The following is a 56,401-nucleotide window of genomic DNA, read 5'->3' as shown; positions in this document are numbered from 1 at the left end:
CGCCGCACACGGTCACCAGGGACGCGCTCATCGAGCAGGTCTGGCCGCACGACCCGCCGAACACCGCGGTGAACGCCCTGCAGATCTACGTCTCGCAGGTCCGCAAGGCCATCGGGAAGGAGCGGATCCGCACGACCGGCGCCGGCTATGCCCTGCACCTCGATCGGTCAGAGCTCGACGCATGGCGGTTCGCGGACCTGCTCCGTGACGGAATGCGCTGCCTGGACGCGGGCGAGGCGGTCGAGGCGGCAGAGCGGCTCCGCGCGGCACTCGCCCTCTGGCGCGGAACCGCCTACTCCGGCCTGGACACGAACGCGCTGCTGGCCACCGAGGCCGGGCGGCTCGAGGAGCAGCGACTCATCGCCCTCGAGGCGCGGATCGAGGCAGACCTGCAGTGCGGTCGGCACGTCGAGCTCGTCCCCGAGCTGGAGGCGCTGACCCGCAGCCATCCCTTGCGCGAGCGACTGTGGGCCCAGCTGATGCGTGCCCTCTACGGCGCGGACAGGCAGGCGGACGCCCTGGAGACGTTCCGCCGCGCACGCGACATCCTGCGGGACGAGCTCGGCATCGACCCCGGGCCCGAGCTGCAGGACCTGGAGCAGGCGGTGCTGCGCCACGACGTGCACCTCCGGGACGCGGTCGCGCCCGCGCTTCCCCCGCTCCCCGCCGCCCTGGCGGCTCCGGGCCCCACCTTCGTCGGTCGCGACGCCGACCTCGCCTGGCTGCTCGCGGCGCTCGACCGCGCGGCGGCCGGCGAGGCGGTCACCGCTCTCGTGCAGGGCGCATCGGGGAGCGGCAAGACCCGGCTCGTCGCCGAGCTGGCCAGGGTCGCCCGCACCCAGCGGACCACCATCACCTACGCCCGGGGCCTCGAGGGGCTTGCGACCGCCGACGAGCGCCGCTCCGCGACGGACGATTCCGCCGACTCGACCCGACTGGTGGTCCTCGACGACATCGCCACGCTGCCGTCCGCCGCCTCCCCCGTGCTCGCCCGGCTCCTCGAGACGCCGTCCGCGGGCACCCTGACCGTCTTGTGCCTCGCTCCGGAGGAGGCCCCGTTGCCGGTGCGCGTGGTCCTGGCCCGCTGCGAGAAGGACCGGCGTCTCGTCTCACGCACCCTCGGCGGACTCGCGCTCGACGACATCCGTCACGTCGCCCACACCTACGCCCCCACGGCGGCTGAGGACGAGATCGACGACTTCGCCCGCTCGGCGCCGACCGACCCGCAGTCCGTGCACGAGGCCGCGAGTCAATGGGCCACGAGCCGCGCCGGCGCCCGACTCACCGCGGCCGCTGCGAACATCCCCGATGCGGCGGCCCGCATGCGCGACCACCACGACACCGCGGTGACGGCGTTGCTCGAGGCGCGGCATGCCCAGGACCTGCGACGGGCTCACGAGGGTCTCGACCGGGCGCTGCTCACGCCGTACCGCGGCCTGGCGGCCTACCAGGAGGGCGACGCGGCCCTGTTCTTCGGCCGGGAGCGGGTCGTCGCAGATCTCCTGGTGGACCTCCTGCGCACTCGCTTCCTGACACTGGTCGGTCCCTCCGGGGCGGGCAAGTCGTCGATCGTGCGGGCGGGAGTGGTCCCGTCACTCCGGGCAGGGGCGCTGCCCGGGAGCGAGGGGTGGCACATCGAGGTGCAGACCCCCCTCGCGATCTCCGAGGGCGCCTGGCACGCCCCGGGCACGGGAGGGCGCCTCCTCGTCGTCGACCAGCTGGAGGAGGTCCTCACCACCCTGCCGCCACCGAGCCGGCTCAGGTTCGAGCAGCTCCTCACGGAGGCGTTGGAGGATCCCGGGACCCGGGTCGTGGCCACCCTGCGGTCCGACTTCTACCCTCGCCTGAGCGAGCTGCCCCGGTTTCGCGCGTGGTTGGGCGAGGGCACCGTCCTGCTCGGCTCGATCGGAGCGACCGAGCTGCGGCAGATCGTGGAGCAACCGGCCCTGGTCGCGGGGCTGCAGCTGGAGCCCGGCCTGGTCGACCAGGTCCTCGCCGACACCGGGGAGCTGTCGGGTGCGCTGCCCCTGCTGTCCACGGCACTGCTCTCACTGTGGGAACACCGCGACGGCGACAAGTTGACGCTGCGGTCCTACCGAGCCTCCGGCGGGGTTGCCACCGCCATCCGACGCGCCGCCGAGTCCGCGTTCTCGTCCCTCACGGCCGACGAGCAGACGGCCGCCCGCCGAGTTCTCGTGCGCCTCACGGACCCGGCCGAGTCCGAACGCTACGTACGTCGTCGCGCCCCGGCCGCGGAGCTGGCGCCGCCCGGCGACGTTGCCGCGGCCCGGGTCGTCGAGACCTTCGCCGGCCGTCGACTCCTCACGGTCGACGCGGAGACCGTCGAGGTGGCGCACGAGTCGCTCTTCACCGAGTGGCCACGCCTCCACGACTGGCTCCGCGAGGACGCCGAGGGGCGTCGACTCCGCCGGGAGCTCACGCCGGCCGTGACCCGCTGGGCCACCTCAGGTCGACAGCCCGGCGACCTGTACCGAGGACCCCGGCTGGTCGCGGCCGTCGAGTTCGCCGAGGCATATCCCGGCGACCTCACCCCACCGGAGCAGGAGTTCCTCCGGGCGAGCCGGGACCTCGACGAGCAGGACCGCGTACGGCGGGCGCGCAGCCTCCGCCGGCTCCGTGGCCTGGCCGCCGGGTTGGCGCTCGCCGTCGTCGCGTCGGCACTCGCAGCCGGGCTCGCGCTGCACCAGCAGCATCGCGCCGACGCGCAGCGGGCCGCCGCCCAGGCCAGCGCCCTGCGCGCCGACTCGCGACGCGTCGCCGCCCAGGCGCTGGTCGAGCGTCAGCCCGACACCGCCCTGCTCATGGCCGCTCAAGGGCTGCGGCTGGACACCAACTCCGACACCCGGGCGACCATGCTCACGCTCCTGCAGCGATTCGCGCCCCTGACCGCGGTCCTCCACCCGGGCGTCGGGGCGGCCTGGCACATCCGGGTGAGCCCCGACGGCCGGCTCGCGGCCGTGACGTCGGTGGTGGGTCGGGCCGGAACCGCCCTGATCGACCTGCGCAGCCACGCGACCCTCGGGGTGGCGCCGGGGGCGGGAGTGGGCGAGTTCAGCCCTGACAGCCGGTTCCTCGCCCTGGTCGCTAACCGCGAGGTCCACGTCTACGACACGACCAGGCCGCTGGACCAGCAGGAGCCGCGCGTGGTGCGGGTGCCTCGCCCCTCGGGCGAGCTCGCCTTCGTCGACGAGGATCGCCGGCTCGTCGCGGCCGGATACAGCGGCGACTACCGCCACCTGAGTCTGGACAGCTGGCCGCTCGTCGGCGCGGGACGCCCGACGCACCTCGCCACCGTGGCGGCACCCCCGGACCGGACCCGGGACAACATTCCGCTGGGGGGCCTGGCCCATCCGAGCATCGAGTCCTTTGCGGTCTGGAACCCGACGCCCGACGGCGGGCTGTTCGCCGTGCCGAGTCCCCTCACCGCGCACGAAGGTGACCAGGGTCGAGTCGTCGGAACGGTGTCGATCACCCCCAGCGGGTCCGTTCATCGCTCAGGACCGCTCAGGATCCCGAACGCCTCGGGCACGTGGTCGACCTTCGCGCTCCGGCCCGACGGCAAGGTGCTGGCCACCCAGACGGACAGCGCTCTGGTCCTCACGGCAGCGAGCACCGGTCGCGCGCTGGGTGTCTATCACCACGCGACGGATGCTCCCGGTCACCTCACCTGGTCACCCGACGGTCGGTACCTCGCCTCGGCCGGGCTCGGGGGCACGTCGATCTTCACCGGCCACCCGCTGAGGCTGGTCCAGGAGCTCCACGGTCACGACGGTGAGGTGACCGACGTGGACTTCGGTGCCAGTGGTGGGTCGCTGTACACCTCGGGGGCCGATGGCCAGCTGCTCGCGTGGGATCCAGGGGTGACGGCCCTGTGGCACGCCCTGGACCGGGGCGCAGCCATCGGCGACTCGATCGCCATCCTCTTCACGGTGCCTCCCCGTGGGGACACGATCCTGGCGACAAGGGTCGACGGCCCGCGGACGGAAGTCCGCCTGTGCCCCCGGAACGACCCCGCGTGCACGTCGGGCCCGCCGATCGACCTCGACGGTGACCTGGGCCGCGCGAGCAGCGACCGCGACGGCACGCGGTTCCTCGTGGAGGTCTCACCCCATGGGTCCCACGGGCCGCCGGTCTGGCACCTGCTCGACGACTCCGGTCGTGACACGGAGCTGACCGCCTCCGGCGTACGCGGCACTCGCTCGTTGGACCTCTCCCGGAGGGCAACCTGGACGAGGGCCCTGCTGACTCCCGACGGTCAGCACATCGCTGCCCTGCTGGCGGACGGCACGCTGGGCGTGTGGACGACGGATCCGTTCCGCCTCTCGCGCCGTGTCTCGCTCAGAACCGCTCCGCCCGCCCCCGCGGGCGCCACCACGCAGCCCCCCGGCCTCGTCGGGGTCACCCCGGATTCACGACAGCTGGTGGTCGTCGACGGCCTCGGGCTCTACGTCGTGGACCTCACCACCGGGGAGTTCACGATGCCCCCGGAGCAGGGACCTGGAGGGCGGATCACCGCGTTCGCGCTGTCCGACGACGGCGGCCGAGCCGCCACCGGCTACAACGATGGACGCGTGCAGGTGTGGTCGACCTCGGACTGGGCCCTCGAGCCCTTCAGCCTCGAGCCACACCGCACGGCTGTGACGTCCCTCGCGTTCGCGGGCGACGAGCTGCTGACCGCGAGTCGCGACGAGGTGCGCATGTTCGATCTGTCCAGCCCCGCGCCCGCCACCGAACGGCTCACCGCACCGCCCTGGGCAGCCGAGCTGGGGATAGCTTCGCCCGGCCCGGGACGCCTGCTGGGCTACGGCCCCGGAATGGCGGGGCCGTTCGAACCGGTGACGTGGCAGATCGATCCCGCCACCCTCGTTCGCCGCGCGTGTGAGGTCGCGGGTCGTGACCTGACGGCGAACGAGTGGCGGCGGGTCCTGCCCGGCCGGGCCCAGGTGTCCACCTGCTCGTGAAGGAGCCCGACGGGCGGTCGATCAGCGGATGACGCAGGGCGAGCCCCAGGCGGTGATCCAGCTGTAGCCGACCGACATGCCGTTGAGGTAGGACGACGCGACGTTGGTGGCGTAGCTCCAGCCGCTCGTGGTGTACCACGCATAGTCGATCCGGACCTTGTAGTCACCGACCGGGACGCTCCAGGTGTACGTCGGGAGCGACGCGGTCGGGGAGATCGCGTAGACCGGGTTGCCGTTGATGTCGTAGTACGACAGGTACGAGGTCGCGATCTTCGTCGACAGCCAGTTCCCGTTGTTGAGCTGCCGCACGACCGCGCCGGTCCGCGCATCCAGGACGTAGATGCGGTAGGCGACGCTCTGCCCCCGCTCCCAGCCGGTGCTGGTGCCCATCTGCGGCGTCGCGGAGACCTGGCGGTAGGGCGCGCTGCTGCAGGTGACGGCGGGATCGCCGTGCCGGCCCACGTCGTACCCCGACCGATAGGTCTCGACGGCGTGGGCCGTCCCGGCCGGCGCGAGACCGAGCGTGGCGAGGGCCACGACGGCAGCCAGGCCGCGCAACCGCGGGAGGCAGCGGAGGGAGCGACGGGGTGACGGTGTCAATGCGTTCATGGGAAGGACCTTCTTTCTCGGGAACGGACCGGATGTCCGTGCCCACACGCTCGGTCCGACCGCTTAAGCGACGCTGAAGCGGCCACCTGAGCGGGTCGGGAGGCTCCCTTCAGCGGTCCTTCAGGACTCCCGGGCACGCTCAACGCGATCGCATCCCGCCGATCACCACCGTCGTCCAGGAAGGAGCAGGCGATGTCGACACTCCCCATCGAGTCCGAGTCCGGGACCTTCACCGGACGGCCGAGTCACCCGCACAACGGCTACTGGGCCGGGGACTTCTCCGACCCGACCCCGGCACCCGTCCTCACCGACTGGTTCGCGTGGGGGCGCGCCCGGGGCCGCGTCGCGGACGAGTCCCATCATCCGGACCGAGTGGTCCGGACCGCTGCTGTGACGCAGACCACCTACTCGCCAGTCACCTTTTCAGGGCCGGTCTGGCGTCCCTAACTTCTCTTCCACGGCGTGTTCGGGCCATGGGGACATTGCTCCGACAGAAACGGCGCCCACTGGCAACCCCATCCAGCAGCGGCACGCAGGCTTCATGCTGGTTTGCCAGGACCTAGGCCCCACCCCCGCCCCCTCCTCCCAGGACCCGGCGGGGGTGGGTGCACCCCGGCCTATCTGCGGCGATGGAAGCGCCAGTCGCCCGAGCCGTGATGTCGCAGGTCGAATTGGTCATCATGGGCTCGCTGGTGATGTGAGAAGCAGAGCGGCAGCCCGTTGGCCAGATCGGTCGGACCGCCTTCCGACCAGGGGTCGGGATGGTGGATCTCGGTCCAGGCGAAGGGGCGTTCGCAGCCGGTGATCGCACAGCTGTCGTGGATCAGGGAAAGCCCAACCCGCTGGTGGTAGGAGTGCAACCGGCTTTCACGCCCCAGGTCCAGCGGCACGGAGTCGCCACCGAGGACGGCTGGGATGATGCCTGCGTTGCAGGCCAGCCGCCGCGCCTCGCCGGCCGTGATCGTGACGCCGGTGTCGAGGTGGGCCACCCCCAGCCCCGAGCGAAGCTCGTCGAGCCCCATCTTGACGATGAGGGTCACCCCGTTGGCCGCGTGGCCCACCGTCGGGAGGTGCTCGAGCAGCTCGAGGAAGGCCAACCCGTTGGCCTCGTAGAGGTTCCATCCCGAGTCGGTCCCGGGCGCGCTCTCGTCGACGACCGGGCGGCCCGCTGCGTCGCGCGAGAGCCGGCGTGGAGCCGTCAGCCGCTCGAGCGCCGCCCGCAGCAGGCGACCGTGCAGCTCGGGGACGACGAACTTGCCGCTGTAGGTGCCGTCGCCGTTGTCGTGCAGCTCGAGCCGGGTCTCGCGGACCGCGTGGCGCTGCTCGCGGCCGAGCAGGATCGCCTCGTGCCGGGCCGCCAGGTCGTGATCGACCTGCCTGAACATCCGTCTGGCGGCCTGCCGGAGGCGCTTGGGGTTCATCGGCCGGCCGCTGCGGGTGCCGCTGCCCGTGCCCTGGGCGACGAGCCACGCCTCGGCCTCCGCGAGCTGCTCCAGCGTGGCCTCGGGCGGCGCCTGCTCGGCGGCGGCCACGATCACCTTGACCTGCGCCTTCAGGAGCTTGCCAGCGGCGAAGGCCTCGCGGGTGGCGGCGTACTTGTCGCGCAGCAGCTCCGCCAGCCGCAGCCCGCCGGCCAGCATCTCCCGGGTGTCGCCGGTCAGCTGCGCGGCCCAGGCGTCCGTGCCCGTGGCAGCCTCACGGGCCGCGAGGTCCCGCTGGTCTGCCTCGGCCAGCAGCGCCAGCCGCCAGGACTCCAGCTGGGCCTCGATCACTGAAAGCTCCGTGATGGCCGGCCCGATCTCGTCGTCGGCCACGTGCGTGGTCGGCATCGCCATGCCCTGCGCCACCAGCGATCGCGCCTCCGCAAGGAGGGGCGAGATCGGCGTGGGCCGAAGGGCGGCGACACTCATGCAGACATGCTACTCGAACACCTGTTCGAACGCAATGCCTACTCTGCTCTACGCTCCTGCAGGTCAGCCGTGCAGCAGCGCCCGGGTCCGCGCGACCAGGTCGTCCACCGCAGCCGCCGCGGCCGGGCTGTAGGCCACCATGTCGACGAACCCGTGGATCATCCCGTCGTACCGCGTCCGCGACACCGGCACCCCCGACTCCGACAGGGCGTCGGCGTACGCCTCGCCCTCGTCTCGCAGCGGGTCGAACTCCGCCGTCACCACGACGGCCGGCGCGACCCCGGACAGGTCGCCGAGCAGCGGCGAGTGGCGTACGTCGTCCGCCGCCACCTCGGCCGTGCCCGCGTAGTGGCCGAAGAACCACTCCATCGTGGCCGCCTCCAGGAAGTACCCCTCGGCGTTCTCGACGCGGCTCGAGTACTCCCCGAACGCATCCACCGCCGGATAGATCAGCACCTGCGACGACACCACGTCGCGCCGCGCTTGGGCGACCACGGCCGCCAAGTTCCCCCCGGCGCTGTCGCCCCCGACCGCCAGCACGGACGACCCACCCAGCTCCCCCAGGTGCGCGGCAGCCCAGTCGACCGCCGCCAGCGCGTCGTCGACGGCCGCGGGGAACGGGTGCTCCGGCGCCAGCCGGTAGTCGACCGACAGCACCACGACGTCAGCGCCGGCACACAGCCGCCGACAGAGCTGGTCGTGGGTGTCCAGGTCGCCGATCACGAACCCGCCGCCGTGCAGGTAGACCAGCGTCGGCAGCTCACCCGCCCCCTCCGGCCGATACACACGCGCCGGCAGACCGGCCACCGACAGCGACGACACCGACCCCACAGGGTGGGGCGACGACACCGTGTCGACGGTCATCGCGCGATACGCCTTGCGCGCGTCCTCCGGCGTGCCCTCGTGCATCGGCGGGTAGCCGCGGCTGGCGATGAAGTCGAGCACGGCCTTGATCTCGGGGTCCACAGGCATGCCGGCCAACCTAGCCACACGTCCGAAGGACAGCGAGGCAGCGTCCGTCAGGCAGTCGCCCGGATGCGGGGCTGCGCGACGACCGGCTCGTCGACCATCTCACCGGCCGCGAAGGCCCGCCCGATCGCGACGGCAAGCGGCAGCGGGATCACGCACCAGGCCACCAGGATCACCGCGACTGTCCACCACATACGGGGAGTCTTGCCGCGCCAGCGGCGTCCCCAAACCTTGGTAAACCTCGGATCCCCAATATTGGGTAGGGGACGATTTCAGCCCAGGTAGGTGCGCACCGCGCGCGCCAGCGCCCTCGCGTACGTCGCCCGACCGGACGCCGTCGTCATGCGGTGCGCGTCGCGCGGGTTGCGCATGTTGCCGAGCTCGACCATCACGGTCGGGATGTTCGACAGGTTGAGCGTGCCGAGGTCCGAGCGGAAGTCGAGCCCGTCCCCGTCCGCGATGTAGTTCGCGACCGGCACGCCCTCACGATGCAGCGACGACCGCAGCACCAGCGCCAGCCGCCGCGAGGACCGGTAGATGTCGTGCGTCCACGGCTTGCGGTCGGTCGGCGCGATGACGTGGAAGCCGTGTGCCCCCGACCGGAACGACCCGTCGCCGTGGATGCTCACCTTCAGGTCCGCATCGACAGAGTTGCCCGAGCGCCCCCGTACGTCGACGCACGGCCCCCAGCGGTCCTGCCGGTTGCTGTGCCGGGTCATCACGACCCGGGCGCCGAGCCCGACGAGCCGCGCCTTGACCAGCCGCGCCACCCGCCAGGCGAACGTCGCCTCCGGGTAGCCGCCGTTGGTCGACGTACCCGTCGTGTTGCACGGCTTCTTGAATCCCCCGGCCGGCACCAGGTGATTGATGCGCCGCGGGTAGTTGTGGTTGCCGAGCTGGTGCCCGGGGTCGAGCACGACCGTGCGTCCCGCCAGCGGACCGGCCGCCACGGCACGCGGGGCACCAACGGCACCCGGCGCATACGGACCGGCGGCCACCAGGCTGACCTGGTCGTCCACCTCCGTACGCCGCCACGCGATCCCGCCGGCGACGGCGCCGACCAGCAGGACCAGCGAGAGGACCGACGCGACGCGACGGGCCGTCACTCGTACCCCAGGATCTCCTGGCGCTTCTCGCCCCAGGCGAGGGCCGAGGCGATCGCGTCGTCGAGACTCAGGGAGGTCCGCCAGTCGAGCAGCTCACGGGAGCGGTCGACGTTGGCGAAGGCGCCGACGGCGTCGCCGGGACGCGGCGGCGCCTCCGACAGCGGCACGGCCTTGCCGAAGACCTTCTCGAACGACGCGACGAGCTCGCGCACCGTCACCCCGGCACCCGTGCCGATGTTGATCACGGTGTTCGGCGCACCGACGGCCGCCAGCACCTCGTCGAACTTCTCGACCGCCCGCACGTGCGCCTGCGCGAGGTCCCACACGTGGATGTAGTCGCGGATGCCCGTGCCGTCGCGGGTCGGGTGCTCGACGCCGGTGATCGTGAAGGTGTCCTTGAGGCCGCGGGCGGCCATCACGAGCTGGCCGATGACGTGGGAGGGCTCCTTGGCGTAGATGCCGGACTCGAGGTCCGGGTCGGAGCCGATCGGGTTGAAGTAGCGCAGGATGATCGCGCGCAGGTCGGTCGCGGCCGACATGTCCTGGAGGACCTGCTCCATCATCCGCTTGGTGCGCGCGTAGGGAGAGGTCGGCTCGAGGGCGTCGTCCTCGGTCACCTCGAAGGAGTCCTTGGTCGCATAGAGCGAGGCCGAGGAGGAGAACAGCACCCGCGGCTTGCCCAGCGCGACGAGCTCGTCGAAGAGCTCCAGCGACTTCGCGACGTTGTCGCGGTAGTACTCATAGGGCAGCGCCACCGACTCCGGTACGACGATCCGCGCGGCCATGTGGATGGTCGCCTCGATGTCGGGGTGCTCGGCCACGACCCGGCGCAGCAGCTCCCGGTCGGCGATGTCGCCCTCGTAGAAGATCCGGTCCTTGACGAAGACCCGCGGGCCCACCAGCAGGGAGTCGAGGATGACGGGCGTGTGGCCGGCCCCCTCGAGGGCCTTGGCCGTGATCGACCCGATGTAGCCGGCGCCGCCGGTGACCAGAACCTTCATGGCCGCCACCCTAACGGGGCGGCACCATCGTCTCCGAACCACGCAGCGCGCGCCCCACCAGCACCGCCAGCGGGAACGGCACCACGCACCAGGCGGCGAGTGCCATCGGGATCCAGATCATGTTTCGAGGATGCGGCGCGCGATTCCACAGCCGGTCACCAAACCGCCCACGCGCCGGTGACAGTTCGCCCACAGCCCCGAATCTCAAGATTTTGCTTTTCCCTCAGCGTCGCGGGAGGGTCGCCGATGGAACACCTACGGACGGCATGGGCGCCTCTCTCGGGCGAAGCGCCGGACGGCTGACCGCTGGCTCCCACGAAAGGCAGGGCGACATGGCCCCGACCGATCCCCTGCGCGACGAGTCGTGCCACCTCTCGACCCGGTTCGAGGACTGGTGCGAACGCGCCGGCACCCACCCCGAGGCGTTCGGTGCCTGGGAGCGCTACGAGGCGCAGCTGCCCAGCCACGCGGCCGCGACCTCCGTCGTGGCCTGACGCCCCCGTCCAGACACTGGACGCCGGTCCACTCCGGCCTTGACTCCCACCACAGTCCTGATTGGGTGGGCGTGACACGTGACTCCCCGTCGTCACCGATCGTTAACACGACCAGTGGTCCAAACGGCTGCGCCCGAAATCAAAATGGACCAGAGTGGCGATTTCGCGGCGGGGGCCGCGGACGAGCAGCTACGCATGACCACTTCATGGGGGACTTGAATTGGACAGCACCACATGACCCTCCTCTCGGTACGCCGTGAGCGGGTCGTCACGCGCACGCCCAGCCGCGCCCTGCGCTACCTGCCGGTGTCCGCGCTGCTCCTCGACCTGGCCGTGATGCTCGCGGTCGGCGTCATCGCCGTCCTCGGCCGGGCCCACCTGGCCGTCTTCGACACGCAAACCGACATCACCGGCAGCCTCAAGCTGGTCGGCCCGTTGATGATGACGGGCTGGCTCGCCTGCATCGCCGTGGGCGGCGGCTACAAGCCCAACGTGTTCGGCGCCGGCACCGACGAGTACAAGCGTCTCGTCAACGCCAGCCTTCTGTTGGCCAGCCTCACCGGGGTCGGCTGCTACCTCGCCAAGTTCTCCCTCTCCCGCGGCTTCTTCGTGCTGGCCTTCGGGCTGGGGATCCCGGCCCTCGTCCTCGGTCGGCTCGCCCTCCGCCGTGCCCTGCACCGGGCCCGGCGGCACGGAGCGCTGCAGCAGCGCGTCCTGATCGCCGGCTCCCGGTCCCACATCGACGAGATCGCCAGCGTGCTGCGCCGCGAGCCGTGGCTCGGCTACCACGTCGTGGGCGCCCTGACTCCGGCCTACGACCTGAGCGAGGAGACCAAGTCCGGCATCCCCGTCCTGGGGCACACCGACGAGGCGACCGACGTCGTGAAGGTGGCCGGCATCGACGTCATCTTCTTCGCCGGCGGCGGCGTCGGCTCCGCGAGCCAGATGCGCAAGTTCGTCTGGGAGGTCGAGCACCACTCCGTCCAGGTGGTCGTGGCCCCCAGCGTCACCGACATCTCCAGCGAGCGCATCCGGGTGCGTCCGGTCGGCGGCCTGCCGCTCATGCACATCGACCCGCCCACGGCCATCGACGCCTCGCGGATCGGCAAGCGGGTCTTCGACGTCGTCGGCTCCCTCGGGCTGATCCTGGCGTTCGCTCCCCTGTTCCTCGTGGCCGCCCTCCGCATCCGGCTCCACGACGGCGGCCCGGTCCTCTTCCGCCAGACCCGGATCGGCCGGGAGGGGCGAGAGTTCAGCTGCCTGAAGTTCCGCACGATGGTCACCGACGCCGAGGTTCTCCTCGCCAGGCTTCACGCCGAGCAGGGCTACGACGAGGGCCTGTTCAAGATGAAGGACGACCCCCGGATCACGGCTCCGGGCCGGTGGCTGCGCCGCTTCTCCATCGACGAGCTGCCGCAGCTGGTCAACGTGCTGCGTGGCGACATGAGCCTCGTCGGACCGCGGCCGCCGTTGCCGCGCGAGGTCGCGAGCTACGACGACGACACCCACCGTCGCCTGCGCGTGCGCCCCGGCATGACGGGGCTCTGGCAGGTGTCGGGCCGCTCCGACCTGTCCTGGTCCGAGGCCGTCCGCCTCGACCTCTACTACGTCGACAACTGGTCGATGCTGCAGGACCTCAACATCCTCGGCAAGACCCTCGGAGCGGTGTTCAGCTCCCGCGGCGCCTACTGATCGAGGCCCCTCCGTTCAGCGCCGAACGGATGACAGCGGGCCACACCAGACCACCTAGACTCTCGCAGGACCGTCAGCGGCGAACAGGAGCCAAACCAGTGGAGCTACGCGACTACCTGCGCATCCTGCGCCGGCGTTGGCGCCTGATCACCGTGGTGGCCCTCCTGGTCGTCAGCGCCGCCGCCGCGGTCACGTTCTCGACCACCCCGCTCTACGCGTCCAAGGCCCGTCTCTTCATCTCGACGTCGTCGGCCACCGGGACGTCCGAGGCCTACCAGGGCGGCCTCTTCTCGGTGCAGCAGGTGGCGTCCTACGCCGAGCTCGCGAGCAGCCGGCGGCTGGCCGAGACCGTGATCGACGACCTCGGGGTCGCCATGACCCCCAAGGAGCTCGTCAAGGAGGTCTCGGCCGAGAGCGTGCCGGACAAGGTGCTGCTCGACATCACCGTGACCGATCCCGACCCGGCGCTCGCGCGCACGCTCGCGCAGGGGTACGCCGAGGCGATGACCGACCTGGTCCGCCAGCTCGAGACCCCGTCGGGCAAGACCAGCGCGCCGATCAAGGCCACGATCGTCGACGCGGCCTCGACCCCGGACTCGCCCGTGTCCCCCCAGCCGGTGCGCAACCTGACCCTGGGACTCGTGCTGGGACTGCTGCTCGGCATCGGCCTGGCGGTCCTTCGCGAGGTCCTCGACACGACCATGAAGTCGGCGGAGGAGCTGACCGACATCGCGGGAGCACCGCTGCTCGGTGGCATCGCCTTCGACACCGCCGCCCGCCAGCAGCCCCTCGTCACGTCCCTGGCGTCGCACGCGCCCCGGGTCGAGGCGTTCCGCGTGCTCCGCACCAACATCCAGTTCCTCGACATCGACGGCACCAACAAGGTGTTCGTGGTGACCTCCGCGCTCCCGGCCGAGGGCAAGACCACGACCGCGGTCAACCTCGCCATCACGCTGGCCCAGGCCGGCCAGCGCACGCTCCTCCTCGAGGGCGACCTCCGGCGGCCCCGCGCGGCCGACACGCTCGGGCTCGACAACGCCGTCGGCGTGACGACCGTGCTGCTCGGCAAGGTGAGCCTCGACGACGCCATCCAGAAGCACACCGAGACCGATCTGCACGTCCTCAGCAGCGGCGCGATCCCACCCAACCCGGCGGAGCTGCTCCAGTCGCGTGCGATGGGCGACCTGCTCGCCCGCCTGCGCGAGGCCTACGACATCGTCATCATCGACGGGCCGCCGCTGCTGCCGGTCACCGACGCGGCGCTGCTCTCGCACATGTCCGACGGCGCCATCCTCGTGGTCCGCCATGGCCGCACGACCAAGGACCAGGTCGAGCAGAGCATCGACCGCCTGACCCGCACCGACGCCACCGTCGTCGGCGTCGTCTTCAACATGACGCCGGCCCGTCGCGCCGGCTCCTACGGCTACGGCTACGGCTACGGCTACGGCTATGGCTACGGCTACGGCCCGACGACCAGGGAGCCGAAGCGCCGACTGCTCCCCCGTCGCAGCCCGAGCTGAGCCGGACTCGCGCTCACGAGACGTTCGCGCAGAAGTGCAGGCGCAAGTACGTCGCCAGCGTGGTCGCCTGGGGCTTGGCCACGCCTGAGTCCTCGTAGCCCTGGGCGACCTCGTCCCAGGTCTGCTCACCGGCGGCCACGGCGTCGCAGACCTTGACCTCCTCGACCGCCAGGCGCTGCGCTGCGCCGACCGAGATCGGGTCCTTCGTCGACGAACCGATCCCCAGCAGGTTCATCGCGCCGCCCAGGCGTAGGACCGCGCCGGTGTCGACGCCACGGGCGGCCAACTGTTCCGTCAGCTGGGGGTCCTCGAGGTCGTGACCCGACACGGCCGACGAGGCGTCGCCCCCACCGACTCCCTCGACAGCGTCGACGTAGGGCTGGACGACGTCCGGGCACGACTCGCGCGCCCCGGACACGGCAGCGCCCAACGAGGCGTTCTTGCCCTCGACCTTGGCGACGATCGAGCGCATGGCGGCCTCGTTGGCGTCGAGGTCCTTGTCCTTGTCCCAGGTGAACGACGCGCAGAGGGAGTCGGCGCCGGGGCTCTGGTCGTCCGACGAGGAGCACGACGTCAGGGAGGCGGCAGCGATGGCCGCTACGGCGAGCTGGGCGAGGATCGTGCGGTTGCTGCGCGGGAGAATCATGGAGCCGGTCGCCTTTCGGTGCGGGAGGACATGGTCAGGCCGCCGGCCCGCACGCGGAGGCCGCGGTGAATGAGCTCTGCCGCGCCTCCACGCTGGGGGTGACGTCCACGGCGACGTCGCCCGACTGGCCCGCCCCGGTGCGGGCTCGCCACTCGACGTCGACGGACTCCTCGGGAGCGAGCTCGACCGCGAGGTGCGCGACGGGGCGGTCGCCGAGGAGGATCACAGATGGGGAGGCCACGGGCTCACCGTTGAGCTGGATGGACCCGAAGTCCCCGCCGACCGGCGCATAGAGCGCCACGTCGACGAGCTGCGACCCGCGAGGCGTCCCGAACGCGCCCCCGCCAGTCACATAGTCCGGGAGGCTCGCCGCGTCGAGCGGTGCGGCCGACCGCAGCACGAGGTGCCCGGACAGGCCCTGGACGCCGGATTGGCAATAGGTCGACTCGACCCGGGCGCGATAGCGCAGGAAGTAGGACATCTTCGCGCCGGTGCCGTCGTTGAGGTAGATGCCCATCCTGGGAATCGTCGTGGACGTTGAGTCCACGTCTCCCGCCACCTCGGAGCCCACGAGTCGCTGCTGCTCCTGGTTCGTGAAGCTGTGGACGTAGATCCGGTGCTCGTCGGCGCCGCGCACCAGCGCACTCACGAGCGTCTGGGGATCGAGGTCGCCGGCGGCCACCCGGGAGAACACCGCGCGCGCCACCTGGCGGAAGAACAGGTCCTGGTCGGCCGGGTCGGAGAAGCGGAGGTAGACCTGGTGCAGCAGCTGGTCGACGGCGTTGTCGGCGTTGAGGCTCACCCCGCCCACCGCCACGGGACCCGTGGCCTCCAGCAGGTAGGACAACGCCACCGGGTCGAGCGACAGGACACCGTCGACCGCCCCGGGGAACGCCTGCTCCCAGCGGGCCTTCATGAGGGCCGCGGTGCGCGGGAAGTCGGGGGTGAAGTTGGCGTCGAGGAAGTAGGTGCCGAGCTGCGGGCCGTAGATGGCCTGCTCGGCCGGCGTCAGCGGCAGCACGGGCGTGGCGGTCTGCCCGAACGCGCTTCCGGCCACCTGTCGCGTCAGGCGCACCTTCCCGTCCTGCGCCTCGAGGAGGGTCACCGAGCCGGGGAGGCCGCCGGTGGCCCGGATCTCGGCGTTGTTCTGGACGACCAGCAGGTAGTGCCGCGGCCCGTCCTGGCCGAGCATCCCGGGGAGGACGTCCAGGGCCCGGCTCACCGAGTCGAGCGCGCTCGCCGCGCTGTCGACCTGACTGACGAGCTGGCGGTAGGGACCGGCGACGGCGGCCGTGAAGCCGGAGGAGTCCTGGCCGGCCAGGTCCTGATCGGCAAGGACGAAAGCGTCACGGGCGGCGGCGGTCGGCTCCTGGAGCCGCACGAGCGGCTCGACGGGGATGTGGCCGCCCTTCGGCACCAACGTGTCGAGGTGGCCGGCGCTGGCGATGAGCGGCTCGACACCGTCCCGGGCCAGTCGACTCGCGACGCTCGAGACGACTCCGACCCCGCGGGCGTCGTCGCCGAGGAACGGCAGGTGCTCGAGGAATGCCCACGTCGGGCCGTCCGTGATGGTCGTGGCCCTGTCTGCGCTGGATGTCAGGTCGTCGAGGACGGCGTGCTGGGCCGGCTCGTCGCCGTCCTGGACGGCGCTCTGGAGCCGGGCGGCAGCAGCCTGGGTGTCGAGCAGGGCACTGCGCACCTGCCAGAGGCGGACTCCGCACCAGGCGCCGAACACGACGGCGACGAGCACGGCAAAGCCCGCGGCGGCTCGCCAGCCCCTCACGCGACGGCGAGCCGGGTGGATGTCCAGCTTCAGCGCGCGGGACGGACGCGGAAGGTGACCGTCGCGCTGCAGGGCTCGAACTTGGAGTTGCCGTTGGCCGGCGCGAAGTCCATCGAGCCGGTGTAGTTGCCGGGCTTCAGCTTGCCGAGGCTGATCAGCGTGTCACCGGGCTTGAAGCCGCTGCCGGAGCCGCTGTCGGCGCCGTTGAGCTTCTCGACCGTGACCGTGATGGGGCCCCGGGGGCTGCCGGAGACATTGTCGTTGACCTTCTGGACGCCGGTCTCAATCATCACGGCCTTGCCCGCGCGCGGCTTGCCGGTCGCGTGCGCGCTGCAATCGGTTCGCACACTGGACGGGTAGGGCGCGGCGTCGGCGGCGCTCTGCACCGCGCCGAGGCCAGTGCCGATCAGGGCGGCCGCAAATAGCCCCGCAGTCGTCTTCTTCATGATTTTCTCCCCATGGCCGACCCCAGAGGGCCGCTCGTGTACCTGACGTCGAGACCCGACTGTAACGGCTGACCCCGGCATGCGCACACCAATAGGCCCACCCGTCGAGACCCATATGGGGTAATTTCATCGGCCAGTCGATTGCTGGCCGGTCTGTTAACGCCTGTGACACACGGGGCGTCAGGGGCGGTCGCCCAGCAGGTCGAGCAGGTACGCCCCGTAGCCGCTCTTGGGCAAGCCCGCCGCGATGCGGACGAGGTCCTCGTCGCCGATGTAGCCGAGCCGCCACGCGACTTCTTCCGGCGCGCCGATCTTGGTGCCCTGCCGGCTCTCGATGGTCCGCACGAAGTTGGCGGCGTCGTTCATGTCCTCGAAGGTCCCGGTGTCCAGCCAGGCCGAGCCACGCGGCAGCACGTCCACGCGCAGCCGACCCTCCTCCATGTAGGTCCGGTTGAGATCCGTGATCTCGAGCTCGCCGCGGGCGGAGGGCTTCAGGGTGCGTGCCCGCCGCACCACGTCGTTGTCGTAGAAGTAGAGCCCCGGCACCGCATAGCTGCTGCGCGGGTGCTCCGGCTTCTCCTCGATGGTCAGCGCGATGCCGTCGTCGTCGAACTCCACCACGCCGTACGCCGTGGGGTCGGCGACCCGGTAGCCGAAGACCGCAGCCCCGTCGATGTCGGCAAACCGGCGCAGCTGGCTGCCCAGCCCGCTGCCGTAGAAGATGTTGTCGCCCAGGATCAGGGCAGCGCACTCGTCCCCGATGTGCTCCTCGCCGATCACGAACGCCTGCGCCAGCCCCTCCGGTGCCGGCTGGACGGCGTAGGAGAGTCGCACGCCGAACTGCGACCCGTCACCCAGCAGCCGCTGGAACTGCTCGGACTCGTGCGGCGTCGTGATCACGAGGATGTCGCGGATCCCGGCCAGCATGAGCGTCGAGAGCGGGTAGTAGATCATCGGCTTGTCGTAGACCGGGACCAGCTGCTTGCTCACGGCCAGCGTGATCGGGTGCAGCCGCGAGCCGGTGCCACCGGCGAGGATGATGCCGCGCATGGCCACAACCTACGGGTTGGCCTCCCGTTGGTTGAGGAGGTCGCGCCAGCAACGCCTCCCGTTGGTTGAGGAGGTTGCGCTGGCAACCGTCTCGAAACCTCAGCGCCCACCTACACTTCCCCCGTGGATCGCGTTCTCGTCACCGGCGGCGCCGGCTTCATCGGCTCCAACTTCGTCCACCACCTCGTGGAGCACACCGACGCCACGATCACGGTGCTGGACAAGATGACGTACGCCGCCAACGCCGAGGCGCTGGCTGGCCTCCCGGCGGACCGGGTCCGACTGGTCGTCGGTGACATCGCCGACGAGACGGTGGTCGAGCCGCTCGTCGCCGAGCACGACGCGGTCGTCCACTACGCCGCGGAGTCGCACAACGACAACTCCCTGGACGACCCCTCGCCTTTCATCCGCACCAACCTGCTCGGCACGTTCACGCTGCTGGAGGCGGTGCGCAGGGCCGGAGTCCGCTTCCACCACGTGTCCACCGACGAGGTCTACGGTGACCTCGACCTCGACGACCCCAAGCGGTTCACCGAGGACACGCCCTACAACCCCAGCAGCCCCTACTCCGCCTCCAAGGCGGGCTCGGACCACCTGGTCCGCGCGTGGGTGCGCAGCTTCGGTGTGCGGGCCACGATCTCCAACTGCTCCAACAACTACGGCCCCTGGCAGCACGTCGAGAAGTTCATCCCCCGCCAGATCACCAACGTCGCCGACGGCGGCCGGCCCAAGGTCTACGGCGACGGCCTCAACGTGCGCGACTGGATCCACACCGAGGACCACTCCTCGGCCGTCCTCGCGATCCTCGAGCGCGGCCGCATTGGCGAGACCTACCTGATCGGCGCCGACGGCGAGAGGAGCAACCTCGAGGTCGTGCGGGCGATCCTGCGCCACTTCGGCCGCGACGAGGACGACATCGACTTCGTCAACGACCGGGCTGGCCATGACCGGCGCTACGCCATCGAGTCGGGCAAGCTCCGCGCCGAGCTCGGCTGGCGCCCGACGTACGACGACTTCGACGCCGGCCTGGCCGCGACGATCGAGTGGTACCTCGCCCACGACGGCTGGTGGCGCCGCGCCAAGGCGTCGACCGAGGCCGCCTACGCCGCCAAGGGCCAGTGATGGCCGACGACCTCACGGTCGAGACCACCCCGGTCCCCGGGCTCCTGGTCGTGCGGATGCCGGTGCACGCCGACGACCGCGGCTGGTTCAAGGAGAACTGGCAACGCGAGAAGATGGTCGCGCTCGGGCTGCCCGACTTCGGCCCCGTGCAGAACAACGTGGCGTTCAACGCGCGCCGCGGCGCCACGCGGGGCATCCACACCGAGCCGTGGGACAAGTTCGTCAGCGTCGCCAGCGGCCGCGTCTTCGGAGCCTGGGTGGACATGCGCGAGGGCGACTCGTTCGGGGCCACGTTCACGATCGAGATCGACCCCTCCGTCGCGGTGTTCGTCCCACGGGGGGTCGGCAACTCCTACCAGGCGCTCGAGGACGGCACCATCTACAGCTACCTCGTCAACGACCACTGGCGGCCGGGCACGGCCTACCCCGCGCTCGACCTGGCTGACGCGGCCGTGGCCATCCCGTGGCCGATCCCGCTGACCGAGGCCGACGTCTCCTATAAGGACCGCCACAACCCGTCGCTGGGCGCGGTGACGCCGATGCAGCCGCTCCGCACCGTCATCCTCGGCGCCGGGGGCCAGCTGGGTCGTGCCCTCGCCGCGGAGTTCCCGGAGGCGGAGGCCCTGACCCGGGAGCAGCTCGACGTCGCCGACCCGGCCGCCCTGGAGGCGTGGCCCTGGCACGACTACGCACTCGTCCTCAACGCGGCCGCATGGACGGCCGTCGACGCCGCCGAGACCGCCCAGGGGCGGACGGGGGCGTGGGCGGCCAACGCCAGCGGGCCGGCAGCCCTCGCGCGGCTGGCCCGGGAGCACAGGTTCACCCTCGTGCACTACTCCACCGACTACGTCTTCGACGGGACGGCCACCGAGCACACCGAGGACGAGCCGCTCAGCCCCCTGGGTGTCTACGGCCAGTCCAAGGCTGCCGGCGACGCCGCCGTCGCCACCGCCCCGCGCCACTTCCTCCTGCGCACGTCGTGGGTCGTCGGCGACGGCACGAACTTCGTCCGGACCATGCAGGACCTCGCCGGCCGCGGCATCTCCCCGTCGGTCGTGGCCGACCAGACCGGCCGGCTGACGTTCGCGACCGAGCTGGCGCGCGCGACCCGGCACCTCGTCGACGCGGGCGCGCCGTACGGCACCTACAACGTCTCCAACGGCGGGCCGGTCACCTCATGGGCCGACCTCGCCAGGGCGGTGTTCGAGCTCTCGGGACGCGACCCCGCCGACGTCACGGACGTGACCACGGAGGAGTACGCCGCCGGCAAGGACCTCGCGCCCCGCCCGCGCCACGGCGCGCTCGACCTGGCCAAGCTCAGGTCGACCGGGTTCGACCCGGAGGACGCCCTCGACGCCCTCAAGCGCTACTGCGCGGAGTCCCCGCGGCCGTAGTCGTCCTCGAGGCGGCAGATGTCGTCCTCGCCGGTGTATTCGCCGCGCTGGATCTCGACGATCACCAGCGGCTCGTCCTCGGCGTTCACGATGCGGTGGGCCTCGCCCAGCGCGACCTCGACGCAGTCGCCGGGGCCGGCGATGGTGGTCTCACCCTCGATGATGCAGGTCGCCTTGCCGGTCACGACCACCCAGTGCTCCGAGCGGTGCTCGTGGGTCTGGTAGCTCAGGCGCGAGTGCGGGTTGACCTCGATCCGCTTGACCTTGTAGCCCTGGCCCTCGTCGAGGACGTGCCACGACCCCCACGGCCGGTCTTCCGAATGCAGCGACATTGTTTCCTTACCCCCACGCAGGTGCCGACAGCTTCGGCACGTTTCAAGGCTATCCGCCGGACACCGTCGCCCACCGGGGTGAACGCAGATTTAACGCCGGCGCAACCCGGCAAGGGCGGGGCGCACATCGGCGAGGAACACGAACGCCGCGATGGTGAAGGCGAGGTTGATGATGTTGATGGGCCCGGCACCCACCATCACGATCTGCACCACGAGACCCAGACCCAGGATGATCGCCCAGGCGGGCTTGGTGAGCTTGCCGGCGGCCGTGTAGGCCTCAGCTGGGTAGGTCAGACAGGCCACGATCGCGAAGATCTTCACGCCGAGCAGGATGACTTCCACGATGAGCGAGAAGTAGCCCTCGACGGCGAACACGGTGAACACGCCCCACAGCCTACGTGCCGCCATCGGTGGTTGAGGAGCGAGCGCCAGCCTCCCGCTGGTTGAGGTGCGAGCCCAGCGTCTCGGTGGTTGAGGAGCGAGCGCCAGCGAGCGTCTCGAAACCCCGTAAGCCAAGAGACATGCGAAGGCCCCCGAGAGCTCATACCTCCCAGGGGCCTCACGCAGCTCAGAACAGCGTCAGCTGTCCTTCGTCATCTCTTCAGTCGCCAACCTTCGCGGCGGCGTCGGTGGTCGCCTCGGCCGCGGCGGTGGCGGTCTTCTTGGCGGCCGTGGTGGTGGCCTTGGCGCTGCTCGGCGCGGACGAGGTCTTGGCCGTCTTCTTCGCAGCGGTCGTGGTCTTCTTCGCGGCCGTCTTGGTGGTCTTGGCGGCCTGCGTCTTGGTGGTCTTCGCCTTGGCGGTCGTCGTCTTGGCGGCGGTCTTGGTCGCCTTCGTCGACTCCTGGGTGCGGATGCGCGTCACCAGGGTCTCGCCGCGCTTGGCGAGGTCGGTGTAGACGTCGGTGACCTTGGCGGGGAGCTCCTTGGCGTCGGCCTGGAGCTCGGCCACGCGGGCCTCGATCGCGGCGCGGCGGGCCTTGGCGTCGGCCGAGATGGCCTCGACGCGGGCGTTGACCACGGTGACGGCCTGGGTGCGGAAGGTCTCCGGCTTGAAGTCGGTGACCGTCTTCTGCACGTCGGCGACGCGGGTCGTGACGTCCTTCTGGACGCCCGTGAACTTCTTCTGCACGTCGGTGACGTACTCACGGACGACCTCGACGGCGAGGTCGGTGACGCCGACGCCGACGTACAGCGGGCGCGCGGCAACCGCGGGGATCTCGAGGGACTTGATGTCGAACTTGGTCTTGGCCATGTCGGGCTCCTTGCTCTGGTGCGGTGGGTCGTGCGGGTGGATTCAGCTCTCGGGCTGGGCGGAGTCCTCGGGGCGTCCGGCGTTGAGGGCCAGGAACGACGCGTAGACGTCCAGCAGTGACTGCTTCTGTCGCTCGGTGAGGCCGGTGTCGTTGAGGACGGCCAGCTCGACCGACCCCCCGACGCCGTCCTCGGGGCTGATGATCCCGGCGCGGATGTAGAGCTGCTCCGCGGAGATCCGCAGCGCCCGGGCGATCTGCTGCAGCACCTCGGCCGAGGGCCTCCTCAGACCGCGTTCGATCTGACTGAGGTAGGGGTTGGACACGCCTGCCTGCTCGGCGAGCTGGCGGAGGGACAGCCGCGCTGCGATCCGCTGTTCCTTCAGATAGTCGCCGAGTGACTCGACGGTCTTGCCTACCTTGCCCTTGGCCATGCCTCCATAGTGCTAACTAGAGTTAGCAAATGCAAGCAGGGGCAGGGAGAGACAGGTCACTCAGGCAACGAAATCGCCTTATTTTGTTGGCTGTTCGCTCGTCAGTCATCTGCTAGCAACCAGGCAACGAGTGCGATCCCCAGTCCGGCGATTCCCGCAAGATCGGCTGCCGAGAGACCGTGCGCCGGGGTCAGGAACAACAGCACCTCGCCCTCCATGGGGGCGTTCACCAGGAACCACAGCACCGAGACACCGGCCAGCAGGACCGCTCCGGTCCGCTTGAGCGGGAGCGCGGCCGCAGCGCTCGCCACGAGGGCGGCGAGCACCAGGCCGGCGATCACTAGTAGGAGGCCCGGATCTCGCCGACGGGCACTCCGCCACCGAGCAGCGGCAGCCGACCCGTGTCCCGCACGGCGTCGGCGTCGACGCCCTCGGTCTCCAGCACGCCGCTGCGGCGCAACGCCTCGGCCATCAGCACCGGCCGCACCCGCGGGGCGCCGTCGTCGGTCTTGAGGGCGAAGGCACGGCCGTCGGGCAGCGCCACGGCATAGACCGACTCGGCGCCGGCCTTGCCGATCGCGCCGGGGATGGCGGCGAGCAGGGCTCGCTCGTCACGGTGCGTCCCGGAGACGTACGCCGGGTGCTGCCGGATCGCGTCGGCCACCCGGGTCGATCGGTGGTCGAGCTTGTCGAGACCGTCCGCCCCGAGGGCCAAGCGCCGGAACGCCCGAGCGAGGCCGACCAGCGAGGCCGAGAGCAGCGGAGCACCACACCCGTCGATGGCAGTCGTCTGCACGGGCTCGCCGGTCATCTCGGCGAAGGTCTCGGCGATCGCCGCCTGCAGAGGGTGGTCGACGTCGCGGTAGTTCTTGGTGGGCCAGCCGTTGATGACGCAGGTGGCGAGCATCGCGGCGTGCTTGCCCGAGCAGTTCATCAGGATCGGCGACCGGGTGCCGTTGGCCCGGATCACGATCTCCTTGGCGTCGTCGTCGAGCGGGTAGTCCGGGGGCGTCTGCAGGTCAGACTCGTCCAGACCGGCCCCGGCGAGGATCTTGCGGACGCCGTCGACGTGGAACTGCTCGCCCGAGTGGGACGCGCAGGCGAGCGCCAGCAGCTCCGGATCCAGGTCGAGGCCGAGGCGCACCATCGCGAGCGCCTGGATCGGCTTGTTGCTCGAGCGCGGCAGGATCGGGGCGTCCACCTGCCCCACCGACCAGTCGACCGACCCGTCCGGGGCGAGCGCCACCACGGATCCGTAGTGGTGCCCCTCCACGAATCCGGAGCGCACGATCTCGGCCACGACCACGGGAGAAGACATGCCCGCAGCGTAGTCAGCGCGCAATGGCAGGATGACCCCCGTGTCGACAACCCCCGCGCCGCAGCACTGCCCCACGCCCCGGGAGCTGGACGACCTCGAGCTCCTGGTCACCGGCGCCTTGGCTCCGATCCGGTCCTTCAACGAGCCGGGCAGCCCGGTCACCCTGACCCTGCCCGAGCCGGGCGAGGTCGAGCTGGTCGACCCCGAGGGCCTGCCGCTGGCCAACGTCGCGGCCGACGGGACGATCACCCCGCTCACCCACGCGCAGTACGGCCCGTTCCGCCGGCTCTACCTCTCGCCCGCGGCGGCGCGCGAGCAGTACGCCGGTCGCACGTTCGTGCCCGTCACCGACGCGCTGGACGATGCCCAGCTCGACGCCCTGCGTTCGGCCGGTCCGCTGGTCCTGATGGCCCTCGTGGGCGCCGGCACCCCCGCCCTGTCCCCCGTCGCCCTCATCCGCGCCACCCTCGCTGCCGCCGACCTGCTCCCCGACGCCGCCGTCGTGGCCGTCCCCCTCGCCTCCCACGGCGATCCGTCGGTCGACCACGACCTCGGCGTCCAGGTCGTCAGCAACTACGCGAACGGCGACCCCGTCCTTGGGTTGCCCCATTCGGTGGTTGAGGAGGGCGCACTCTCGGTGGTTGAGGAGGTTGCGCAGCAACCGTCTCGAAACCACCCCACCTACCACCCGTCGATCCAGTCGATCATCGACGTCGACCAGCCCGCCCCGGACAAGCAGGGCCTGGTCCTCTTCTTCACCGGCCTGTCCGGCAGCGGCAAGTCGACCCTGGCCCGCGCCCTGATGGACCGCCTCCTCGAGCAGGGCACCCGCACGGTCACGACCCTCGACGGCGACGTCGTACGCCGTCACCTCTCGGCCGGCCTGACCTTCTCCAAGGCCGACCGCGAGACCAACATCCGCCGGATCGGCTGGGTGGCCGCCGAGATCTCCCGCCACGGCGGCGTGGCGGTGGTCAGCCCGATCGCACCCTTCGACGAGACCCGCCAGCAGGTCCGCGCGATGGTCGACGAGGCCGGGGGCGCATTCTTCCTGGTCCACGTGGCCACCCCCCTCGAGGAGTGCGAGCGGCGTGACCGCAAGGGCCTCTACGCCAAGGCCCGCCGGGGCGAGATCCCCGAGTTCACCGGCATCTCCTCGCCGTACGAGGAGCCCGAGGACGCCGACGTCCGCGTCGACACGACCGGCCGCACCATCGACGAGGCCCTCGAGGACGTCGTCGACGCCCTGGCCGAGGCCGGCTACCTCGACCTCCGCACGTCTGCACCCACCTCGGTGGGTTTCGAGACAGGCGCCAGCGCGCCTTCCTCAACCAACGAATCGGTGGCTGAGGAGGTTGCGCAGCAACCGTCTCGAAGCCCCGATGACCCCCTCAACGTCCTCTTCGTCTGCACCGCCAACATCTGCCGCTCGCCGTTCATGGAGCTGACGGCCCGCCACCTGGCCGGCCCGGACGCGAACATCACGTTCGCCAGCGCCGGCACCCACGGCTTCACCGACCACCCGATGGACGAGGTCATGTCGACCACGCTGATGCCCCGCGGCGTCGACGGCGTGGAGTCGTTCCGCAGTCGCGCCCTGACCGCCGACATGGTCGCGGCCGCCGACCTCGTGCTCACGGCGGAGGCGGCCCACCGCACCTTCATCCTCGACGACCAGCCGGGCGCGTTCCGGAAGGTCTTCACCCTCGGCCAGTTCGCCGAGGCCGTCCGTGGCGTCGACGGGGGACTCCACGGCCGCGAGCTGCTCACCGCGATCGGGGACCGCCGGGGGACGGCCGACCCGAAGCTCGACGTGGCCGACCCCTACCGACGCGGCCCCGAGGCCGCCGAGGTCACCGCCACCGAGATCGAGCACACGTTGCGCGGCGTTCTATCTGCACTACTCCCCTAAAGTAAGGTCAGTCGGCATGGGCGATCTCATCACCACCACCTTTTTCTCGATCATGGCGGCCGGCTTCTTCGTCGGCATCGTGGTCGGCCTGACCGGCATGGGCGGTGGTGCCCTGATGACGCCCGCACTGATCTTCCTGGGGGTCGGCGACGCGTCGACCGTGGTCACGGCTGACCTCACCGCGGCCGCGATCTACAAGTCCGGCGGCGCGATCACCCACGCCCGAGAGGGCTCCCCCAACTTCCCCCTGGCCAAGTGGCTGATCCTCGGCTCGGTGCCGATGGCGCTGCTCGGCCCGTGGCTGATCCACGCGGTGGCCGGCTCGGAGCCGGACTCGCTCGACACCCTGCTGAAGGAGTGCATCGGCTTCGCGCTGCTCTTCGCGGCCGCGACCTACGCCCTGCGCCTCTACATCAACCTCCGCCGCGTCCGCGGCGGTGCCCCCAACGCCGATCCCGACCCGCACATCCGCCCGCTGGCCACCCTCGCCGTCGGCGCGATCGGCGGCCTGCTGGTGGGCATCACCAGCGTCGGCTCCGGCTCGGTCATCATGATCGCGCTGCTCATGCTCTACCCCGGCCTGTCCGCGGTGAAGCTGGTCGGCACGGACCTGGTCCAGGCCGTCCCGCTCGTCCTGGCCGCCGCGATCTCCAACATCGTTATCAACGGCCTCGACTGGAGCATCCTGATCCCGCTCGTGATCGGCTCCACGCCCGGCACCATCCTCGGCAGCAGGATCGCCCCGAAGGTGCCGCAGTCCTTCATCCGCCGCGGCATCGTGGTCGTGTTGACCATGTCCGGTGTCGCGCTGCTCGACAAGGCCGGCTGGCCGCCGCTGGGGTCCGGCGAGGACGACACCCACCCGATCCTGATCGCTGCCATCGGCCTGGTGATGGTCGTGGTGGTCCCGCTGATCTGGGGCGTGCTGCGCAAGGAGCAGGGCCTCCCGTTCATGGGGGCCCCCACTGTCGCCGAGCTCGAGGGCGACCCCTACCGCCGTCGCGCCAGGCGGGTCGAGCAGCAGTAGTTTCGAGACGGGCGCGGAGCGCCCTCCTCAACCACCGAAGCTCAGGGGCGGCCGAGCGCCCGGTAGTGCCAGCCGGCCGCCCGCCAGGCCACCGGGTCCAGGCAGTTGCGTCCGTCGATGATCCGGCGCTCACGCACGTGCGTGGCCAGCTCGACCGGGTCCAGGGCGACGTACTCCGGCCACTCGGTGAGCAGCAGCACCACGTCGGCGTCGCGGACGGCGTCCTCGACGGTGTCGGCGAAGTTGAGCTCGGGCCACTTCTTGGCCGCGTTGTCGATCGCCTTGGGGTCGGTGACCGTCACCCGCGCGCCCTGCAGCTGCATCTGGGCGGCGACGCTGAGCGCCGGTGAGTCGCGTACGTCGTCGCTGTCCGGCTTGAAGGCCGCGCCGAGCACGGCCACCTGGCGGCCGACGATCGAGCCACCCGACACCTCGCGGGCCAGGTCGACCATGCGCACCCGGCGTCGCATGTTGATCGAGTCCACCTCGCGCAGGAACGTCAGCGCCTGGTCGACGCCCAGCTCGCCGGCCCGGGCCATGAACGCCCGGATGTCCTTGGGCAGGCAGCCGCCGCCGAAGCCGACGCCGGCGTTGAGGAACTTCCGACCGATGCGGGCGTCGTGGCCGATCGCGTCGGCCAGCAGCGTCACGTCGGCGCCGGTGGCCTCGCAGAGCTCGGCCATCGCGTTGATGAAGGAGATCTTGGTGGCGAGGAACGAGTTGGCGGCCACCTTGACCAGCTGGGCGGTGGCGAGGTCGGCCTCGATCTTCGGCGTGCCCTCGCCGAGCGCGACGGCGTACACCTCGTCGAGCTTGGCCACCGCCTCGCGCGCAGCGGGCGACTCGGCGAACCCGTAGACCAGGCGGTCGGGGTGCAGCGTGTCCTTGACCGCGAAGCCCTCGCGCAGGAACTCCGGATTCCAGATCAGCTCGGCGTCCGGCTGCACCTCGCGGATCCGCTCGGCGAGCTCCTCGGCGGTGCCGACCGGGACCGTCGACTTGCCGACCACCACGTCGCCGGCCTTGAGCAGCGGCAGCAGCGCCTCCAGCGCCGCGCGGACGTAGGTGAGGTCCGCGGCGTTCTCCCCCCGCTTCTGCGGGGTGCCGACGCACAGGAAGTGCACCGTGGCCTCCGCAGCAGCGGCCGGGTCGGTGGAGAAGGTGAGCCGTCCGGACGCCTTCCCCTCGAGGAGCAGATCGGGCAGGCCGGGCTCGAAGAAGGGCGCCTCGCCCCGTTCGAGCGCCGCCACCTGCTCGGGGAGGACGTCGATGCCGACCACCTCGTGACCCAGCCGGGTCATGCAGGCGGCGTGAACCGCGCCGAGGTAGCCACAACCGAAGACAGAGATACGCACGCCCGGAGTCTATGTGGCGCGCGCCGCATTCCTCCGGGGTTCACACAGGCGTTACGTGGGGCACAGTGGTGACCGTCACGGGCTCACACCGGACGGTTCGCCGCTGCACCGAGGCGGTGGCTACGATGAGCCCTGCTGTCCCGACGAGAGGTCCCCTGTCAGTCATGACCCAAACCCATGCCGACTACCAGCTGAGTCAGCTCGACCAGCTCGAGGCGGAGTCGATCCACATCTTCCGTGAGGTCGCCGCAGAGTTCGAGAAGCCCGTCCTGATGTTCTCGGGCGGCAAGGACTCCATCGTGATGCTCCGCCTCGCCGAGAAGGCGTTCTACCCCGCGAAGATCCCCTTCCCGGTGCTCCAGGTCGACACCGGCCTGGACTTCCCGGAGGTCCTGGAGACGCGCGACAACTGGGTCAACCGCCTCGGCGTCAAGCTCGTCGTGGCGAGCATCGACGACGCGATCGCCAAGGGCATCGTGGTCGACGACGGCAAGACCAGCCGCAACCGCATGCAGATCGGCACCCTCCTCAACGCGATCGAGGAGAACGGCTTCACCGCCGCCTTCGGTGGCGGCCGTCGCGACGAGGAGAAGGCCCGCGCCAAGGAGCGCGTCTACTCCCACCGCGACGAGTTCGGCCAGTGGGACCCGAAGATGCAGCGCCCCGAGCTGTGGAGCCTCTACAACGGCCGCATCCACCAGGGCGAGCACATGCGGATCTTCCCGCTCTCCAACTGGACCGAGTTGGACATCTGGGACTACATCGGCCGCGAAGGCATCGAGATCCCCAACATCTACTTCTCCCACCAGCGCCGCGTCTTCGAGCGCGACGGCATGCTGATGAGCGAGACGCCCCTCAACCCGCTGCGCAGCGGCGAGGTCGTCGAGGAGCGCACCGTCCGCTTCCGCACCTGTGGCGACATCTCGCTCACCGGCTGCGTGGAGTCCACCGCCTCCACGGTCCCCGAGATCATCGAGGAGATCGCTGTGGCCACGCTCACCGAGCGCGGCGCCACCCGGGGCGACGACCGCTTCTCCGAGGCCGCCATGGAAGACCGCAAGAAGGAGGGCTACTTCTGATGGCCGACGAGATCATCACGGGCAACATGGACCTGCTGCGCTTCGCGACCGCCGGCTCGGTCGACGACGGCAAGTCGACCCTCATCGGTCGCCTCCTGCTCGACTCCAAGTCGATCTTCGCGGACCAGCTCGAGGCCGTCGAGGCCACCAGTGCCTCCAAGGGCTTCGACTACACCGACCTCGCGCTGCTGACCGACGGTCTCCGCTCCGAGCGCGAGCAGGGCATCACCATCGACGTGGCCTACCGCTACTTCGCGACGCCCAACCGCAAGTTCATCATCGCGGACACCCCGGGCCACGTGCAGTACACCCGCAACATGGTCACCGGCGCCTCGACGGCCGACCTGGGTCTCGTGCTCGTCGACGCCCGTCAGGGTCTCACCGAGCAGTCGCGCCGGCACGCCGTGCTCCTGTCGCTGCTCCGGGTGCCCCACCTGGTGCTGGCCGTGAACAAGATGGACCTCGTCGACTTCTCGCAGGAGGTCTACGAGAAGATCCACGCCGAGTTCACCCAGTTCGCCACCAAGCTCAACATCCCCGACCTCGAGGTCATCCCGATCTCGGCGCTCGCGGGCGACAACGTGGTCAACCGCTCCGAGAACATGGCGTGGTACTCCGGTCCCACGCTCATGCACCACCTCGAGCACGTCCACGTGGCCTCCGACCGCGACCTGGTCGACGTCCGCTTCCCCGTCCAGTACGTCGTGCGCCCCAAGTCGGACGAGTACCACGACTACCGCGGCTACGGCGGCATGGTCGCCGGCGGTGTCCTGAAGCCGGGCGACGAGGTCGTCGTCCTACCCTCGGGCATGACGTCGAAGATCGCGGGCATCGACCTGCACGACAAGGAGCTCTCCGAGGCGTTCCCGCCGATGTCGGTGACGGTCCGCCTCGAGGACGACGTGGACGTCTCTCGCGGCGACATGATCGCCCGCGTCAACAACGCCCCGAAGCCCTCCCAGGACATCGACGCGATGATCTGCTGGATGACCAACGAGCCGCTGCGCCCGCGCCAGAAGCTCGCCATCAAGCACACCACTCGCACGGCCCGCGCTCTGGTCAAGGACATCCAGTACCGCCTGGACGTCAACACCCTGCACCGTGACCAGGAGACGAAGGAGCTCGGCCTCAACGAGATCGGCCGCATCCAGCTGCGCACCACCGTGCCGCTGCTGTGCGACCCCTACTCGAAGAACCGCACCACGGGCTCGTTCATCCTGATCGACGAGGCCACGGGTGTCACCGTCGGCGCCGGGATGATCAACAGCGGAAGCTGATCGACCCCCTCGGAGGTTGAGGAGGTTGCGCTAGCAACCGTCTCGAAACCCCAGTAAGACAAGCAAAGGGCGGTGACCACCAGGTCACCGCCCTTTCGCATGCGTCAAGCCGCTCAGCCCGCCTCGCGCAACGACCCGACGTGCTCGCGATACCAGGCAACCGTCGACTTCAGACCCTCACGCAGACCGATCTGCGCCTCCCAGCCGGCCTCCCGCAGCTTCGAGACATCCAGCAGCTTCTGTGGCGTCCCGTCCGGCTTCGAGGTGTCCCAACGGGTCTCGCCCTCGAACCCCACGACCTCGGCGACCAGCTCGGCAATCTCCTTGATGGTCGCGTCCTTGCCGGTGCCGACGTTGACCTGCTCCGGCCCGTCGTAGTGCTCCATCAGGTGCAGGCAGGCGTTGGCCATGTCGTCCACGTGCAGGAACTCCCGCCGCGGGCTCCCGGTCCCCCAGTTCTCGACCGTGGGCACTCCCGAGGCCTTCGCCTCGTCGTACCGCCGGATCAGGGCAGGCAGCACGTGGCTGCCCGTCGGGGAGAAGTTGTCCCCCGGGCCGTAGAGGTTGGTCGGCATCGCCGAGATCCACGGCTTGCCGTACTGCCGTCGCACGGCCTGGACACCGAGGATGCCGGCGATCTTCGCGATCGCGTAGGCGTCGTTGGTGGGCTCGAGGTGGCCGGTGAGCAGCGAGTCCTCCCGGATCGGCTGCGGCGCGAGCTTGGGGTAGATGCACGACGATCCGAGGAAGAGGAACCGCTCGGTGCCGAACTCGAGCGCGGCGTCCATGACGTTGGTCTGGATGCGCAGGTTCTCCGACAGGAAGTCCACCGGGTAGGCGCTGTTGGCGAGGATCCCGCCGACCTTCGCCGCCGCGAGCACAACGTGCCGCGGTCGGGTCTGGGAGAAGAAGTCGAAGACGTCGCTGCGCACACGCAGGTCGAGCTCGGTGGACGACCGGCCGATCAGGTCGGAGAAACCGCGGGACTCCAGGGCACGCCAGATCGCGCCACCCACCAGTCCGCGGTGACCGGCGACGTAGAACGGCACCTGCGGGTCGAGCGGGCTTGCCTCGGTCATGCTCCGACACCCAGCGTCGGCCACCCCGCCAGGCGCGGCTGGTCGATCCACTGGGATCCCTCGTGGGTCAGGCACTCGAGGTCGGCGTCCACCATGATCCGGGCGAGCTCGTCGGTCTGGACCGTGGCCTTCCATCCGAGCTGCCGCTCCGCCTTGCCGGCGTCGCCGATGAGGGCGTCGACCTCGGTCGGGCGGAGGTAGCGCTCGTCGAAGCGGACGTGCTTCTCCCAGTCGAGACCGGCGTGCTCGAAGGCCGTGACCACGAAGTCGCGGACGGTGAAGTTGCCTCCCGTGGCCAGCACGTAGTCGTCGGGTTCGTCGGCCTGCAGCATCCGCCACATGCCCTCGACGTACTCCGGGGCGTAGCCCCAGTCGCGGATCGAGTCCAGGTTGCCGAGGTAGACGGCATCTTCAAAGCCGGCCTTGATGCGAGCCACCGCCCTGGTGATCTTGCGGGTCACGAAGGTCTCCCCACGGCGGGGGGACTCGTGATTGAAGAGGATCCCGTTGACCGCGAACATGCCGTAGCCCTCGCGGTAGTTCTTGGTGACCCAGTAGGCGTAGACCTTCGCGGCACCGTAGGGCGAACGCGGGTAGAACGGGGTGTTCTCGTCCTGCGGCGGCGGGGTCGCACCGAACATCTCGGAGCTCGAGGCCTGGTAGTAGCGGCACTGGATGCCGGCCATCCGGACCGCCTCGAGCAGGCGCATCGCCCCGATACCTGTCGTGTCGCCGGTGTGCTCGGGCTCGTCGAAGCTCACGCGGACGTGCGACTGCGCCGCGAGGTTGTAGACCTCGTCCGGGTCGATCTCGTGGAGGAGCGTGACGAGGCGGGCGCCATCGGAGAGGTCGCCGTAGTGCAGGAAGAGGCGCGCCTCGGGGTCGTGCGGGTCTTGGTAGAGGTGGTTGATCCTCGACGTGTTGAACGTCGACGCACGGCGGATCAGGCCGTGGACCTCGTAGCCCTTGCCGAGGAGGAGCTCAGCGAGGTAGGAGCCGTCCTGCCCGGTGATGCCGGTGATGAGCGCACGCTTGGCGACCATGTGTGTCCCTAACATTCTTGCTTGCGTCGGTGCAGCAGCCGAACCCAGTCGTCGTAGGCGTCCAGGGCGACCTCTTCCGAGAGCACCCTCGCACAGTAGTCAGGCCCCCGACGGCCGAGTTCATCTAGCGTCAACGGATCGTTACGCAGCGTCAAAACGCCGGAAACAAGCGCACCCGGATCGCCCGGCCCCACGCGCAGGCCGGCGCCCGCGGCTGCCAGCTCCTCGGCCGTGGTGCTCGTCGCTTCGGTCGCCGCCAACACGGCCGTGCCGCTGGAGAAGTAGGACGTGAGCTTGCTGGGCACAGCCATCTCGTTGAGCCCCGGGCGCTCGTTGACCAAGAGGACGTCCGCTGCTCGGAGCGCACGCCCGAAGTCCTCATCCGGAAGCGGCGGGATCACTTCGATGGCCGACACGCCGGCTCCCTGCCGTTCAAGGCTGACACGCTGACCTCCATCCCCCATCAGAACAAACCGGAGGGGCAGGCTGCGGCTCTGGGACAGCTGAGCGGCTGCGACTACATTGGACAGATCCTGCTTCTCGCCCATGGCCCCCGCGTGCAGGACGACGGTCTCGTCCGTGCGCCATCCCATCCGCGCGCGAAACGCGGGTTTGTCGAAATCCTGGACTGGCTTGACGTGTGTCCAGTTGCGGATGACCGCGACGCGCCCAGCGTCGGCACCGAGCCGGTTCACCACGGTGTGCTTGAAGCGATCGTGGATCACTGCCACGCCATCGGCTCGGCCGAGCACTGTGGACTCGAGTCGTCCAAAGATCCGCGCGAGGACCGAGCCACCGCTCCCGGTCTCACCCACGCCTGCTGAATACAAGTCCTGCACGACGATCCCCAGCGCAGGCCCCGACCCCAGGGACTTCGTGCGCGCCGCAGCCATCGCCGTCGCCAGCAAAGCCGGACTCAGGCAGATGACCACATCGGGCCGACCCCACGATCGCGTCACCAGCCGGGCACCGAAGGAGATCTCGGACAGGGCCCGCGGGATTCCTGTGGGCCGGGCAGGGACGTAGTGACGCACACGGGTCACACCCAGGCCGTCGCGCACGTCCCGTCGAGTCAGCGTGCGGCGATCACCGGGCTGCAGCTGCCACTGCGGATAGTGGGGAAAGGCAGTGACCACCTCGACGTGGTGCCCGCGCGCGACCAGACCTCGACACATGGTGGCCGTGTAGGGCGCGATCCCCGTGGGCTCCGGTGCGTAGTTGACGCCGAGCACCGCGATCCTCAGCCCATCTGTGCTCACCGGCACATTCCCCCCAAACGGTCGATGATGTGACAACACACCCTAGGATCGCCTACGTGTCCACGCCCCATCGCGACCTGTCCGGTTTCACCGGCGCCGGCTACGACGTCGGTCGTGGGAAGCTCACCCAGATCCTCTGGCTCGTCAGCTCCGGAAGCCTCTTCATGCGCTGGTGGTGTCCCGCGCGGGTTCGAGTAACAATCCTTCGGGCGTTCGGCGCAGACGTCGGAAGAGGGGTCCTCGTGCGACACCGGGTGCGCATCCACTGGCCATGGAAACTTGTCATCGGCGACCACAGTTGGGTCGGTGAGGGCGCATGGATCCTGAACCTCGAGCCGGTGACCATCGGTCGGGACGTGTGCGTGTCTCAGGAGGCCCTCCTATGCACCGGATCGCACGACCGGAGATCGAGGACCTTCGAATTCGACAACGCACCGATCACCCTCGAGGACGAGTCCTGGATCGCAGCTCGCGCTGTGGTGCTGCGCGGTGTAACAATCGGAGCCCGGGCGACAGTCGGAGCTGGAGCCGTCGTGACCAAGGACGTTCCGGCCGGCGGACTACTACTGGCGCAGGCTCGTGGTCCGCGGTGAGTCCCGCGAAGGCGCCAGTCACCGCCGTTATTTTGACGAAGAATGAGGAAAGGGCGATCGCCCGTTGCGTCGCGGCCGCGTCGTTCTGCGACCAGATATTGGTCGTCGACTCGCACAGCACGGACTGTACGGTCGAGATTGCGGAAGCCGCCGGCGCGACCGTCCTCGCCTTCACTTGGAACGGCTACTACCCGAAAAAGAAACAATGGGGCATGCAACACGAAGCAGTTCGCAACGACTGGGTGCTCCACCTCGACGCCGACGAGGTTGTTTCCGGGGCATTGGCCAAGGAGATCACCGCCGCCGTTACGAACACCGATGCTGGCGTGGTCGCCTATGAGGCGAGACTGGCCTACTTCTTCGCTGGACGGCTGCTAAAACACGGTCACCAGGTCCGAAAGCGGATCCTCTTGGATCGCCGATACGTACGGTTCCCGGAGATTGACGACCTGGATGCGCCGGGCATAACCGAGGTGGAGGGGCACTATCAGCCAGTCGCGAGTGGACCGGTCCAGACACTGACCGAGCAACTCCTGCACGATGATCCTGACCCCCTGTCCACGTGGATCGAGCGTCACAATAAGTACGCCGGATGGGAGGCCCACCTCCGCACCCATGACGAGGTTCGGACAAGAGTTCGCCGCGCGCGGAGTCTCCAAGGGCGTATTTTCGACCGATTACCGGGCAAGCCACTTGGGTTGTTCCTATACTCCTTCCTAGTGCGCTTGGGCTTCCTCGATGGACGTGCTGGTTTCGATTATGCCTACGCGATGGCCTGGTATCAGTGGCTGATCAACGCGAATGTACGCGAGTCGCTCGAAGGGCGGCGAGGGCATTGAGGTGGCTCCACACCATCACGAGCCTGGACCCCCGCGACGGTGGCCCCCCCGTGGTTGTGCTCGAGTTGAGCACTGCCCTAGCGCGCGCGGGGCACCTTGTCGAGATCATCACGATGAGGAAACGTGCGACCTCGCCTCACCCGCTCGAGGAGCGAGCACGTGCGGCTGGGGTCAAGATCGTGGCGATCCGGACAAATTGGCTGGGCCCACTTCGCCTGTCCCTGCGGTACTTGCTTACCTACTTACGGCGCGCCCGCCACGCCGACGTGCTGGTAGTTCACGGCTTCTACCAGACACCATGCCTGGCAGGCGGCTTGGCCGCTCGCGTGTGGCGAAAGCCATCAATCCTGCAGCCACACGGGGTCTTTGAGGCCTACCAAGAGAGCCAGGGGAGTCGTTTCAAGCCGGCATTCATGTGGCTCGTGGGTCGACGACTTCTCCACCGATTCTCGGCTGTTGTGGCGGCCGCGCCCTCAGAGCGAATGGGGCTTGTAAGAGCGGGAGCGCCACGAGAGGCGATCCACGTTGTCGGTTTCGGTGTGCCCTCAGTCGAGCACCAGCAACGATCCACCGACCAGTACTCGAGTCGGCGCGTGCTCTTCCTCAGCCGAGTCGCTCCCAAGAAGCGTCTTGATCTGCTCATCCAAGCCGTAGACGTCCTCAATGACCGGACTTCGCGGCTCGACTTAACGGTCTGCGGCACTGGCTCGCCTGAGTACGTAGAAGCCCTCAAGGAGATGCAGCGGTACCCCGATCGCGTGCACTGGCTCGGGCATGTTGAAGGACATGAGAGAGCGCACGTAGAAGCTACGCATGCGCTCTTCTGCTTGCCGACCGACAACGAGAACTACGGCCTCTCGATCACCGAGGCGATGGCTGCGGGTCTTCCGGTGCTGACGACGGCGGCAGCCGGCGCAGCCGAGCACGTCCTTGCCGCAAACGCCGGAACCGTGCTGACTGCGCCGACGGGACCTGTGGAACTCGCGGCGGCACTCACATCGATGCTCGCCGACCCTCAGGAGTTGGCCGCGGCCGGTGAGCGGGGCGCTCGATACGCTGCTAGACAGCTTTCTTGGGCGACGATCGCGGAGAATTGGACCTTCTTGGCGATGTCGTCGGGCCCGAAATGAGGGCCCGCGGACGTTTGGTGGTACTTGAGGGGCTGCCCGATCCACGACGCCGGGCGATCCTCAACCCCTTCACCGAACTGCTTGTGCAGTCACTGCCGCGGGATCGAATCGAAGTGGTTCACCTACGCCTCCGAAGTGCGTTCTGGCGGCGCTTCGACGTGTTCCACGTGCACTGGCCCGAGCAACTTGTCCGCGGGCACTGGGCCAAACGCATTGCCAAGTGCGCTCTCACGCTCTTTCTCCTCCTGCGCATGACTGTCGCTGGCACTCCAGTGGTCCGGACGATCCACAACCTCCAGCCGCACGAGTCAGGCTGGTGGGTCGAGGGAGCGCTCTTGAGCTGGCTGGACCAGCTCACAACCGCGTGGATCGTATTGAACGACACGACGCCATCACCAGATCCCAGTCGGACTACCGTCGTCCTGCACGGTGAGTACTCGACCTGGTATCGCCCTCATCCCGACATCGAGTGCACACCGGGAAGCCTGCTTGTCTTCGGCCAGCTGCGCCGATACAAGGGGATCGACGAGTTCCTGAAAGTGTTCAAGAAAGTGCCGGACCACGGACTGCGGGTCTTGGTCGCTGGGCGGCCAGAGTCCGCCACATTCGGCCAGCAGGTCGAGGCAATCGCAGCATCTGACCCCCGGATCAGCCTGAGTCTGCGTTTTGTGCCCGATCAGGAGCTCGCCGATCTGATCGCGGCGGCAGAGTTGGTAGTACTGCCATACCGCGACGTCGAGAACTCAGGTTCCGCGCTCCTCGCACTCTCACTCAAGCGTCCCGTGATCCTGCCTTCGACGCGCTCTACTGAGCAACTCGCCAGGGAGTTCGGCAACGAGTGGGTTGCGACCTACGAAGGGGACCTAGACGCTCTCCAACTTGATGGCCTGATTGCCCGGACGAGAGCGGCAACACGCTCCCCCTACGGCCCCGATCTCCAGGCGCGCCGGTGGCCAGAGCTCGGTGACCAACTCGCAGACGTGCTGGAAAGAGCCGCGGCGGCCGTGTCATGACAGAAGTAGAGTTCCGAATCCACGGGTCGTCATCTACCAGCGCCGGACTCGATCAGGCCACACGCACGCGGGAGCGACTATGCCGATAGCAGTCGTCGCAGACGGCGATCCTCGGTCGCTGACTACCAACTCAGGCGTCGCGCGCGGTGTCTTCGATGCGCTTGCCGCCAGCTTGGGCAGACAGCACGTGTTCCCGATTGACGGATCGCTTGGCCCGGCCCTTCGCCTATTGGCCATGAGCGCGGCAGCCATGCGCAACCCCGCTCATGTCCGCGCTCAGTATCGCTTCGGTCCGGAGACCAGTCGGCTGAGATCGATCGCTCGCGATCGCGCTATCAGTCGGCTGCGCATAGCTCCCCACGTTCTGCACGTTCGAAACGTTTACCGTCCTTCGAGGTGCCCGTACACAGCCTTCATCGACAGCACGACCGCCCAGAAGGCCTCGGAGTGGACGGACTGGCCGGGCCACGCGACGGATGTTAGTCGTCGCATTGAATTGGAGCGCGCCTACTATGCCTCCGCCTCGGTCGTGCTGACCGCCGGCCACGACGCGGCTGAGAGCTTGCATAGCGATTACGGCCTGGGGCGGGACCAGGTAGAGGTCGTCGGAGCAGGCCTGTCCGGATTGCCAGATCTGCACCCGCGAATTACCCGTCCCGGCCTTCGAATTCTGTTCGTTGGACGCGAGTTCGACCGCAAGGGAGGACCGCCACTCCTCGAGGCAATAGGGCGGCTGAGGGGTCGCAATGTAGACGTTCGCCTAGATGTGGTGGGACCCGCCAAAGACGAGGTCCTGAGCCGTTCTGGCGTCGTTAACCATGGTTGGGTTTCCGATTCCAAGAGACTGTTCAGACTCTATAGCGAGGCCGATGTCTTCTGTCTTCCTGCCCTGCACGAGCCGTACGGACGCGTCGTTCTCGAAGCAATGTCGTACGGTATTCCCTGTCTTGTGTCAACGACTGGGGAACTCCCTCGACTGGTGGAACACGGCGTGCGAGGCCTGCAAGTCTCCCCCGGCTCCGCTGACGAGCTCGAGCGCTCCTTGGAATGGCTGACCGATCATCCTGATGATCGAGCTGCGATGGGACGCGCCGCGCGCGCTTACGTGGAGGACTTCACCTGGGATGCCGTCGCAAGGAGGATTCTGGAGGCGTGGGATCGGCGTGGCATCCGCGACGGCTCGGATGCCCCCCCAAGAACTGCCCACATGGGGCCGAAGAGAAGGACTTTATGACGAAGATTCCAGGGGTCTCACGAGGAAGTCGCATATGGTCAACCACCCGCTTTCGGATCCGCCATGCCTTGTTAGATTCTCGGCTAGTGGGATCGCGATACGTGCGCATGCGACCCTCCTACCAAGACCAACTCATTACCAAATCGACGCGGCTGGTGATCGAAGGGTATCCGCGATCAGCGAATTCGTTCGCGCGATACGCCATCCACGTGTCCCAGGGAGACGGGTCGCTCCTGGCCGGTCACAACCATTCCTCGGCGTTTGTCCTCGAAGCTGTGGCGCGCGGGCTGCCCACCATCGTCATCGTCCGCGATCCGGCGGACGCGGTTGCCTCTCTGGTGCAAAGTAGCGACGTGTCAGCATGGGCAGCATTTGAGGCCTACACGAAGTTCCACCGCAACGTCGCTCTAGCCGCCAGCGACGTGCTGGTCATACCATTTCACACAGTCATCTCTGACTTCGCCGAGGTCATACGGACGATCAATGACCGGTTCGGGCTCGGCTTGGCGCCATTTAGCGACGGGTCTGAGACTCGAGCGAGGATCTCGGCACTACTGGAGGAATCCAATCGCGGGCTCAGTGGCGGCGTAGTGGACGAACGCTCGGTTGCCCGTCCTTCTCCGGAGCGTCGTCCAGCCCCCACCATCCTGGAGGATCTGTCCCCTCGAGATCATCGTGCACTCCAACGGGCAGAGGCCGCTTACCAGCAAGTGATGTCTGTCCTTCCGCCTCTTGACTCGCCTCCAACTCTGGGCGGCTAACAGGCTCACGGGGGTGGACATGCGCGACCACCTCAACCACGACGAGCGCAGCGAGTGGGAAATACAGGTACCGGTCGGTGAGCTGATTCTCGACAAGACCGACCTGCAACCAGGTGAGCAACGATGCGACTAGGTAGCCGCCGAGGGCGAAGCCTCGGCGACTCGCCGAAAGGCCCGTTCGCATGGCCCCTGCGGTCAGTACGGCGAAGCTACCTGCGAGCAATAGGCCACCCGACGACAACATCTGTAGGTATATGTCGTGTGCGTGGTTGAGCACCTCGTAGCCGATCCCGCTCAAGGGCCGGTGTAGGAAGTCTGCAATCGCTTGCTCAACCAAGAACCGACGGCCAGAATCAGAGGCCGTGGTGCCCGACGAATTCGCGAAGCGGAGCACCTTGTCGAGGTTCAGCCTGTCGCCTATGGAGGGCACAAGTGCGGCCATAGCGAAGGCGGCGACCCCGAAGACGGCCACCCCCGTCCAGAGTCGCCGACGAGAGCCGCGAACCAAGATGAACACGAAGAGAAGGCTGCTGACCGCACCCAACTGGCCGCCACGAGAGCCGGAAGCGAGGGCGCCACCGGTGATCGCGACGCCACAGAGCACTGCCAAGAACGGACGTCGACGGCCAAGGGCGACGCTCAATGGCAGCGCCACCGCGCAACTGACGGCAAGATTGTTTGCGTGCGTCGCCAACCCTGACTCGCGACCAGAGATCGCGCCCTCGTTGCCGAGGAAGTCGCCCGTCGCAGTCAGCCCCAGCAAATCCGTTGTGGCCAATGCGCCGGACAGTGCAATTCCATACACCCAGAAATCCAAGATCCGACGAGGATCACGACCGAATTGGCAACAGCAGATCTGTACGAATGCCCAGGGTAATACTGCAAGGGCGACGAGCCACCTCGCGACGGCGAGCTCAGGGTTCACATAGGGTTTCTGGACATACCGTTCGGCCAGATAGCGCAGGCCCACCGGAAACAACAAATCCAGGATTGCCACGATGACCACCACGAGCAACGGGCCAAGCAACCAGCCCGGTAGCCGCCCCAAGCCGGCCGATCCCGAAAGCAGGATAACCATGCAGCTTGCCGCGAGGAAGACGTCGCCCGCCTGGAGTCCACCCACCGGGAGGGCGCCCCACGACGCAGTAAGCGCGCTCAAACACAGAAGGGCGTATGCAAGCCTGCCTGGCCCGGCACTACTAGACCAAGCCACCCGGCGCCCCTGCCCCAAGTCGGTGAACAAGTCGCTTGGGACCTACTTTCGATGTGCGGATCCCATTGGTTTCTATAAGCCTATACCGCGGTTGCATCGCCGTGTGCTTGTCTCTCGACGCTCATCCTGCGGTTGACAGCCTACCCATGCCGACCTGCGCGGCGGGACGGGAGGCACGCCTTCAGTGCAGGCACACATCTTCACCGTTCGCCGTCGACGGACTTATGGCCTGCTTCACGGATGGGCGTGGAACAAGGCGTTGGGTTGGTGGGCCACGGTCAGTTCGGCGTCGGTGACCAGATTCGCGAGCCAGCGGGAGTAGGGGTGTCGAGGGATCTTGAGCCGCACCCGCGCGTCTCATCATGTTCCCGGAGTTCCCGGCAATCGAGGCCTACCTTTCGATCGTGTTCGCTGCCCTCGCGATCGCCCGTCGTCACCTACAGAACGCCACGGGGCTGAGCATCAAGAAGATCGTCCAGACGCTGCGACCGATCCAAGCAGATCACCCTCCGCAACGCTGGCCACGAACACGTCGCCGAGGACCCGACCGCACCTATCGCCGCGGCGATCCTAGACGCGCTCGGGATCAACGCTCACTGACACACCCCGGTGGCACGAGTCAGGTCGGAGGTTGGGGGTTCGACGTGAACACTCGCGACCTGGACGCGTGGCTGTCTAGACGCGAGACGCGAGAAGTCACCAGCGATATCCCGCACCGAATTAGAGTAGACGAATGAAGGTCGAGCGAGATGACTGGGCCTTCAGCCGAACGGCCACCTGAACGCGTTCGTAATTACACTGGGAAATCTACCGGAATCGCGTCATGAAATCCCTTTATCGCCCCGACGGAGCGGGCTGGAACCCGACCATCGCCACCTTGCTAACGATGGACAGGGACGTTCGCAGACTCCCCCCCATTCGAAACGCTCCCAGCCCAAGCACCACGTAGATGGCGCAGTAGGTTAAGGATCCCAGCGCAATCGAGGTCGGGACACCGAGATCGGACGAGCCCAAGAAGCAGAGAACTCCCAAAGCACAAGCCACGTTAGTCACAAAGGGCGCGGCGCCTTGTAGCAGTAGTTCCCTCCACGGCGCGAGCGGCACAGCCTTCAGCAGGTAGGTATTCGAGAGCCACCACACAACTGCACCAACCCCGAAGGACCCGGCAACGCCTTCCACCCCAAGATTGCTCCCGAAGAAGAAGCCGACGACCATCAGGCCCTGGATCAAGATTGCCCGCCGCACGACCGAACCCAATGTCGCCGTAGAAAGATATGCCCAGTAGGAGGCGTACCCAGCTATGGTGGCCATCCCGCCGACGCACAGGACTTGAAAAGGTCGTTCAACGCCCAACCAACCGTCTCCCAGCATGACCGGGATAGCGATTGGACTGAATCCGGCGGCAACTCCAAACATGAGCATCATAGGGTGGAGAAGCGCGGCCTGAGCACGCAGAATGAGCGATCTATATCTCTCGGGATCGTCCAGCGCTTTAGATAAGTAGGGAAGTACAACTTTGGTAACGGGAGCCTGCAACTGCGTCATCGGCGCATCCAGCAACTGGTATGCCCTGCTGTATAGGCCCAGCGGAATATCGCCGAGTCGCGCACCGATGATCACCGAGTCAGCGTTCTTGGCCACGTAGTTCGAAAGTTGCACGCCCAAGACTCCCGCACCGAATACGAGCTCGCCGCGAATATCGGTGGCCCGTTGATATCGGTGCGGCAGCCAGCCAGCGGCTATCAAATAGTAGCAACTTGCCACGCTGGAAAAGGTGACATACTGACCCACGATCGCCCAATAGCCGTAACCTAGCAGGGCCAGCACGAGGGCGACGCCAAACCCACAGGCGTATCCTACGACATCACCTAGTGCCAGCTTCCCGAATTGCAGACGTCGGTTTAGGTCCGCGCGATGTTGCGCACCCATGCCATTGAAGAGAAATGTGAGTGAAAGGACCAGCGTGATGCTGGTCAAGCGAGGTTCTCCGTAGAGCTCGGCCAAGGGCCACGCGGAGCAGCAGACAACGACCGCAACGACAAGCCCGATGCATGAGTTGATCCAGAAGAGCTTGTCGCGTGCGGCATCTGAGAGCTCGCTTCGCTGCACCGCAACCAAGGACAGGCCGAAGTCCCGAAGCACGTCAGCGACACCGATGACTGCCGTTACCATGGCTACCAGGCCGTAGTCCGACGCTTGCAGGAGCCGTGCCAGCACTACGAGGCTAGCGATTTGGATCGTAATTTTGGCGGCAACACCGAACAATGTCTGGGCTGCACCCCGCGCGGCGCCACCTGGAGGCTCCGGCCTCAAACTCCGTGCCCCCGTCGATCAAAGCCACTGCGAGCTTCCTCGGCACGCAAATTCATCGATGCGGTCAGCTCAGTTTGAGCAAGACCTGGTAGTTCCACGTGTCCCTACTGACGATACTCCAGCCAGCAGACTGAAGAAGCTCGATGAGATCCGACTCGCGGAGATCGTTAAGCCAGCCCTTCCGCCGCCTCTCGGCTAAGCGGGGGCTTTCCTCCAGTGTGCCGTAGGACAGCGCTCCGCGACCGCCCAGTTTGCGCGCACTCGCGAGGAATGCTGCGGGGTCGTGGATGTATTCGAGGACCCCGCTCATGAGCACAAAGTCACCGCGGACGCCCGGCATCGGTTCGCGATTGAAGTCGCACACTTTCGAACCCGGCCCACGTTCCACCACGTCGACCGGCGTGTACATGCAGTCCTTGGGCAGTTGCCGCTCGAAGGCTCGCGGCCCGGAGCCCAAATCAACCACATGGTCACCAGGCAGCACCCAACGAGCAAGGAGAACATGCCGGTCGCTCCAGTCCGCTCGAAACTCGGCGTCGGAGCTCCAGCGCCGCTTATCGGTCGCGCCCACGGACCTGTGAAGCTGTGCACGAACTCCACGAACATACGATCTGATCGGCCTCACGCCGCTTCCCCACCCTCCGACTGTCACCGTGGCCACATTGTAAGGCGCCGTACTCCCTCAACAACCAGGACTCGGTAACTGGCTCGGGCACTACGTCTGCCGGGCCGAACCGCTCCGCCCGCTTGGCGCCAGGCCAGACCGTATGGGGTGACCGCTCAGGGCTCGCGACGTGGTGCGGTCGCGGGCATTTCGGCGTCTGCGTTCTGGATTCTGGTGCCTGACACCAGGGGGCCAAGTTGGGAGGACGGGGTTACCCGCCGGATTTTCGTGGCAAAGTCCCCGCCCTGCTGGGGGAAGGTCGCATTGCGCAGGTCGCGCACGACCTCGAGATCAGCGATCAGCCATCAGTCGACGATACTTTGCGCCGAAAGGATCGCATCGACAAGGGGCTCATCCCGGGTCTGATGAGCAACGAGAAGTCCGAGATGACCGTGGCGACACCGCACTCCGCACCGACCTGCGAGCAGCGCAGACGGCCGACGTTCCAAGCACCTTCAGATGGCCGCTTGACATAGGAGCATCGCGGGGCTCGACGGCCCATCGCCACGCTCGTGAGGTACATCGACGAGCATCGCCACGACCTGGTGTCCGGGGTCGAGGGTCGTGAGTTCGGGGTCGAGCCGATCTGCCGAGTGCCGTCTGAGCACGGCTGCCAGATCGCCCCGGGCACCTACTACGCCGGGGTGAAGCGCCAGCCTTGTGCCCGGGTGGCCCATGACGAATGCTCCTCGTCGAGATCAGGCATGGAGTCGTTCTTCTCACTGCTGCAGAAGAACGACCAGGATCGCTGCTCCTGGGCCACGCGGGAGGAACTGCGAATCACGATCATCGGGCGGATCGAGGAGACCTGTCACCGCCGCGAGCGGCAAGCTGGCCTCGGACGGTTGGCTCGGTCGAATCCGAGTGGATTATGACGCCAACCGCCGCCCAGGCGGCCTAGCCAAAACTGGCATCCCTTCGTGCCGCAGACCCAACTTGCACACGATTCCGACACACTCGCCTAGGATCAGAACGTGGCAGTTGAGGTGGTCTATTGGAATCCCAAGCGCCCCGTAGCTCCAGGCCTGATCGGCCGCGTGCTTCCCGTACGCAAGCCCGTCAACAACTTCGGAGACCTATTGGGGCCTGCCATCGTCAAACGAATTTTGGAGACGCGTGGGATCGCTCGCCCGGGGACCGGACGCTTGCTGACCGTCGGGTCCGTCGTGCACCTCTCCAGGGCTGGGGATGTCGTATGGGGCTCCGGCATCAATGGAAAGACATCTGCCGTCGGTGGCGGAGAACGGCTTGACGTTCGCGCCGTAAGAGGGCCGCTCACCAGATCGCGCCTGGAAGCCGCAGGAGCGAGCGTCCCCGAGATCTACGGCGACCCCGGGCTGCTCTTGGCTCGGCTGATGCCGGAACTCGGCACAGGATCCAGCGAGAGACCCGTGACCATCGTTCCCAACCTGCACGACTGGAGCTCTGCTCGAAGGGACCCCCGAGCCCTTTCACCCATTGGCGACTTCCGCAAGATCGTACCGGCGATCGCGGCAAGCAAACTCGTGGTCGGATCCTCGTTGCACGGCGTGGTCGTCGCGGAGGCATTCGGCGTTCCGGCACGCTTGGTGACTTCGTCCACTGAGCCGCTGTTCAAGTATCACGACTACTACCTCGGCTCAGGGCGACCCATCGACACGCCTATCGCCTCCACTAATGACGAGGCCGTCGAGCTGGGAGGCGCAGAGCCACATCAGTGCGACTTGGACAGTCTCTTGGATGCCTTTCCGCTAGATATGTGGGCTGCCGCCGACTAGGAAGTACCCGTAGCGTTGAGGCTAGCCAATGGGCCCCGGTCGGGGACCCGTGCAGGGCTGAGAACGGTGGTGTGGTCGCCTGTCGACGCCGTTTCGCTATGGTCGTTCAGGTCCGAAAGCCTTGCCGGGGGCGGGGGTTGTGTTGTTGGCCCTTAATCGTTGCCATATTCGTTGAGCACGAGGACTAGATTCCGTTTCGCCAAGTGACTCCCACGGGCGGCCACGTTGTCTACAACGTGGAAGTGGGAGGTGAACGATGATCGCCGATTGGGCCGATGATGAGCAGATCATCGCCAGGGACGCTGCCCTGGACATGGGCATGGCCGAGTTGGTCTGTTGCGTGCCGATCCCGGCGGCCAGCGGTAGGACGCGACGCCAGCAGGAGGTCTCGACGCATTCGACGATGACTCGGTCGCTGGCGGAGCTGGCCAATCGTCTAGTCGAGTTGCGGATCGAGCGGGTGGTGATGGAGGCCACCAGTGATTGATGGAAGCCGGTGTTCTCCCTGCTCGAGGCGCATGGTCTGGAGCCCTGGCTGGTCAACGCCCGAGACGTCAAGCACCTGCCCGGGCGGCCCAAGACCGATGTGCTGGACGCGGTGTGACTGTGCAAGGTCGCCGAAGGACAGATGCTGCCGCCCAGCTTCGTGCCGCCGCGGCCGATCCGGAAGCTGCGGCACTCCACCCGCTACTGGGTCGACCTGATCGGGGTCCGGACCGGGGAGAAGAACCGGGTCGAGACTCTTGCAGGACGCCTGTATCAAGCTCTCGGTGCAGGATCGACGATCATGATGCCGACATCGCCCGGATCGAGGACGAGATCGGAACGGTGATCGCCCTCAGCTCAGGCCGTTGAACGGCGCGATGAGATCCTCGGGATCGGTCCAGCGATCATCGTGGCCGAGGTCGACCTGGACATGTCCCGGTTCCCTACCCTTGGGTACCTGTGCTCGTGGGCGAAAACTCTGCCCAGGCTCAAGTCCTCGGCCGGCAAGACAAAGGGCAACGATTCCACCGGGCACGACAACCTATATCTGGCCCGGGTGCTCGTCGAGACCGCCGTCGTCATCGGCCGCAGTGACACCCTTCCTCGGCGAGCGGTACCGACGGATCGCGCGTCGACGTGGCAACGAGAAGGCCATCGTTTGCGGCCAGCCGCTCGATCCTCGTGATTGTCTGGCAGCTCCTGGCCAACCCCGACACCAGGTGACGTCGATCTGGGCGGCGACCACTACGCCCGCCGCGTCAACATCGAGTCCAAGAGGCACAACTACATCCGACAGCTCGAGTCACTCGCTTACCGCGTCACGCTGGAACCCGGGTGCACCTAGCTAGATCGGGATGACGACCTCGGCAACGGTACCGATCGAGGCGACCACGGTCTTGTCGACCGGCTCGGCCTTCGGGGCCAGGGTGCGGAGCGTCCACTCCCCCTCGCCGGCGAAGAACCGGAAGTGGCCGGTGGCCGAGGTGGGGACCTCCGCGGTGAACTCGCCGGTGCGGTCGAGCAGGCGCACGTAGGCGTTGCCGACGGGCTCACCGTCGCGCAGCACCTGGCCCTGCACGATCGCCTCCTTGGCGACGTTGATGCCGTCCAGCGACAGGCCGCCCTCGGTCGCGCCGCACATCAGGCGACACCCGGCTCGTCGCCGAGGGCGACGGGCACGCCGACGAGGGAGCCGTACTCGGTCCAGGAGCCGTCGTAGTTCTTGACGTTCGGCTGGCCCAGCAGCTCCTTGAGCACGAACCACGTGTGCGAGGAGCGCTCGCCGATGCGGCAGTAGGCGATGGTGTCCTTGCTCCAGTCGACGCCGGCCTCGGTGTAGATGGCCTTCAGCTCGTCGTCGGACTTGAAGGTGCCGTCGTCGTTGGCCGCCTTGCTCCACGGGACGCTGGCGGCGGTCGGGATGTGCCCGGCGCGCTGGGCCTGCTCCTGCGGGAGGTGGGCCGGGGCGAGCAGCCGGCCGGCGTACTCGTCGGGGCTGCGCACGTCGACGAGGTTCTGGGTGCCGATGGCGGCGACCGTCTCGTCGCGGAAGGCGCGGATCGAGGAGTCCTGCTCCTGCGCGGTGTAGGACGTCTTCTCACGCGTGGGCAGCTCGTCGGTCAGCTCGCGGGAGTCGAGCTCCCACTTCTTGCGGCCGCCGTCGAGGAGCTTGACCTCCTGGTGGCCGTAGAGCTTGAAGTACCAGTAGGCGTAGGCGGCGAACCAGTTGTTGTTGCCGCCGTAGAGGACGACCGTGTGGTCGTTGCCGACGCCGCGGTCGGACAGGAGCGCCTCGAACTGCGCCTTGTTGACGAAGTCGCGGCGGACCTGGTCCTGCAGGTCGGTCGTCCAGTCGAGCTTGATGGCGCCCCGGATGTGGCCCTTGTCGTAGGCGGTGGTGTCCTCGTCGACCTCGACGAGCACGATCGACGGGTCATCGAGATGGTCCTCCACCCACTGGGCGGTGACGAGCGAGTTCTCGCGGCTCATGTTCTTACCTTTCTGTGCACCGGTGGTGCGGTGGGGTCTGGGTTGGGTCGGGGTGGGTCAGTGGGCGAAGCGCTTGATGAGCAGGTACATCTCGCAGCCGAGGCAGAACGCGAAGACCGCGTTGAGCAGTGCGGCGGCGAGGGCGAAGCCGGTGGCGACGAGGCCGACGACGGTGGCGCCGGACAGGAACCCGAGCAGCCCGACCACGGCGAAGGTCAGGCCGACCACCTGGGCGAACCGCGGCGGGGCCGGGTCCTCGAGGTCGGACGGCGGGTCGAGCTGCGGCCGGACCAGGGTCCGGAACAGCCAGGCGTAGGGCGTGCGCTGGACCCCGAGCCCCGCACCCACCGCGAACAGCACGGCCTGGAGGGCAAGCAGCGCGACGCCGACCGGGTGCGGCGCCAGGAGCAGCACCGCCGCCAGCACCACCGACGTCAGCGCGGCCGCGAACTGCGGACCGCGTGGGTCGATGCCGGCGGTCGTGCCCGGGCTGGCGGCCCGGGGATGGCTGATGGTGGACATGTCTCTCCTGAAGGTCCTGGACGGATTCCGGGGTCTCGACAAGCTCGACCACCGGGAACGGCACGGGCGCGTCACGGCTCGTCGTACGACGAAGGGGCAACTCCCACGCACATTAGTCGAGTATTCGAGTCGACTAAAGAGGAGTTGGGGCGACGCGTCCCGTCAGGACATTCGACACAGCGACGAGCGCACGCGGCAGTGGTCCACTGCGCGGCGGCGGGTCAGCATGGTCGAGGACATGGGCAGCACTCTAGGAGAACCCGACCCTCGAACACTTCATTCCATCTCGCATCGTGGATAATCGTCTCGCGGAACGGACGAGTAGCCGTCGAGTCTATGATTCCGAATCATGGACACGGACGCCCACGACGGCCACCGTAAGGCGCTGATCACTGGTGTCGCCGGCCAGGACGGGGTCTATCTCGCCCACCACCTCCGCAACCTGGGCTACGACGTGGTCGGCACCGCACTTCCGGACAGCGAGGCCACCGCAAGGATGGCGCCCTACCTGGCTGACATCCGTGTCATCTCCCTCGACGCCCGTGACCGCGCCGGCTTCGGTCAGGCCTTGGACGACTTTCGACCCGACGAGGTCTACAACCTCGCGGCCCTCACGTCGGTCGGGGCGAGCTGGAAGAACGCCGAGCTCGTCGCCGAGACCAACGCGATGGCCGTGCTCCGGATGCTCGAGGAGCTCGTCGCCCACCGCGAGCGCCACGGCAGCGCACCACGGTTCTACCAGCCGTCGAGCTCGGAGATGTTCGGGATCTCCGACCAGCAGCCGCAGACGGAGAACACCCCCCACTACCCGCGCAGCCCCTATGCGGCCGCCAAGAGCTTTGCTCACCACCTGACGGTGAACTACCGGGACTCCTACGGGCTCTTCACGGTCAACGGGACGCTCTACAACCACGAGAGCCCGCTGCGGCCCGAGCAGTTCGTGACCCGCAAGATCACGAGGGCGGTAGCCGAAATCGCGCTGGGACGGCGCACCACGCTCACCCTGGGCAACCTCGACGTGCGTCGCGACTGGGGCTCCGCCGCCGACTACGTCCGCTCGATGCACCTCATGCTGCAGCAGGACGAGCCCACCGACCTGATCGTGGCGACCGGCGTGGCGCGACCCCTCAGTGAGCTGCTGGCGGTCGCCTTCGACGCCGCCGGCCTCGGCGACCCGGAGCGCTATGTCGAACAGGACCCCGACCTGATGCGCCCAGCCGACGTCATGCAACTCCAGGGCGATGCCACCAAGGCACGCGAACTGCTGGGCTGGCGGCCGACGCAGACCTTCGAGGAGGTCATCGGCCACATGGTCCATGTCGACATGGAGCGACTGCGCACCGGCGTCGAGGAGGACCCGGCGTACCTCTACGCCTGAGGGCTTCGCTCAGCCGAAGAGATGGGCGTCGTGGTGGCAGCCGCAGGGCTCCCCACCCGAGGCGCGGGTCCCGTCCATCGCCACCAGGCAGCCATGGGGCTGGCGTGGGAGCGGCACCACGGCGAGCTGGCTGTAGAGCGGGTAGACGTCGTGACCGCAGTCCGGGCACGACGTCACGGTCGGGTGCTTGCGCTCCGTTTTGAGCATCGTCATGTTCCAAGGGTCGCCTCGTCGTGGACGGCGGTCGGCCCCACGAGTTCTCCGTCGCCAATTGTGGGTAGGCGGCGAAAGGGAGAGCTCAGGCCGTGGGGCCAAGCAGCGGCACAGAATGCCAAGTTGGAGGCGATGGGCCAGCGTCCTCATAGACGGTCCATCGGCTCTCTCCGCCGGAAAGGCGCCACGTCAGCAGACTTCTGCTGGTCCGAGGAGGCGCGCTTGGGCCGGGGTCAGGTCGTGAGTTGCCCGAGCGCGGTGAGGACCTGCTCCTTGCGGGGCGCGCCGGCAGCGCGGCTGACCTCCACGCCCCGACCGTCGAGGACGAGCGTGGTCGGCGTACGCAGGATGCCGAGGGCTCGGACCACCTCGAGGTGGTGCTCGGCGTCAACCTCGACGTGCACGACGCCGGGGACCACGGCGGCCACCTCCGACAGGGTGCGGCGAGTGGCGCGGCAGGGCGCGCAGAACGCGGAGGAAAACTGGAGGAGGGTGGCGCGCTCCCCCGGCTCGATCGTGAGGCCGTGGGTCTCGGCAAGCTCGACCACCGAAGGGGGCTGGACCACCGAGGGGGGCTGGACCACCGAAGGGTTGGGGCTGCTTCTTGCGTCGCTGGGTTTCGAGACAGGCGCTAGCGCGCCTTCCTCAACCACCGGATTGGCCTGCGCGTACTTCACGGCGTGGGTGCCGGTGAAGCGGCCGTTGGTGGCGGCGCGGTAGAGACCGAAGGTGAGGGCGCCGAGGACGGCGACGACGAGTACCCAGGCTCCGGCGGTCATGGTGGGGCCAACACCACGTGAGGCCGGGACATTCCGGTTACCCCGGCGTAGCATCCGTGGTGCCCAGGTCCCCCGACAGTCCCTTGTCGGTGTGCCCGGGCGAGGACGGGGGTCCACCATGGGGTTCTTCACCGAAACACCGACATCACCACACGCCGAGGTGCGCGGCGCGCAGCGCCGCACGACGTCACTCGCCGAGCTCGGCATCCTGGCCGCGCTCGGTCTCGTGGGCCTGGTGCTGGCGATCAAGTACGACGCCTTCGAGGGCCTCCTCGGGTGGGCCGCGGACCACGACTGGCTCCAGTTCGACGAGATCTCCCTGATCGTCCTGCTCGAGAGCATCGGCCTCGCGCTGTTCGCGTGGCGCCGCTACCGCGAGGCGCAGGCCGAGACCCACCGGCTCGTCGCCGCCGAGCGGGACCTCGCGCACACGACCCAGCACTACGAGTCGCTCTTCGAGGAGAATCCGCACGCGGTGTTCTCCCTGGACCTCGAGGGCCGGTTCCAGCACGTCAACGCCGCCGGCGTACGACTCGGGGGTAGGCCGGCGGCGGAGATGCGGGGCATGCCCTTCACCTCGATGATCGAGATGGAGGACCTCGACCGCGGGCGGGAGGCGTACGTCGAGATCCTGGCCCGGCGCCCGCAGGAGTTCGAGGTCGGGGTGATCCACAAGGACGGCCACCACATCGACCTGCGCATCACCGGGCTCCCGATCGTGGTGCACGACCAGGTGGTGGGTGTCTTCGTCATCGCCCAGGACGTCACCGAGCACAACCGGACCCGCCGCGAGCGCGACGACGCGCTGGTGCGGGCGGAGGCGGCCAACGAGGCCAAGTCGCTGTTCCTCGCCAACATGAGCCACGAGCTGCGTACGCCGCTGACGACCGTGCTCGGCACCACCGAGCTGCTGCTGGACACCCCGCTCGACGCGCACCAGACGAAGTTCGTGCGGGTCGTCGAGCGCCGCGGCCGCGAGTTGAGCCGCATGGTCGAGGACATCCTGGACTTCTCCCGGCTCGAGGCCGGCTCCAACCACGTCGTGGCCGTCGCCTTTGCCTTGAACGAGGCGATCGACGACGTGGTCGACGAGGCCCGGGCCGCCGCCCAGCGCAAGGGCCTGGCGTTCACCGTCCACCTCGAGCAGGGCGTCCCGCAGCGGGTCGTCGGCGACCCCGGCCGGCTCGCGCAGGTGCTGCGCCACCTGCTCGACAACGCCGTGAAGTTCACCGAGGCCGGCCGGGTCCGGCTCACCGTGACGCACGAGGAGCCCGAGCACCTGCTCTTCGCCGTGGACGACACCGGCATCGGCATCACCCCCGAGCACGAGGGGCGGCTCTTCGAGTCCTTCGCGCAGGCGGACCCGTCGGCGACCCGGAAGTACGGCGGCACGGGCCTCGGGCTGGCGCTCTGCCACGAGCTGGCCGTCCTGATGGGCGGCTCGATCCGCGTCGAGAGCAGCCCCTGCACCGGCAGCCGCTTCGAGCTCCGGCTGCCGCTGCGCGAGGCCTGAGCCGCGGGTCAGCTCGGGCCGTCGGCGACCTCGATGTCGAACTTGGCGGTGCCGTCCTTGACCTCGGTGACGGTGACGCCCACGTCGTACTCGTCCTCGCCGACGGTCAGCGTGCACGTCATCGACGTGTCCTTGGTGGCCTCGAGGTCACCCGGGCAGCTGACGTCGTCGGGCTCCTGTCCGACCTGGGCGGCGAGCTGCGTGCTGATCTGGTCCTCGACGTCTGCCTGGGGGACCGACTTGGTCGACGAGCAGCCGGTCAGGCTCGCCCCGGCCAAGGCGAGGAGGAGGGGGACGGCGGCGAACCTGCGCATCGGCAGCCCTTCGGGTCGGGTGGGCACCGGGCAGAGTGCCAGTGCGGATGCATCCGACCACGCCGGCGCTGCGACGTGAGGCGAAATGGGCAGTGGACCAGTCAGGCATCTGGAGCTCGCCTGACGAACAGAGGCACATCGCCCGGGTCCGGCGAGGTCCCAGACTTGGTCGACTCGTTCCTCCGTCGTGCACGTCAATGCGACCACCTACCAGGGCGGCGGCGCGCTCGATGGTGGAGTCGTGCTCTGCGCAACCAGCACCAGCGCCCACTTCCTGTTCGGCGCTGGTGCAGTCGCGGGTCCGTGCTGACAGCCCGCTACAAGGGCGTCATGCAGTTCACCTACACCGACCGCAGCCCGCTCACTGGGACCAACGCCGGCGTCTTCAACGACGTCGGTCCTACCCTGTGGTCCTGGTCGTGATCGACAACCACGGCGCATGACGCTCAGGCGGGGGTCGCGACAAGGTTCCAGTCGGCGTTGCGGGTGACCGCGACGAGCCAGTCCGCAGGCGTCTCCATTGGGACGCCCGTGGGTGCTCACCCGGTAGCCCAGGGTGGTCAGCTCGTCGAACAGGGTGGCCGATCGGTCGGTGCTGCCGTAGCCGTGCTCGAAGGACCCAAGCGGCCGGTGCTCGCGCAGCACCCGGCGGACTCCTTGGATCACTTCGAGCTCGGCGCCCCCGACATCGATCTTGATAGGCGCGGGGCGGAGGCGGGTGGGGATCGTGGCATCGAGCAGCGCCGCGTGCACGGTGATCTCCTCGTCGGTTCGAGGCGGCTGCCCTTGATCTGATCGCGCCAGACGGTCCAGAGTATGCGCCGACCATCCATGAACCCGACCCTTCGAAGCCGGCCCCGCGTCACGGCAAGTTCTTGCAGTTCGCGGTGGTGGCGCAACAACTCGGCCAAGCACCTCCTCCGACGGGAGCGCTACCCCTGGCGGACTCTGGCCTTCATTTGAAGCGCGGGGCGCTCCACGATGAGGTAGGTCACGGTCGCCAATGGGAGCACCAATCCGAGGAGCAGGGCGACGTTCAGGGCGAACGCGGCCGTCCCGCCGTGAGCCTGCCACCCGTGCTTCTGGAGCCACGAGATAACCGGCAAGTGCCAGAGGTAGACGCTGTACGAGACCAGTCCGACGAACCGGAGCGGCACAGACTCCAGGGCCGCGGCTACGGCGCTCGGGCGCCCAGCGCTACGTCGCAACAGCACGGCCAACAGGAGCACGCAGCACCCCACGCCCATCACCGAGTCAGTGAAGTACCTGGGAACCAGCGCCAACACCGCGATCACGACACATGCCACGACGATCCCCGCGGCCAGCGCCAAGGCAAGGGCCCGACGATGCACGACCCACCTCCCGTTCTCGAGCATCACGTACACCACTGCGGCGGCCATCCCGTAGCCAAACAGATCACCGTGCACGAGGATCGAGCGGCACACCACGGCCGACCACTCGTGACCCCAGGCGAAGGCGAACCTGACAGCAGGTTTGCTCGCGTCGTCCGGAGCCGCCATCACCATCCAGGTCTTCCCGGTCAGCCCTATAGCGACGAGCAGGCCCGCTGGCACCAGAGCGGCCGTTAACCGCGGGAGCCTCTTGGCGAGGGTGGCGGCCGCCATGAACATGACGGGAAGAAGCAGGTAGAACGTCAGCTCGGTGGTCAGAGACCACGCGGGTTGGATGCCCGTGAGGGTGAATTGAGGGATGAGCGTCTGGAGGAAGGTGAGCGACACGAGGGTGTCGGTCACCCCCATCGTGCTTGCCGTCGTCGTATCCCGCCCGTCGAACTGCAGGCTCGAGAGTTGCACAGCTCCGAGGACCAGGCTGGCTAGGAGCAAGACCACGAGGTAGGCGGGGAAGATCCTCAACCCCCTGTTGCGGAGGAACCGCGCGCCCGACGGCGGGCGCTTGCCGACCAGGAGCGCGGCTGCAAAAGGTCTCCAGAGGAGAAAGCCCGACAGGACGAAGAACAGCGTCAGGCCGTGGCGACCGCGGTCCGCCAGCGTGAAGATGACTCCCACGGCGTCGGGGTGCATGAGTTCCCTCACGTGGGTGATCAGCACGCTCACGGCCGCGAGGCCCCGCAACCCCTCGATGCCTTCGAGGCGATCTCCCCATGACGGACTGGGAATCAACTCCTCAGTTGGCGTCGTCGCGACCGTCTCGTCTTCCCGCAGCACGCGCGCGACGCTACGTCCTTCGTTGCTGGCGCGTTGGGTTATTCACGTGAGCGCCGCATTCCGTCGGTTCAGAGGTCAGAAGACTTGGCGCGAAGTCAGCCCCTGAGATGCCCAATCGGTCTGGACGTCCGGTACAGGTCTCGGCGAATGCCTGGACCGCTGAGAGCCGTCGCAGGACGCGGGCGGTCAGCCGCCCGCGAACGGCGGCAGGAACTCCACCGACGAGCCCGGCGGGACCATCACCTCGGCGGGGTCCTCGGCGGTGACGGGCCGGTCGCCGAGCAGCGCCGAGCAGACCTGGAGCACGTCGGCCAGGCGGGTCCCGGGGTGCAGCGCGACGACCCGGGTGAGCACCTCGGAGAGCGAGATCGGCCCGTCGACGGGCAGGTGGTCGGCGTCGACGCCGGCGGCCGACTTGGCCGAGGCCCAGTAGCGCACGCGGATGGCCTGCGTCTCATCCACGCTCGAACTGCCGCTCATGACGCTCATGTTTCGGTATTCTTGCCGATCAACGACCAGACCGAGGCCCAGCGCTGCGTTTCGGTCCCCGCCCGTCACCGGGAGGAGACCCACCTGTGAGCACCCTGCTGCTTCTCACGAGCGCCCTCCAGCCGTCCGCCGAGGTGCTTCCCGGTCTGGCGCTCCTGGGCCACCAGGTCAAGATCCTCCCGTCCGAGGGCAGCGCGCTGCTCGAGGCCCCCGAGTCCGACCTGCTGCTGGTCGACGGCCGCCAGGAGCTCGCCCACGCGCGCGACCTGTGCCGCCTGATCCGCACCACCGGCACCGACGTCCCCGTCCTCCTCATCGTCACCGAGGGCGGCCTGGCCGTCGTCACCCACGACTGGGGCATGGACGACGTCGTGCTGCACACCTGCGGCCCCGCCGAGCTCGAGGCCCGGATCAAGCTCGCCATCGGCCGGCTCAACGCCCGCCGCGACGCCGACGACCCCGAGTCGCACGTGATCCGGTCGGGTGAGGTCGTCGTCGACGAGGCGACGTACACCGCCAAGATCGGCGGCCGGCCGCTGGACCTGACGTTCAAGGAGTTCGAGCTCCTCAAGTTCCTCGCCCAGCACCCCGGCCGCGTCTTCAGCCGCCAGCAGCTGCTGCAGGAGGTGTGGGGCTACGACTACTTCGGCGGCACCCGCACCGTCGACGTGCACGTACGTCGCCTCCGCGCCAAGCTCGGCCCCGAGAACGAGACCCTGATCGGGACGGTCCGCAACGTCGGCTACCGGTTCGTGCTGCCGGCCAAGGAGGCCGCGGCCAAGGCCGACGCCGCCACGCCGGCACGGGCCGAGCTCGACGCCTGAGCTCGACCGGGGACGGCGACCAGGGGGACGAAACGGGACCGTGGATCTTCCCGAATCGGGAGTGTAGAGGATCCCGAAATGGTAGCGTTCGCGTCGTGAGCC

At 68.4% G+C, this 56,401-nt stretch carries 55 protein-coding genes and 1 pseudogene (2 of these 56 only partly in view); 25 read left to right on the top strand and 31 right to left on the bottom strand.

Annotated elements, in window-relative coordinates; genetic code table 11:
* On the top strand, positions 1-4,982 hold the 3' portion of the coding sequence (locus FB382_RS00795) for an nSTAND1 domain-containing NTPase (RefSeq protein ID WP_182535950.1). 106 nt of this gene lie to the left of the window's left edge; only the last 4,982 of its 5,088 coding nucleotides appear in the window; the start codon falls outside the window, past its left edge; its stop codon occupies positions 4,980-4,982.
* A gap of 21 nt (positions 4,983-5,003) precedes the next feature.
* On the opposite strand, the gene FB382_RS00790 is transcribed toward FB382_RS00795, so the two are convergent.
* The 6 genes from FB382_RS00790 to galE all read right to left on the bottom strand — a co-directional run bounded on the left by FB382_RS00790 (position 5,004) and on the right by galE (position 10,577).
* Entirely contained in the window at positions 5,004-5,591 is a 588-nt protein-coding gene (locus FB382_RS00790; protein ID WP_182535948.1) for a hypothetical protein, read from the bottom strand.
* Between the two features lie 617 nt (positions 5,592-6,208).
* Positions 6,209-7,501 (bottom strand): HNH endonuclease signature motif containing protein, encoded by a 1,293-nt coding sequence (locus tag FB382_RS00785; RefSeq protein WP_182535946.1) that lies wholly within the window; start codon positions 7,499-7,501, stop codon positions 6,209-6,211.
* A gap of 63 nt (positions 7,502-7,564) precedes the next feature.
* Positions 7,565-8,473 (bottom strand): alpha/beta hydrolase, encoded by a 909-nt coding sequence (locus tag FB382_RS00780; RefSeq protein WP_182535944.1) that lies wholly within the window; start codon positions 8,471-8,473, stop codon positions 7,565-7,567.
* 47 nt (positions 8,474-8,520) lie between these two features.
* Positions 8,521-8,664 carry a hypothetical protein gene (locus FB382_RS00775; protein WP_182535941.1) on the bottom strand — a complete coding sequence of 48 codons (144 nt, stop codon included), beginning with the start codon at positions 8,662-8,664 and terminating at the stop codon, positions 8,521-8,523.
* 78 nt (positions 8,665-8,742) lie between these two features.
* Positions 8,743-9,576: an N-acetylmuramoyl-L-alanine amidase family protein gene (locus FB382_RS00770; RefSeq protein WP_343055435.1), complete on the bottom strand. Its 834-nt coding sequence runs from the start codon at positions 9,574-9,576 to the stop codon at positions 8,743-8,745.
* Positions 9,573-10,577: a UDP-glucose 4-epimerase GalE gene (galE, locus tag FB382_RS00765; protein WP_182535939.1), complete on the bottom strand. Its 1,005-nt coding sequence runs from the start codon at positions 10,575-10,577 to the stop codon at positions 9,573-9,575. The genes FB382_RS00770 and galE overlap by 4 nt, the downstream gene beginning before the upstream one ends.
* 332 nt (positions 10,578-10,909) lie before the next feature.
* On the opposite strand from galE, the gene FB382_RS00760 reads away from it, so the two are divergent.
* The 3 genes from FB382_RS00760 to FB382_RS00750 all read left to right on the top strand — a co-directional run bounded on the left by FB382_RS00760 (position 10,910) and on the right by FB382_RS00750 (position 14,283).
* Positions 10,910-11,071 carry a hypothetical protein gene (locus FB382_RS00760; protein WP_182535937.1) on the top strand — a complete coding sequence of 54 codons (162 nt, stop codon included), beginning with the start codon at positions 10,910-10,912 and terminating at the stop codon, positions 11,069-11,071.
* Positions 11,072-11,305: 234 nt separating this feature from the next.
* On the top strand, positions 11,306-12,763 hold the full coding sequence (locus FB382_RS00755; RefSeq protein ID WP_182535935.1) for a sugar transferase: 1,458 nt from the start codon (positions 11,306-11,308) through the stop codon (positions 12,761-12,763).
* Between the two features lie 98 nt (positions 12,764-12,861).
* The gene (locus tag FB382_RS00750; RefSeq protein ID WP_182535934.1) at positions 12,862-14,283 is read left to right on the top strand and encodes a polysaccharide biosynthesis tyrosine autokinase; all 1,422 of its coding nucleotides are present in this window, start codon (positions 12,862-12,864) and stop codon (positions 14,281-14,283) included.
* Between the two features lie 13 nt (positions 14,284-14,296).
* On the opposite strand, the gene FB382_RS00745 is transcribed toward FB382_RS00750, so the two are convergent.
* From FB382_RS00745 to rfbA, 4 genes are all read right to left on the bottom strand, one after another.
* Positions 14,297-14,929 (bottom strand): hypothetical protein, encoded by a 633-nt coding sequence (locus FB382_RS00745; protein ID WP_182535932.1) that lies wholly within the window; start codon positions 14,927-14,929, stop codon positions 14,297-14,299.
* A gap of 34 nt (positions 14,930-14,963) precedes the next feature.
* Positions 14,964-16,712, bottom strand: coding sequence for a DUF4012 domain-containing protein (locus FB382_RS00740; RefSeq protein WP_182535930.1), 1,749 nt, complete (start codon positions 16,710-16,712; stop codon positions 14,964-14,966).
* Positions 16,713-16,741: 29 nt separating this feature from the next.
* A complete protein-coding gene (locus FB382_RS00735) occupies positions 16,742-17,158 on the bottom strand; it encodes a hypothetical protein (RefSeq protein WP_182535928.1) in 417 nt (138 codons plus the stop codon).
* Between the two features lie 180 nt (positions 17,159-17,338).
* Positions 17,339-18,208: a glucose-1-phosphate thymidylyltransferase RfbA gene (rfbA, locus tag FB382_RS00730; protein ID WP_182535926.1), complete on the bottom strand. Its 870-nt coding sequence runs from the start codon at positions 18,206-18,208 to the stop codon at positions 17,339-17,341.
* A 123-nt stretch (positions 18,209-18,331) separates the two neighbouring features.
* Here rfbA and rfbB point away from each other — a divergent pair, with 123 nt between their 5' ends.
* Both rfbB and FB382_RS00720 read left to right on the top strand, forming a co-directional pair.
* The gene (gene rfbB / locus FB382_RS00725) at positions 18,332-19,330 is read left to right on the top strand and encodes a dTDP-glucose 4,6-dehydratase (RefSeq protein WP_182535924.1); all 999 of its coding nucleotides are present in this window, start codon (positions 18,332-18,334) and stop codon (positions 19,328-19,330) included.
* On the top strand, positions 19,330-20,724 hold the full coding sequence (locus tag FB382_RS00720; protein ID WP_182535922.1) for a sugar nucleotide-binding protein: 1,395 nt from the start codon (positions 19,330-19,332) through the stop codon (positions 20,722-20,724). Before rfbB ends, FB382_RS00720 begins: the two co-directional genes overlap by 1 nt.
* On the opposite strand, the gene FB382_RS00715 is transcribed toward FB382_RS00720, so the two are convergent.
* The 6 genes from FB382_RS00715 to FB382_RS00690 form a co-directional block, all read right to left on the bottom strand.
* Positions 20,697-21,056, bottom strand: a complete 360-nt coding sequence (locus tag FB382_RS00715) for a phosphomannose isomerase type II C-terminal cupin domain (protein WP_182535919.1) — start codon at positions 21,054-21,056, stop codon at positions 20,697-20,699. The genes FB382_RS00720 and FB382_RS00715 overlap by 28 nt on opposite strands.
* A gap of 90 nt (positions 21,057-21,146) precedes the next feature.
* Positions 21,147-21,440, bottom strand: a complete 294-nt coding sequence (locus FB382_RS00710) for a DUF2516 family protein (RefSeq protein ID WP_182535917.1) — start codon at positions 21,438-21,440, stop codon at positions 21,147-21,149.
* Between the two features lie 217 nt (positions 21,441-21,657).
* Complete coding sequence (locus FB382_RS00705) at positions 21,658-22,308, bottom strand: hypothetical protein (RefSeq protein WP_182535915.1); 651 nt, start codon at positions 22,306-22,308, stop codon at positions 21,658-21,660.
* 42 nt (positions 22,309-22,350) lie between these two features.
* Positions 22,351-22,740 carry a helix-turn-helix domain-containing protein gene (locus FB382_RS00700; RefSeq protein ID WP_125037475.1) on the bottom strand — a complete coding sequence of 130 codons (390 nt, stop codon included), beginning with the start codon at positions 22,738-22,740 and terminating at the stop codon, positions 22,351-22,353.
* Positions 22,741-22,841: 101 nt separating this feature from the next.
* Positions 22,842-23,081 carry a hypothetical protein gene (locus FB382_RS00695; protein ID WP_182535913.1) on the bottom strand — a complete coding sequence of 80 codons (240 nt, stop codon included), beginning with the start codon at positions 23,079-23,081 and terminating at the stop codon, positions 22,842-22,844.
* Positions 23,081-24,058 carry an asparaginase gene (locus FB382_RS00690; protein WP_182535911.1) on the bottom strand — a complete coding sequence of 326 codons (978 nt, stop codon included), beginning with the start codon at positions 24,056-24,058 and terminating at the stop codon, positions 23,081-23,083. Before FB382_RS00690 ends, FB382_RS00695 begins: the two co-directional genes overlap by 1 nt.
* 40 nt (positions 24,059-24,098) lie before the next feature.
* Between FB382_RS00690 and cysC the strand changes: the two genes are divergently transcribed.
* Together cysC and FB382_RS00680 are read left to right on the top strand one after the other, a co-directional pair.
* Positions 24,099-25,970 carry an adenylyl-sulfate kinase gene (gene cysC / locus FB382_RS00685; protein ID WP_343055434.1) on the top strand — a complete coding sequence of 624 codons (1,872 nt, stop codon included), beginning with the start codon at positions 24,099-24,101 and terminating at the stop codon, positions 25,968-25,970.
* A gap of 16 nt (positions 25,971-25,986) precedes the next feature.
* Entirely contained in the window at positions 25,987-26,997 is a 1,011-nt protein-coding gene (locus FB382_RS00680; RefSeq protein ID WP_182535907.1) for a sulfite exporter TauE/SafE family protein, read from the top strand.
* 41 nt (positions 26,998-27,038) lie between these two features.
* Here FB382_RS00680 and FB382_RS00675 read toward each other — a convergent pair whose 3' ends face one another.
* On the bottom strand, positions 27,039-28,352 hold the full coding sequence (locus FB382_RS00675) for a nucleotide sugar dehydrogenase (protein WP_182535905.1): 1,314 nt from the start codon (positions 28,350-28,352) through the stop codon (positions 27,039-27,041).
* A 164-nt stretch (positions 28,353-28,516) separates the two neighbouring features.
* On the opposite strand from FB382_RS00675, the gene cysD reads away from it, so the two are divergent.
* Both cysD and FB382_RS00665 read left to right on the top strand, forming a co-directional pair.
* Positions 28,517-29,431, top strand: coding sequence for a sulfate adenylyltransferase subunit CysD (gene cysD / locus FB382_RS00670; RefSeq protein ID WP_182535902.1), 915 nt, complete (start codon positions 28,517-28,519; stop codon positions 29,429-29,431).
* On the top strand, positions 29,431-30,708 hold the full coding sequence (locus FB382_RS00665) for a sulfate adenylyltransferase subunit 1 (RefSeq protein WP_246377069.1): 1,278 nt from the start codon (positions 29,431-29,433) through the stop codon (positions 30,706-30,708). The genes cysD and FB382_RS00665 overlap by 1 nt, the downstream gene beginning before the upstream one ends.
* Before the next feature lie 113 nt (positions 30,709-30,821).
* On the opposite strand, the gene FB382_RS00660 is transcribed toward FB382_RS00665, so the two are convergent.
* Genes FB382_RS00660 through FB382_RS00650 form a run of 3 tightly spaced genes read right to left on the bottom strand, consistent with a single transcriptional unit; the run spans position 30,822 to position 34,062 of the window.
* Positions 30,822-31,787, bottom strand: a complete 966-nt coding sequence (locus tag FB382_RS00660) for a GDP-L-fucose synthase family protein (protein ID WP_182535901.1) — start codon at positions 31,785-31,787, stop codon at positions 30,822-30,824.
* A complete protein-coding gene (gene gmd, locus FB382_RS00655; RefSeq protein ID WP_182535899.1) occupies positions 31,784-32,830 on the bottom strand; it encodes a GDP-mannose 4,6-dehydratase in 1,047 nt (348 codons plus the stop codon). The genes FB382_RS00660 and gmd overlap by 4 nt, the downstream gene beginning before the upstream one ends.
* An 8-nt stretch (positions 32,831-32,838) precedes the next feature.
* Positions 32,839-34,062, bottom strand: coding sequence for a glycosyltransferase (locus FB382_RS00650; protein WP_220481211.1), 1,224 nt, complete (start codon positions 34,060-34,062; stop codon positions 32,839-32,841).
* Between the two features lie 83 nt (positions 34,063-34,145).
* Between FB382_RS00650 and FB382_RS00645 the strand changes: the two genes are divergently transcribed.
* From FB382_RS00645 to FB382_RS23055, 5 genes are all read left to right on the top strand, one after another.
* Positions 34,146-34,682, top strand: a complete 537-nt coding sequence (locus FB382_RS00645) for a DapH/DapD/GlmU-related protein (protein WP_182535897.1) — start codon at positions 34,146-34,148, stop codon at positions 34,680-34,682.
* Positions 34,679-35,521, top strand: coding sequence for a glycosyltransferase (locus FB382_RS00640; protein WP_182535895.1), 843 nt, complete (start codon positions 34,679-34,681; stop codon positions 35,519-35,521). Before FB382_RS00645 ends, FB382_RS00640 begins: the two co-directional genes overlap by 4 nt.
* Complete coding sequence (locus FB382_RS22730; protein ID WP_343055433.1) at positions 35,467-36,651, top strand: glycosyltransferase family 4 protein; 1,185 nt, start codon at positions 35,467-35,469, stop codon at positions 36,649-36,651. The genes FB382_RS00640 and FB382_RS22730 overlap by 55 nt, the downstream gene beginning before the upstream one ends.
* Positions 36,594-37,664, top strand: a complete 1,071-nt coding sequence (locus tag FB382_RS00630) for a glycosyltransferase (RefSeq protein ID WP_182535891.1) — start codon at positions 36,594-36,596, stop codon at positions 37,662-37,664. Before FB382_RS22730 ends, FB382_RS00630 begins: the two co-directional genes overlap by 58 nt.
* A gap of 79 nt (positions 37,665-37,743) precedes the next feature.
* Complete coding sequence (locus FB382_RS23055) at positions 37,744-38,898, top strand: glycosyltransferase family 4 protein (RefSeq protein ID WP_425490037.1); 1,155 nt, start codon at positions 37,744-37,746, stop codon at positions 38,896-38,898.
* A 576-nt stretch (positions 38,899-39,474) separates the two neighbouring features.
* On the opposite strand, the gene FB382_RS00620 is transcribed toward FB382_RS23055, so the two are convergent.
* Positions 39,475-40,737: an O-antigen ligase family protein gene (locus tag FB382_RS00620; RefSeq protein WP_182535887.1), complete on the bottom strand. Its 1,263-nt coding sequence runs from the start codon at positions 40,735-40,737 to the stop codon at positions 39,475-39,477.
* Between the two features lie 515 nt (positions 40,738-41,252).
* On the opposite strand from FB382_RS00620, the pseudogene FB382_RS23050 reads away from it, so the two are divergent.
* Positions 41,253-41,472, top strand: a pseudogene (locus FB382_RS23050) (IS1634 family transposase); the annotation flags it as partial.
* 234 nt (positions 41,473-41,706) lie between these two features.
* Here FB382_RS23050 and FB382_RS00615 read toward each other — a convergent pair.
* Both FB382_RS00615 and FB382_RS00610 read right to left on the bottom strand, forming a co-directional pair.
* Entirely contained in the window at positions 41,707-43,137 is a 1,431-nt protein-coding gene (locus FB382_RS00615) for a lipopolysaccharide biosynthesis protein (RefSeq protein WP_246377068.1), read from the bottom strand.
* Positions 43,138-43,249: 112 nt separating this feature from the next.
* Positions 43,250-43,756, bottom strand: a complete 507-nt coding sequence (locus tag FB382_RS00610) for a class I SAM-dependent methyltransferase (protein WP_182535883.1) — start codon at positions 43,754-43,756, stop codon at positions 43,250-43,252.
* A 605-nt stretch (positions 43,757-44,361) separates the two neighbouring features.
* On the opposite strand from FB382_RS00610, the gene FB382_RS23045 reads away from it, so the two are divergent.
* The 4 genes from FB382_RS23045 (at position 44,362) to FB382_RS23040 (ending at position 46,777) form a co-directional block, all read left to right on the top strand.
* Positions 44,362-44,724, top strand: a complete 363-nt coding sequence (locus FB382_RS23045) for a hypothetical protein (protein WP_182535881.1) — start codon at positions 44,362-44,364, stop codon at positions 44,722-44,724.
* A 99-nt stretch (positions 44,725-44,823) separates the two neighbouring features.
* Positions 44,824-45,606, top strand: coding sequence for a polysaccharide pyruvyl transferase family protein (locus tag FB382_RS00600; protein ID WP_220481210.1), 783 nt, complete (start codon positions 44,824-44,826; stop codon positions 45,604-45,606).
* Positions 45,607-45,862: 256 nt separating this feature from the next.
* Positions 45,863-46,093 (top strand): hypothetical protein, encoded by a 231-nt coding sequence (locus FB382_RS21810; RefSeq protein WP_220481209.1) that lies wholly within the window; start codon positions 45,863-45,865, stop codon positions 46,091-46,093.
* 381 nt (positions 46,094-46,474) lie between these two features.
* Positions 46,475-46,777, top strand: a complete 303-nt coding sequence (locus FB382_RS23040) for a transposase (protein WP_425490129.1) — start codon at positions 46,475-46,477, stop codon at positions 46,775-46,777.
* A gap of 159 nt (positions 46,778-46,936) precedes the next feature.
* On the opposite strand, the gene FB382_RS00590 is transcribed toward FB382_RS23040, so the two are convergent.
* The 3 genes from FB382_RS00590 to FB382_RS00580 are packed head-to-tail and all read right to left on the bottom strand — an operon-like array spanning position 46,937 to position 48,603.
* Entirely contained in the window at positions 46,937-47,233 is a 297-nt protein-coding gene (locus tag FB382_RS00590; RefSeq protein ID WP_182535879.1) for a DUF1416 domain-containing protein, read from the bottom strand.
* On the bottom strand, positions 47,233-48,081 hold the full coding sequence (locus tag FB382_RS00585; RefSeq protein ID WP_182535877.1) for a sulfurtransferase: 849 nt from the start codon (positions 48,079-48,081) through the stop codon (positions 47,233-47,235). Before FB382_RS00585 ends, FB382_RS00590 begins: the two co-directional genes overlap by 1 nt.
* A gap of 57 nt (positions 48,082-48,138) precedes the next feature.
* Positions 48,139-48,603, bottom strand: coding sequence for a DUF4395 domain-containing protein (locus tag FB382_RS00580; RefSeq protein WP_182535875.1), 465 nt, complete (start codon positions 48,601-48,603; stop codon positions 48,139-48,141).
* A gap of 349 nt (positions 48,604-48,952) precedes the next feature.
* Between FB382_RS00580 and FB382_RS00575 the strand changes: the two genes are divergently transcribed.
* Positions 48,953-49,981, top strand: coding sequence for a GDP-mannose 4,6-dehydratase (locus tag FB382_RS00575; RefSeq protein WP_182535873.1), 1,029 nt, complete (start codon positions 48,953-48,955; stop codon positions 49,979-49,981).
* A gap of 9 nt (positions 49,982-49,990) precedes the next feature.
* Here the strand turns inward: FB382_RS00575 and FB382_RS00570 are convergent, their stop codons facing one another.
* Entirely contained in the window at positions 49,991-50,194 is a 204-nt protein-coding gene (locus FB382_RS00570; RefSeq protein ID WP_182535871.1) for a hypothetical protein, read from the bottom strand.
* Between the two features lie 233 nt (positions 50,195-50,427).
* Complete coding sequence (locus tag FB382_RS00565) at positions 50,428-50,973, bottom strand: thioredoxin family protein (protein WP_182535869.1); 546 nt, start codon at positions 50,971-50,973, stop codon at positions 50,428-50,430.
* Positions 50,974-51,091: 118 nt separating this feature from the next.
* Here FB382_RS00565 and FB382_RS00560 point away from each other — a divergent pair, with 118 nt between their 5' ends.
* Positions 51,092-52,486, top strand: coding sequence for a sensor histidine kinase (locus FB382_RS00560; protein WP_182535867.1), 1,395 nt, complete (start codon positions 51,092-51,094; stop codon positions 52,484-52,486).
* 8 nt (positions 52,487-52,494) lie between these two features.
* On the opposite strand, the gene FB382_RS00555 is transcribed toward FB382_RS00560, so the two are convergent.
* Positions 52,495-52,800, bottom strand: coding sequence for a DUF4333 domain-containing protein (locus FB382_RS00555; RefSeq protein WP_182535865.1), 306 nt, complete (start codon positions 52,798-52,800; stop codon positions 52,495-52,497).
* 486 nt (positions 52,801-53,286) lie between these two features.
* Here FB382_RS00555 and FB382_RS00550 point away from each other — a divergent pair, with 486 nt between their 5' ends.
* A complete protein-coding gene (locus tag FB382_RS00550; protein WP_182535863.1) occupies positions 53,287-53,595 on the top strand; it encodes a hypothetical protein in 309 nt (102 codons plus the stop codon).
* Between the two features lie 137 nt (positions 53,596-53,732).
* On the opposite strand, the gene FB382_RS00545 is transcribed toward FB382_RS00550, so the two are convergent.
* Entirely contained in the window at positions 53,733-54,986 is a 1,254-nt protein-coding gene (locus tag FB382_RS00545; RefSeq protein ID WP_182535861.1) for an acyltransferase family protein, read from the bottom strand.
* Positions 54,987-55,172: 186 nt separating this feature from the next.
* Positions 55,173-55,466: a MoaD/ThiS family protein gene (locus FB382_RS00540; RefSeq protein WP_125037447.1), complete on the bottom strand. Its 294-nt coding sequence runs from the start codon at positions 55,464-55,466 to the stop codon at positions 55,173-55,175.
* 95 nt (positions 55,467-55,561) lie between these two features.
* Here FB382_RS00540 and FB382_RS00535 point away from each other — a divergent pair, with 95 nt between their 5' ends.
* Both FB382_RS00535 and FB382_RS00530 read left to right on the top strand, forming a co-directional pair.
* Positions 55,562-56,299, top strand: a complete 738-nt coding sequence (locus FB382_RS00535; protein ID WP_125037446.1) for a response regulator transcription factor — start codon at positions 55,562-55,564, stop codon at positions 56,297-56,299.
* A 95-nt stretch (positions 56,300-56,394) separates the two neighbouring features.
* A protein-coding gene (locus FB382_RS00530) for an ATP-binding protein (RefSeq protein WP_343055432.1) crosses the window boundary here: on the top strand, positions 56,395-56,401 show its 5' portion. 1,286 nt of this gene lie beyond the right edge of the window; 7 of the gene's 1,293 nt are visible here — the first part of the coding sequence; it begins with the start codon at positions 56,395-56,397; its stop codon lies off the right edge, out of view.

The organism is Nocardioides ginsengisegetis, assembly GCF_014138045.1.
In the GTDB taxonomy this organism is placed as follows: domain Bacteria; phylum Actinomycetota; class Actinomycetes; order Propionibacteriales; family Nocardioidaceae; genus Nocardioides; species Nocardioides ginsengisegetis.
This window is presented reverse-complemented; position numbering and strand designations above follow the sequence as displayed.

Coding starts and splice junctions, on each gene's coding strand:
- galE (WP_182535939.1), bottom strand. CDS start 10,577: ATGAAGGTTCTGGTCACCGGCGGCGCCGGCTACATCGGGTCGATCACG.
- FB382_RS00720 (WP_182535922.1), top strand. CDS start 19,330: ATGGCCGACGACCTCACGGTCGAGACCACCCCGGTCCCCGGGCTCCTG.
- gmd (WP_182535899.1), bottom strand. CDS start 32,830: ATGGTCGCCAAGCGTGCGCTCATCACCGGCATCACCGGGCAGGACGGC.
- FB382_RS00680 (WP_182535907.1), top strand. CDS start 25,987: ATGGGCGATCTCATCACCACCACCTTTTTCTCGATCATGGCGGCCGGC.
- FB382_RS00580 (WP_182535875.1), bottom strand. CDS start 48,603: ATGTCCACCATCAGCCATCCCCGGGCCGCCAGCCCGGGCACGACCGCC.
- FB382_RS00585 (WP_182535877.1), bottom strand. CDS start 48,081: ATGAGCCGCGAGAACTCGCTCGTCACCGCCCAGTGGGTGGAGGACCAT.
- FB382_RS00780 (WP_182535944.1), bottom strand. CDS start 8,473: ATGCCTGTGGACCCCGAGATCAAGGCCGTGCTCGACTTCATCGCCAGC.
- FB382_RS00700 (WP_125037475.1), bottom strand. CDS start 22,740: ATGGCCAAGGGCAAGGTAGGCAAGACCGTCGAGTCACTCGGCGACTAT.
- FB382_RS00575 (WP_182535873.1), top strand. CDS start 48,953: ATGGACACGGACGCCCACGACGGCCACCGTAAGGCGCTGATCACTGGT.
- rfbA (WP_182535926.1), bottom strand. CDS start 18,208: ATGCGCGGCATCATCCTCGCCGGTGGCACCGGCTCGCGGCTGCACCCG.
- FB382_RS00735 (WP_182535928.1), bottom strand. CDS start 17,158: ATGAAGAAGACGACTGCGGGGCTATTTGCGGCCGCCCTGATCGGCACT.
- FB382_RS00755 (WP_182535935.1), top strand. CDS start 11,306: ATGACCCTCCTCTCGGTACGCCGTGAGCGGGTCGTCACGCGCACGCCC.
- FB382_RS00690 (WP_182535911.1), bottom strand. CDS start 24,058: ATGTCTTCTCCCGTGGTCGTGGCCGAGATCGTGCGCTCCGGATTCGTG.
- FB382_RS00705 (WP_182535915.1), bottom strand. CDS start 22,308: ATGGCCAAGACCAAGTTCGACATCAAGTCCCTCGAGATCCCCGCGGTT.
- FB382_RS00660 (WP_182535901.1), bottom strand. CDS start 31,787: ATGACCGAGGCAAGCCCGCTCGACCCGCAGGTGCCGTTCTACGTCGCC.
- FB382_RS23055 (WP_425490037.1), top strand. CDS start 37,744: ATGCCGATAGCAGTCGTCGCAGACGGCGATCCTCGGTCGCTGACTACC.
- FB382_RS00570 (WP_182535871.1), bottom strand. CDS start 50,194: ATGACGATGCTCAAAACGGAGCGCAAGCACCCGACCGTGACGTCGTGC.
- FB382_RS00760 (WP_182535937.1), top strand. CDS start 10,910: ATGGCCCCGACCGATCCCCTGCGCGACGAGTCGTGCCACCTCTCGACC.
- FB382_RS21810 (WP_220481209.1), top strand. CDS start 45,863: ATGATCGCCGATTGGGCCGATGATGAGCAGATCATCGCCAGGGACGCT.
- FB382_RS00540 (WP_125037447.1), bottom strand. CDS start 55,466: ATGAGCGGCAGTTCGAGCGTGGATGAGACGCAGGCCATCCGCGTGCGC.
- FB382_RS00715 (WP_182535919.1), bottom strand. CDS start 21,056: ATGTCGCTGCATTCGGAAGACCGGCCGTGGGGGTCGTGGCACGTCCTC.
- FB382_RS00560 (WP_182535867.1), top strand. CDS start 51,092: ATGGGGTTCTTCACCGAAACACCGACATCACCACACGCCGAGGTGCGC.
- cysD (WP_182535902.1), top strand. CDS start 28,517: ATGACCCAAACCCATGCCGACTACCAGCTGAGTCAGCTCGACCAGCTC.
- FB382_RS00555 (WP_182535865.1), bottom strand. CDS start 52,800: ATGCGCAGGTTCGCCGCCGTCCCCCTCCTCCTCGCCTTGGCCGGGGCG.
- FB382_RS00790 (WP_182535948.1), bottom strand. CDS start 5,591: ATGAACGCATTGACACCGTCACCCCGTCGCTCCCTCCGCTGCCTCCCG.
- FB382_RS00565 (WP_182535869.1), bottom strand. CDS start 50,973: ATGACCGCCGGAGCCTGGGTACTCGTCGTCGCCGTCCTCGGCGCCCTC.
- FB382_RS00785 (WP_182535946.1), bottom strand. CDS start 7,501: ATGAGTGTCGCCGCCCTTCGGCCCACGCCGATCTCGCCCCTCCTTGCG.
- FB382_RS00620 (WP_182535887.1), bottom strand. CDS start 40,737: ATGGTTATCCTGCTTTCGGGATCGGCCGGCTTGGGGCGGCTACCGGGC.
- FB382_RS00775 (WP_182535941.1), bottom strand. CDS start 8,664: ATGTGGTGGACAGTCGCGGTGATCCTGGTGGCCTGGTGCGTGATCCCG.
- FB382_RS00665 (WP_246377069.1), top strand. CDS start 29,431: ATGGCCGACGAGATCATCACGGGCAACATGGACCTGCTGCGCTTCGCG.
- FB382_RS00590 (WP_182535879.1), bottom strand. CDS start 47,233: ATGTGCGGCGCGACCGAGGGCGGCCTGTCGCTGGACGGCATCAACGTC.
- FB382_RS00745 (WP_182535932.1), bottom strand. CDS start 14,929: ATGATTCTCCCGCGCAGCAACCGCACGATCCTCGCCCAGCTCGCCGTA.